Source organism: Streptomyces galbus (assembly GCF_005280195.1).
In the GTDB taxonomy this organism is placed as follows: domain Bacteria; phylum Actinomycetota; class Actinomycetes; order Streptomycetales; family Streptomycetaceae; genus Streptomyces; species Streptomyces galbus.
Map to the genome: position 1 here is coordinate 182,180 of NZ_SZPR01000025.1, position 43,443 is coordinate 225,622.

Consider the following 43,443-nt stretch of genomic DNA (forward strand, 5'->3'; position numbering starts at 1 on the left):
AGCCGGTCGCCGAACGGAACCCTGCGGATCGTCCGGTAGCCGACGTCCGGTTCGGGATCGCTGTGGAGCGCGACCGTGTACGAGTCCCGATCGACCAGGAGGTAGAACGGGATGCCCGCGGCACCGTAGGCGACCGGCTTCTCCTGCCGGTCGCGCCGGCCGGTGTCGGAGTCGTAGGACGTGACCTCGACGACGAGCAGGACCCCGCTCGGATCAGCCCACTCGCCATGCCCGGCGAAGTGCCCCTCGGGCACGAGGACGGCGTCGGGGCGGGCCCGCCCCTCGCGGTACCGCTCCACCTCGAGGCCCTGGTTCTGGTACAGGTCCAGGTCCGGCCTCGCCTGCATGCATCGCCGCGCCAGCCACATCACGATGGTGTTGTGGTCGCCGTCCGCCACTTTCCTGACCCCGATCCGTCCGTCGATGAACTCGAACCTGACGGCGTCGTCGGTCTCCTTCGCGGCGAATTCGGCGATCCGCTCGAAGTCCTCCACCGACATCTGGGACGTCTGCGACGTGCGCTCTGCCATGACCGCCATGGTGCCCCCCTTCGCAGGCGGCCACCAGCCTGGCAAAGCGCCGCGGAGACGGGAGCCGCACCGGTCGCCGATCAGCCGAACGAGTGATCAGCGGACCTCCACGGGCAGGCCCTCCAGGCCGCGGATCACGAAGTTCGGCTTGCGGGACGGGTCGCCGGCGAGGGTGAGCGTCGGGGTCCTCGTGAGCAGGGCCGTCATGGAGGCGGCCAGTTCGATGCGGGCCAGCGGGGCGCCGATGCAGTAGTGGATGCCGGCGCTGAAGGAGATGTGCGGGTTCTCCGCGCGGGTCAGGTCCAGGCGCTCCGGGTCGGCGAAGACGGCCGGGTCGTGGTTGGCGGACCCGAACAGCAGGGCCACCTCCGCGCCCTTCGGGACGGTCGTGCCGTCGATCTCGATGTCCTCCAGCACCCAGCGCTCGAAGAGCTGCAACGGGGTGTCGTACCGCATCAGCTCCTCGACCGCCGACGGCACCAGCGAGTGGTCGGCGCGCAGCGCGGCGAGCTGGTCAGGGTGGCGGAACAGCGCGTACCAGCCGTTGACCGTGGCGTTGACGGTCGCCTCGTGACCGGCGTTGAGCAGCAGCACGGCCGTGGAGATCATCTCCTGCTCGGTGAGCCGGTCGTCCTCGTCGTGCGCGGCGATGAGCCCGGAGATCAGGTCCTCCCCCGGCTCCCTCCGCCGCTCGGCGATCAGCCCGCGCAGGTAGTCCGAGAACTCCACCGACGCCCGTACGGCCCGCTCCGCAGTCTCCTCCGACGGGTTCAGCTCGTACATCCCGCAGATCGCCGCCGACCACGGCCGCAGCAGGTGCCGGTCCCCCTCCGGCACGCCCAGCATCTCCGCGATCACGGCGACGGGCAGCGGCTCGGCGACCTCGGTGAGCAGGTCGCCGCCGCCCCGCGCGCGCAGCCCCTCCACCAGCTCCCCGGCCAGCCGCTCGACGTAGGGCCGCAGCCGCTCCACCGTGCGCGGGGTGAACGCCTTCGACACCAGCCGCCTGATCCGGGTGTGGTCCGGGGGCTCCAGGTCCAGCATCCCGTGGTCGTTGAGCGTGTGGAACGGCTCGTGCTCCGGCGGCGGCGCCGTCCGCCCGAACTCCTCGTGCGCGTACCGGTGCAGGTACGTCCGCCCCAGCCGCCGGTCCCGCAGCAGCGCCGACACGTCCGCGTGGTGCGGCACGAGCCACTGGTCGGTGGCCTCGAAGTACCGCACCCTCCCCTGGGCGCGCAGCTCGGCATAGGCGGGGTAGGGGTCGGCCACGAACGCCGGGTCCCACGGATCGAAGGCAACCATGCGGGGACGCTACCCGCCCGGCCCCCCACTGACCAGGGGGTTCCCGCACCCCGGCAGGCGCTGCCCCGCCCGGCTACCCCGGCGTCACCAGCCGCGCCTCGTACGCGAACACCGCCGCCTGCGTGCGGTCCCGCAGGCCCAGCTTCACCAGGATCCGGCTGACGTGGGTCTTGACCGTCGACTCGGCGACCACCAGCCGCTCGGCCATCTCGGCGTTGGACAGGCCCTGCGCGATGAGGACCAGCACCTCCGTCTCCCGCTCGGTGAGGTCGCCGTAGGCGGCCTGGGCGGCCGGGGGCAGGCGCGGGGCGTCCCCGAGCTTGGAGAACTCCGTGATCAGCCGCTTGGTGACCGACGGCGCCAGCAGGGCCTCGCCCGCCGCCACCACCCGCACCCCGTCGGCGAGCTGCCGCGCCGAGGCGTCCTTCAGCAGGAACCCCGAGGCCCCGGCGCGCAGCGCCTGGTAGACGTACTCGTCCAGGTCGAACGTGGTCAGCACCAGCACCTTCGCCGTGGTGTCCGAGGCCACGATCTCCCGGGTCGCCTCGATGCCGTTCAGCTCGGGCATGCGGATGTCCATCAGCACCACGTCGGGGGCCAGCTCACGGACCTGCCGCACCGCCTCCCGGCCGTTCACCGCCTCGCCGACCACCTCGATGTCCGGCATGGCGTTGAGCAGGACCGAGAAGCCCTCGCGGACCATCATCTGGTCGTCCGCGACCAGCACCCGGATCGTCACGCCTCCTCCTCGCCCGTGGAGCGCGCCGGCAGGAACACCGTCACCTCGTAGCCCCCGGCCTGCGTCGGGCCGGCCGTCATCTCGCCGTCCAGCATCGACACCCGCTCCCGCATCCCCGTGATCCCGTGGCCGGCGCCCGGCGAGGGCCGCACCTGGCCGGGCTCCGGGGGCGCGGAGTTGACGACGCGCAGGCCCAGTCCGCCGAGGACGTAGGCGACCTCCACCCGGGCACCCGCGCCCGGCGCGTGCCGCAGGGCGTTGCTCAGCGCCTCCTGCACGATCCGGTACGCCGACAGCTCCACCCCCTGCGGCAGCTCCCGCACCGCCCCGGTCACCGTCTTGCTCACCTCCAGGCCCGCATCGCGCACGTTGGCCAGCAGGGCGTCCAGGTCGGCGAGCGTGGGCTGCGGGGCGTCCGGGGCCTCGTAGTCCTCGGCGCGGACCACGCCCAGCACCCGACGCAGCTCGGTCAGGGCCGCCACCGCGTTCTCCCGGATGGTGGCGAACGCCTTCTCCAGCTCCTCCGGAGGGTTCTCCACCCGGTACGGCGCGGCCTCCGCCTGGATGGCGACCACCGACATGTGGTGGGCGACCACGTCGTGCAGTTCACGGGCGATCGTGGTGCGCTCCTCCAGCAGGGTCCGGCGGGAGCGCTCGTGCGCGGTGGCGGTGCGCTGGGCGGTCACCTCCTGCCGGGCGTCGCGCCGGATGTGCCAGACGGTGACCGCCAGCAGGGCGATCGCGGAGACGACCAGCATCGGCGCGGTGTTGGAGCCGTAGTCGTCGCCACCGCCGAACAGGAACTCCGCGACGAAGCCGTAGGCCCCCGTGACCACCCACATCCAGGCCGCCGTGCGCGGGCGGGTGCGTATCGCGACGATCGTCAGCACCGCCACGTGGGACACGCCCGAGCCCGGCAGCCACGGCCAGTCCAGCAGGGAGCCGCTGAGCACGGTCACGAACGTCGTCACCACGAAGGACAGCCAGAAGGCGCCGACCGGCCGGATCAGGGTGAGCAGCACCGGCACGGCGACCAGCACTCCGGCGAGCGTCGACCCCACGCCCCCGCCGGTCGAGGCCCACCCCACCAGCATGGCGAACACGGCCACGCCCGCCACCAGCCAGTGCGGCGTCCACAGGGCGCGCTGCCGCAGGCGGGGCGTGAGGCGGCCGGTGATCGGGCCGTCCACGCTCATCGCGGGCAGCGGGCGGTAGGCGAACGCGTCGTGGAACAGGTCCTGGCGCAGGCCCCGCAGGGCGCCCGCCGCGAGCCGGTACTCCGGGCTGCGCGGTCGGCCGCCCGCTGCGGACGGGGCCGTCTGGGTGTGGGTCGTCTCGGTCACGCTCCCAAAGTAGAGGCGGCGGGAGGTACCCGGCGTCACCAGTGAGAGGGGTCCTGCGGCATCCGTCTCAGGTACTACGGGTCCTGCCGCCGGCTCAGTAACCCGACGGGCGCACCAGTCCCGACTCGTACGCGAACACCGCCGCCTGGGTGCGGTCCCGCAGGCCCAGCTTGACCAGGATGCGGCCCACGTGGGTCTTCACGGTCTGCTCGGCCACGACCAGGTGCCGGGCGATCTCCGCGTTGGACAGGCCCTGCGCGATCAGCGTGAGGACCTCCGTCTCCCGCTCGGTGAGGTCGCCGACGCGCTCCTTCAGCGGCGGGCGGGGCGTGCCGTTCAGCCGGGAGAACTCGGTGATCAGCTTGCGGGTGATCCCCGGCGCGAGCAGCGCGTCCCCGGCCGCGATGACCCGGACCGCCTCGGCGAGCTGGTCGGCGGAGGCGTCCTTCAGCAGGAACCCGGACGCGCCGGCGCTCAGCGCGTCGTACACGTGCTCGTCCAGGTCGAACGTCGTCAGCACCAGCACCTTGATGTCCGGGGTGGCCGCCTTGATGCGCCGGGTCGCCTCGATGCCGCCCAGCTCGGGCATGCGGATGTCCATCAGCACGACGTCCGGGAGCAGGCGGTCGACCTGCTCCACCGCGTCCAGGCCGTGCACCGCCTGCCCGATCACGTCGATGTCGGGGTAGGCGTTGAGCAGCACGGTGAAGCCCTGCCGGACCATCTGCTGGTCGTCGGCGATCAGCACACGGATCGTCCCGGCGGCGGGGGCCTCGGCGGGAGCGCCGGTCGGGCCGCTCACGGGGTCGGTAGAAGCACTGGTCGGGGCACTTGTCGGAGCACCGGTCGAGCCACTGGTCGGGCCGCTCGTCATGGGGTCTTGTCTCCTGTCGGGGGCGGGTCCGGGAAGAACAGTTCCATGCCGTCCGCCGGTCCGGTGCCCCCGTCCGGTCCGGTGGACCGCGCGGTGCCGTCACGCGGCAGGAAGGCGAGCACGCAGAACCCGCCGTGCAGCGTGGGGTGCGCGGTGACCCGTCCGCCGAGCATCGCCGCCCGCTCGCGCATGCCGAGCAGGCCGTGCCCCATCCCGGGTCCCGCACCGGCGTCCGCACCGGCGGGCCGCGGGCCGGGCCGGCTCGGGCGGGAGTTCGTGATCTCCAGGCACAGACCGTCCGGCCGGTGCGTCAGCTCCACCCGCACCCGGGCGCCCGGCGCGTGCCGCATGGCGTTGCTCAGCGCCTCCTGCACGATCCGGTACGCCGAGAGCTGCACGCCCGGCGGGTACACCGGTGCCGGCCCCCTGACCTCGCTGACCACGTCGAGCCCGGCGGCCCGGGTGTTCTCGATCAGGGCGTCCAGGTGGTCGAGGGTGGGCTGCGGGGCGTCGGCCGCGGCACCGCCGGTGGCCCCGAGCCCGTAGGGGTCGTCGGGGTTCTCCGAGCGCAGCACGCCCAGCACCCGGCGCAGTTCGGCCAGGGCCTCCAGTGCGTTCTGCCGGATGCCGTCGAGGTTCTCCCTGAGCTCCCGCGACGGGTTCTCCACGAGGTGGGGGGCGACCTGCGCCTGGATGGAGATGACCGACATGTGGTGGGCGACCACGTCGTGCAGCTCGCGCGCGATGCGGTTGCGCTCCTCCAGCAGGGTGCGCCGGGCGCGCTCCTCGGCGGTGATCCCGGTCTGTTCGACGAGCTGGTGGCGAGCCTCTCGGCGGCCGCGCAGGGCGGTGCCGAGGACGGTGACGCCCGCGAAGAGCGCCACCCCGAGGACGCCGGTCGGCGCGTAGGAGTCGCCCCCTATCAGGCCCTCCAGCCCGTAGGTCAGCAGCGCGGTCGCCGCGAGGACCTCGGCGGACACCCGGGTGGGCAGCCGCAGCGCGAGCAGGAACAGCACCAGGCACTGCCCGACCAGGCTCGCCGGTCCCCACGGCCAGGGACGCTCGGCCCCGCTCCCGTCGAGCAGCATCGGACGGGCGCCCAGCGCCACCACCACGGTCACCCCGGTCGACAGCCACCAGGCCGGCACCGGGCGCCACAGGGCGAGGGCCACCGCCACGCCCTGCGCGGTCGCGCACAGCAGCCCGAACTGCGGGCCGAGGCCGTACCGCTGCACGAACTGGTCCGTGTTGGCGACCGCCACCGCGAACGCCACCAGGCAGACCAGGCCGTGCGGCAGCCACCGCAGCCACACCGACGGCGGCAACGGCGCCGCCCGGAGCGTCCACAAGTCCTCGCGCAGCACCCGCAGTCCACGGGTCAGCCGCTTCTCCACCCCGCCCACCCGCACCACCCTATGCACGCCGCACCGCCTCCCCGGCGGCGCTGTCCGACGCCCGCCCCACCCGCACCACGCGGCTGGGGCCCGCGGTCCGCGCCCGGCGGGCCCGTCGCTGCTCGAACCCGTGGAACGCCGCCCAGCACACGGCCAGCGCCAGCGCGAACACCGGCAGCCACAGCAGCCGGGCGGCCACCCAGGCCGTGCCGTCCGGCACGGTGTGCAGACCGGGCAGCCGGCCGGCCGCCAGAGCGGTGGCCGTGGTCGCCATCATGGCCGTCTGGTGCCACAGGAACAGCGTCATCGCCGACAGGTTCACCAGCGCGACCGCCGCCCACGGCACGGGCCGGCGCACCGCCCGGCGCAGCCGCTCCCGCAGCAGCAGCGCCAGCCCGCACTGGGCCAGGCCGAACGTCACCGCGGCCAGCGTCGGTGGGTTCAGGTTGGAGACCGCCGCGCCGGGCACGCCGACCATCGACGCCGGATAGCCCGCGCAGGCGACCAGCAGCGCCGTCGCCACCGCGCCGCCCGCCAGCAGCGCCCAGCCCGCGCGCGGGCGCTCCAGCTCGCCCCGCGTCCACGCCGCGCCCAGGGTGTACGGGACCAGCCAGCCTGCGGCCAGGTTGACCCAGCCGAGCCAGGCGGGGCCCCCGAGGCCGAAGCGCACCAGGTCGACGTGCAGGACGACCGCCAGCGGCCACAGCGGGTTCAGCCGGGTCAGCAGCGGGGTCGCCGCCGTCAGCGCCGCGAACACCAGCAGGAACCACAGGGGCGACAGCGCCAGCTTCACCACCGTGTGCACGGTGACGAAGGACGCGCCCGTCAGGAGCAGCCCCGCCGCCGCCACCGTCCACACCCCCAGCACGGCGGCGACCGGCCCGAACAGCCGCGCCAGCCGCGCCCGCAGCCACGCGCCGTACGACGTGCCCCGTGCGCGGGCCGAGGCGAGGCCCTTCGTCGCCACGTGGCCGCCCACCAGGAAGAACACCGCGAGTGTCTGGAACACCCAGGACACCGGGGCCAGCCACGGCATGTGCCCCAGCGGGCTGGCCGCGCGCAGGGCGGTGCCGTCGGCGACCAGGGCGGTCACCAGCCAGTGGCCGAGGACCACGCCGAGGATCGCGCAGGCGCGCAGGGCGTCCACCGCGCGGTCGCGGCCGGGCGGGGTGGCGGCGTCGATCCGGACGGCCGCCCGCCGTATCCGCGCGCGGAGCGCGGGGGCGGTCGTGCCGCGGGGGGTCCCGGGCCGTGTCCGCGCCCTAGGCACGGGTCACCTCCGCGGTCCGGCCGAGGACGATCCGGGCGACGTTGGCCAGGGAGGCGGAGCCCGCCGCGAAGTAGTCGCTGTGGCCGCCCGGTCCGGCGGCGAAGACGTCGGCGCCGAAGGACGGGGACACCGGGTCGGTGCCGAAGCCGACGGTCGTGCCGAACAGGTCCGCGCTGACGTGCGGGACGTGCGCCACCCAGTCGTCGGCGCCCCGGGCCGCCCACACCCGCGCCCGGGTGTCCAGGCCGGCGGCGGTGTCCGCGCCCGTGCCGGGGCTGCCGAGCAGGACCAGGTCGTCGACGTCCGCGCCGGCCGCCGTGCGGGCGCACACCACCGAGCCGTACGAGTGGCACACCAGCGTCAGCCGGGCGCCGGGTCCCGTGACGCCCCGCAGCTCGCGCAGGAAGTCCCGCAGGCGCGGGGCCGCTTCGTCGGCGCGGGCCGTCGTCGTCACCGCGGTGCTGACCGTGCCCGGTGTGCGGTAGCCGAGCCAGGCGACCACCGCCGTGCGGGTGCCGGGCGGGGCCGTCCGGGCGAGCCGGTGGTGCAGGGACACGGCGGCCGTGCGCAGGCGGGCGTAGGTGTCCAGCGAGGTGTCGGAGCCCGGGACCAGCACCGCGATCCGGTCGGCGCGGGCCAGGTCGCCGAAGACCTCGGTGACCAGGCCCGGCCCGCGCCCGTCGAAGGCCAGCAGGGCGCCGGCCGGGGCGGCCAACGCCCGCTCCGCCGCCGCGCGGTGGCCGTCGCCGTGGGCCGCGGCCATCCGGGAGGCGAGCGCCGCGTTCGCCCGGTTGGCGGCGTACGCCTGCGTCAGCGTCGCGGCGGTGACCGGGGCGAGGGCGGCCGGAGGCGGGGCTGGGATGCCGGGGCGGGCCGCGCCGGACAGCGGGACGACCAGGGCGGCGACCACCAGAGCGGCGAGCAGCGCCCGCAGGGGCCGCAAGGGCCGCAGGAGCCGCAGGAGCCGCAAGGGCCGCAGGAGCCGTAGGCGGGGACGGTCCCGCGCCGCGTCCCCGCGCACCTCCCCGTCCCGGCCCGCGCCACCGGCCGCACCCGCACCCGCCCCCCGGCCGACGCCACCGGCCGCACCCGCACCCGTCCCCCGGCCCGCTTCACGGGCCGCACCCGCACCCGCCTCCGCCCCGGTCACCGCACCCGCACCCGCACCCGTCACCGCGCCCATGCCCGTCGTCCTCCCCGCCCGCCCGGTCCGCCCGTCGGACCGCTCTGGCTGGGAAGTTACGGATCAGCGCACGTGGTTCGCGTCCCGCCGCAGAGCTCTTTCGCGCTGTAGCTCTCAGGTATTACGGGTACGACAGGGGGCGGCTACCGGGGCGACCACAGGGGACGCGCCCCCGGGACCGGCGACCCGGTCGCGCGTCACCACGCCAGTTGCGCGATCTCCTCCGCCACCACCGCGCACGCGTCCGCCACCGGGTCGATCAGCGGGAAGTGGCCGACGTCCTCCAGCAGCGTCAGTCCCACGACCTCGCCCGCCTTGGCCGCGGCGTCCGCGTACGCCTCGGCGACCGCCTGCGGGACCACGCGGTCGGCGCGCCCCTGGACGAGCGTCGTCGCGATGCCGGTCGGCAGCAGCAGGGCCGGGTCGGCGTACGGCCGACGCTGCTCGAACAGGTCGTCGGCGCCCAGCAGTTGGCGTGCGGCGCCTCCGCACACGTCCAGCTTGTCGGCGACCGCGAGGTCGGCGATCGGGGCCAGCGCGACCACGCCCCGCAGCGGCGCCGGGCGGTCCGTGCGCCAGGGGGCGTCGGCGGGCAGGAGGTGCCGGGCGGCCGCCCACAGGGCCAGGTGGCCGCCGGCCGAGTGCCCGACGAGGACCGTGCGGCGCGCGTCGCCCTGCGGCAGCACCTCGCGCACGAGCGCGGGCAGGGCGTCGAGGGCGGCGGCGACGTCGTCGAAGGTGTCGGGCCAGCGGCCCGCGGCCGGGGCCGTGCCCGCCGCGCCCACCGCGCCCACCGCGCCCGCCGTGCCTTCGGGGGTGTCTGGGGTGTCTGGGGTGTCGGGGGTGTCGCCGCCCCGCCGGTACTCCACGCTGGCCACGGCGAAGCCCCGCCGGGCCAGGAAGTCGGCGAACGGGGTGACGTGGCGCCGGTCGTGCGCGGCACGCCAGGCTCCGCCGTGCAGGACGACCACCAGCGGCACGGGGCCGCCGGGGCCGACCTGCACGCGCGGGGCGTAGAGGTCGACGACCTGGTCGGGCAGATCGCCGTAGGAGGCGGTGGCGTCCGGATCGACGGGCGGGTGCGAGAAGGCCGACCGCTCCTCGGCGGCGGCCCGGGCTGCGGCGACGTCGTCCGGCATGCTCCAACCTCTCAGCGGTCACGTGGACTTGGCGGTCCAGGCGAGTACGGGCCGGCGGGGGACACGGCCGTTGGCCGGGACGGTACCAGGCCGGTGACGTGCGCGGACACGCGGATGTCACGCAGGGTGAGGCCAGGGCGGTGCCGTGACCGGGCGGCCGCACGGACGGTCACCGCACACGCGCGTGCCGCCACCGTCCGCGCGCGTGCCGCCGCTGCCCGTCCGCTACTCCGCCCGGCCCCCCGCCACCTCGTCCAGCACCTCGCCGAGCACCTCGCCCAGCACCCGCGCCGCGCGCTCCACGTCCGCGAACCCGACGTACAGCGGGGTGAAGCCGAAGCGCAGGACGTCCGGGTGGCGGAAGTCGCCGACCACCCCGCGGTCGATCAGCCGCTTCATGACGTCCCCGGCGTCCGCGCAGCGCAGCGCCACCTGGCTGCCGCGCTCCGCGTGGGCGAGCGGGGTCAGGCACTCCACCGCGCCCGGCGGGACGTATGCGGTCACGCACTCCAGGAAGAAGTCCGTCAGCGCCAGCGACTTGGCCCGCACCGCCTCGACCGGGACGCCCTCCCACACCTCCAGCGCCGCCTCCAGGGCGAGCAGGGAGAGGATGTCGGGCGTGCCCACGCGCCCGCGCAGCGCACCGGGCGCGGGCGTGTAGGCCGGGCTCATCCCGAACGGGTCCGCGTGGGAGTTCCAGCCGGGCAGCGGCGAGTCGAAACGGTCCTGCAGCTCGCGGCGCACGTACAGGTACGCCGGTGCGCCCGGGCCGCCGTTGAGGTACTTGTAGGTGCAGCCGACCGCCAGGTCGACCCCGTGCGCGTCGAGCCCGACCGGCAGCGCGCCCGCGCTGTGGCACAGGTCCCAGACGGCGAGCGCGCCCGCCGCGTGGACGGCGGCGGTCAGGGACGGCAGGTCGTGCAGCCGTCCCGTGCGGTAGTCGACGTGGTTGACCAGCACCGCGGCGGTGCGCGCGCCGAGCGCGCCCGGCAGCTCGGCGGGCCGGACGGGACGCAGCGCGCAGCCGGTCAGGCGGGCCGCCGACTCGGCGATGTAGCCGTCCGTGGGGAAGGTGGAGGCGTCGACGACGATCTCGTCCCGGCCGGGGCCCGCCATCCGTACGGCGGCCACGAGCGCCTTGAAGACGTTCACGCTGGTCGAGTCGCCCACCACGATCTGCCCGGGCGCGGCGCCGACCAGCGGGGCGATCCGGTCGCCGATCCGCTCGGGCGCGGTCCACCAGCCGCTCTCGTCCCAGGAGCGGATGCGCAGCCGGCCCCACTGCCGGCGGACGACGTCCTCGACGCGGCCGGGGACGGCGGCGGGCAGGGCGCCCAGCGAGTTGCCGTCCAGGTAGACCGTGTCGTCCAGCTCGAACTCACCGCGCTTGGCGGCGAGTTCGTCGGTCGCGTCGAGCTTCTCGGCGCGGCGGGCGAGGTCAGACATGGGACCTCGCCGTCCACAGCTCGGGGAAGACGCTCTTCTGCGCCCGCTTCTCCAGCCAGGCGACGCCGGCGGAGCCGCCGGTGCCCTGCTTGGCGCCCATCGCGCGGCGGGTGGCGACCAGGTGGTCGTTGCGCCAGCGCCACACCAGTTCGCCCACGTCGGTCAACGCCTCGCCCAGGCGCGCCAGTTCGCCGTTCTGGTCGCCCGCGTACACGGCCGCCCAGGCCGCCTCGACCGCGTCCGACGGCTCGTAGCGCCGGGAGACGTCGCGCAGCAGCACCTCGTCGGGGATGTCGTGGCCGCGCCGCGCCAGCAGCCGGACGACCTCGTCGTACAGGCTCGGCTCGTGCAGCGCCTTCTCGAGCTCGGCGTGGACGCGGGGCGCGCCGCGGTGCGGGACCAGCATCGACGCGGACTTGTCGCCGAGCAGGAACTCCATCCTGCGGTACATCGCCGACTGGAAGCCCGAGCCGTCGCCGAGCGCCGAGCGGTAGGAGTTGAACTGCGCCGGGGTGAGCTGCCCGAGCGGCTTCCAGGAGGCGTTCAGCGCCTCCAGCTCCCGCACGGACCGCTTCAGCGCGGCGATCGCGGTCGGGATGTCGTCCTCGCGCAGGGCGCGGGCCGCGGTCTCCCACTCGTGGACCACGACGGTGAACCACAGCTCCATCACCTGGGTGGTGACCAGGAAGACCATCTCGCCGGGGTCGTCGGAGAGGAGGTGCTGGAGGTGGGTGAGGACGTCCGCCTTGACGTAGTCCTCGTACGGCGTCGTGCCCTGGAAGTCGAGATGCGGAGTCGCGGGCTCTTCGGCCTCGTGAGCCTCGTGGGACATCGCTGTCTCCTGTGTTACTCCGGGTAGCGGTCCGCCCCTGCCGTTACCGACACGGGGGCCCCGGTCCCCGCCGGGAATCCTCTTCGATGGTCCGCCGAAAAGGCAAGGCCCGCCTGACGGCGCAGACGGGCCCGGGAGCAGCGACGACGGGTCTAGCCCAGGGTCTGGGCGGCGGTCGGCGAGGAGTCCTTGAGGAACTGGGTGCAGCGCTCGTACTCCTCCTGCTCGCCGATCGCCTGCGCGGCGCGGGCGAGGGCGTGCAGGGCGCGCAGGAAGCCGCGGTTCGGCTCGTGCTCCCAGGGGACCGGGCCGTGGCCCTTCCAGCCGCTGCGGCGCAGGGAGTCCAGGCCGCGGTGATAGCCCGTCCGGGCGTAGGCGTACGACTCGACGACGCTGCCCCGCTCGAACGCCTCGTCGGCGAGGCGCGCCCAGGCCAGGGACGACGTCGGGTACTTCGCGGCGACGTCGGCGGCCGGGGTGCCGTTCGCGAGCAGCTCGCGCGGCTCGGGGTCGTCGGGGAGGTGGGTCGGGGGCGGCCCCCCGAGGAGGTTCTCGTGAATCGTCATGCGTTCCAGTCTGTCACCGGCCGCACCCGACGGAGGAACCCGGCGGCACCCCCCAGGGGCGCGGGGAACTGCGCGACCAGCCCCCACGCATCCGCACCTGACAACGCATCTGACAGCGCACCTGACACTCCCCCGCACCGCCCGACGAACCACAGGAACCCCTATCCCCGCCGCTCCCCCTCCAGCGGCGGAGCCGTGACACTCGCGTGCCGCCGGCACTCCGGCTTCCGGCACCCCGGCGCCGGACGGCGCACCGTCGCCCACGCCAGCACCGCACCGACGACGAGGACCCCGGCGCACACCGCCATCGCCCGCTGGAAGGCGTGGTCGAAGGCCGGCGCCGACCGGTACGCCTCCGGCCCCATCCCCGTCACCAGCGGCAGCGCGGCCACCGCGACCAGGCCGGCCGCCCGGGCCGCCGCGTTGTTGACGCCGCTGGCCAGGCCCGCCCGGCTCACGTCGACCGAGGCCAGGACGGTCGCCGTCAGCGGCGCGACCAGGCTGACCATGCCGAGCCCGAGCACCAGGACGGCGGGCAGCACGTCGGTGAGGTAGCGGGCGTCCTGGCCGACGCGCAGCATCAGCAGCATCCCCGCCGCGCACAGCAGCGGGCCCACGGTGAGCGGCAGGCGCGGGCCGATGCGCTCGGCCAGCTCCCCGGACCGGGCGGACAGCAGCAGCATCAGCACCGTCGTCGGCAGCAGCGCGGTGCCCGCGCCGAGCGCCGAGTAGCCGGCCACCACCTGGAGCTGGACGGCCGCCAGGAAGAAGAAGCCGCCGAACGCCGCGTACACGCACAGCGTCACCAGGTTCACGGCGGTGAACTGCCGGGACGTGAAGATGTCCGGCGGCATCATCGGTTCGGGCCGGCGCCGCTCGACGACGACGAAGGCGACGCCCGCGGCCACCCCGGCGACCGCCGCGGGAACGACGTACGGCGAACCCCCGGGAGCCTCGATCAGGGCGTACGTCACCAGCGCGAGCGCGAGGGCGCCCAGCGCGGCACCGAGCACGTCGAAGTGACCGTGGGGCGGGCGCCCGGCCACCCCGGCGTCCCGCGCCCCGGAGCGCGCGTCCGACTCGGGTACGTGCCGTACGGCGATCGGGGCGCACAGCAGGGCCAGCGGCACGTTCAGCAGGAACACCCAGCGCCAGCCGGGCCCGTCCACCAGCCAGCCGCCGAGGAACGGCCCGACGGCCGCCCCGATGCCCCCGAAGCCCGACCACAGGCCGACGGCGCGGCCCCGGTCGTCCGGGTGGAAGGACGCCTGGATCAGGGCCAGCGAGCCCGGCGTCAGCAGCGCGCCGCCGGCCCCCTGGAGCGCGCGGGCGGCCACCAGCACCCCGGCGTCCGGCGCCAGCCCGCACAGCAGCGAGGCCGCGGCGAACCACACCACGCCGATGACGAACACCTTGCGCCGCCCGTACCGGTCGCCGAGCGAACCGCCGAGCAGGATCAGCCCGGCCAGGGTCACCATGTACGCGTTGACGGTCCACTGCAGGGCCGCGAGGTCGGCGTCGAGGTCGCGGCCGATGCGCGGCAGGGCGACGTTGACGACCGTGGAGTCCAGCAGGGCCATGCTGGAGCCGAGCACGGTGGTCAGCAGGACCCACCGGCCCTGCGGGGAAGCCAGCCGGACGTCGGACATGCCCCAGGTATACAGCGAGCCCGGCGCCGAAGCACCGGGCTCACCGCGACGGAGTGGACCGCCGGTCCTCTCCTACTTGATCTTCGTGCCCGCGGAGCGCAGGTGCTGCGTGGCCTCGACGACCCGGGCGGCCATCGACGCCTCGGCCAGCTTGCCCCAGGTGCGCGGGTCGTACGTCTTCTTGGAGCCGACCTCGCCGTCGACCTTGAGGACGCCGTCGTAGTTCTTGAGGATGTGGTCGGCGATCGGACGCGTGAAGGCGTACTGCGTGTCCGTGTCGATGTTCATCTTGACCACGCCGTTCTCCAGCGCGGTCGCGATCTCCTGCTCGGTGGAGCCGGAGCCGCCGTGGAAGACGAAGTCGAACGGGTTCTGCTTGCCGAACTTGGCGGCGACGCCCTCGGCGAGCTCCTTGAGCAGCTCGGGGCGGAGCACGACATTGCCCGGCTTGTACACGCCGTGGACGTTGCCGAAGGACGCGGCCAGCAGGTAGCGGCCCTTCTCGCCCAGGCCCAGGGCCTCGGCGGTGCGGATCGCGTCGTCGACCGTGGTGTACAGGGAGTCGTTGATCTCGTGGGAGACGCCGTCCTCCTCGCCGCCGGTCGGGGTGATCTCCACCTCGAGGACGATCTTCGCGGCGGCGGCGCGGGCCAGCAGCTCCTGGGCGATCGCCAGGTTGTCGGCGAGGGTCTCGGCGGAGCCGTCCCACATGTGCGACTGGAACAGCGGGTTGCGGCCGGCCTTGACGCGCTCCTCGGAGATCGCGAGCAGCGGGCGGACGTAGCCGTCGAGCTTGTCCTTCGGGCAGTGGTCGGTGTGCAGGGCCACGGTGACCGGGTACTTCTCGGCGACGATGTGCGCGAACTCGGCGAGGGCCACGGCGCCCGTCACCATGTCCTTGCTGTACTGGCCGCCGAGGAACTCCGCGCCACCCGTGGAGATCTGGATGATGCCGTCGCTCTCCGCCTCGGCGAAGCCGCGCAGAGCCGCGTGCAGGGTCTGGGTCGAGGTGACGTTGATGGCCGGGTAGGCGAACTTGCCTGCCTTCGCCCGGTCGAGCATCTCGTTGTAGACCTCGGGGGTTGCGATGGGCATTCGTCCGCTCCTTGAGTCTGCGGGTTGGCGTTCTACGTGCTACGGCCCTGACCTAGACCTTGCGCTTCGACGTCATCGTCGAGCCCATCTTTCCAGACCTGGAGCGATGGTCCACGCGCGCGACAAGTCCAGGTCAAAGCCGCCCGTCAGTCCAGACCCAGTTCATCCTTCGAGAAGGCGAAGAGGTACGGCACCCCGGCGCCCGCCCGGATCTTCTCGTCGGCGCCGGTCGCCCGGTCCACGATCGTGGCGACCGCGACGACCTCGGCGCCGGCCTCCCGGACGGCCTCCACGGCCGTCAGCGGCGAGCCGCCCGTGGTGGAGGTGTCCTCCACCACCAGCACCCGCCGGCCCCTGATGTCCGGGCCCTCGACGCGCCGCTGCAGCCCGTGCGCCTTGGCGGCCTTGCGCACGACGAAGGCGTCCAGCCGCTTCCCGCGCGCGGCGGCGGCGTGCAGCATGGCGGCGGCCACCGGGTCGGCGCCCATGGTCAGACCGCCGACGGCGTCGAACTCCAGCTCCGCCGTGAGGTCCAGCAGCACCTGCCCGACCAGCGGCGCGGCCTCGCCGTCGAGGGTGACGCGGCGCAGGTCGACGTAGTAGTCGGCCTCCAGACCCGAGGAGAGGGTCACCTTGCCGTGCACCACGGCCTTGTCCTTGATCTGCTGGAGCAGTGCGCCCCGCGGGTCCCGCGGCGTTGCTTCGTCGACGTCCGTCATGCCGACCAGCTTAGAGGCGCCGCCAGCGCCAGGTCGTGGCGGCCTCCAGCGGCTCCAGGGGCGTGACCAGGCGCGGGAGGGTGTTCAGCCCGTCGGGCGGCCCGGTCTGCGGCTCCACGCAGACGGCGGCCTCCTGCTCGTCGTAGACGACGACCCACTCCTCGCGGCTGGCGACGTTCAGCTCGAGCTGCCCGGGCCAGGTGAGGGTGACGTCGACGCCGCCGGGCATCCCGAAGCAGTCGTCCCAGGGGCCGGGCTCCGGCTCGACGCGGTTGCCGGTGGGCAGGTGGTCGGCGCCGCGCTCCTCCTGCCAGGCGGGGCTGAAGTCGAGCGTGACGCCCGCGCCGCCGAGGGTGCGGTTGAACCAGGGGTGCCAGCCGATCTGCGCCGGGAACGACGAGCCGTACGTCTCGACGGACATCGTCAGCGTCAGCGCGTCCCCGGTCAGGGCGACCACCTGGGTGACCCGGCCGGGGTAGGGCCAGGGGTCGACCAGGTCGTACGTGATCACCGCCTCGTCCTGCGCGCGGCGGGCCACGCGCCAGGCGCCGTCGCGGACGGTGCCGTGGATGGCGTGCGGCGGGGAGTTGAGCGGCATCTGGTGGACGGTGGCGCCGTCGCGGAAGCGGCCGTCGCGGATGCGGCCGCACCACGGGACCATCGGGAAGCAGCCGAAGCGGTCGCCCTGGCGGAGCAGTTCCGTGCCGGCCACGCGCAGGCTGCCGATGCGTCCGCCGTTGGCCGGCTGTACGACCGCTTCCGCGTCGCCCGCGGTCAGCGTGATGTCTTCGTCACTCACGGGACGACCCTACTGGGCTGATCGGTGGGGGGTGAGGGGGCATCGGGCCGTTGGGGTGGCTGGTGGGGGGTTGTCGGGTGCGGGTGCGTGGTGGTTTTTCGCGCAGTTCCCCGCGCCCCTGGTAGGTGGGGGGCTGGTGGGGCGTTGTCGGGTGCGGGGGCGTCGTGGTTTCTCGCGCAGTTCCCCGCGCCCCTGGTAGGTGGGGGGCTGGTGGGGCGTTGTCGGGTGCGGGGGCGTCGTGGTGTTTCGCGCGCGTTCCTCGCGTCCTGGGGGGATCAGCGGCGGCGGCGTAGGGCTCTTGTCACCACGATGGCCGAGGCGAGGACCAGGGCCGCCGCGGGGGCCGCCCAGCGGAGCGTTTCCGTGGGGACGACCGTCTGGGGCGCCGGGACCGGGGCGTAGCGGCCGCGCGGTGGGGCGTGGTCGACCTCCTCCGCGCTGCGGCCGATCATCGTGCGGCGGGCGTGCGCGGCCTCCGCGGGGGGCTCCGGGGAGTCGGTGAAGTCGTCGTCGGCCAGCGGGTCCAGCGCCGGCGGCGGGACCTCCGCCTCGAAGACCGACGCCCGCTTCTCCGGCCCGGGGCTCTCGGGCTCCTGGGACTCTTCCGGTTCTTCGGGGTGCTCGGGGTGCTCGGATGCCTGCGGCTCCTGTGGCTCCTGCGGCTGCGCGTCGGCCAGGTTCTCCGCGAAGCGGGTCAGCAGGCGGCGGGTCGCCGAGTCCACGGCGTCGGGCGGGAGTTCGCCGATGCGGCCGTCGGCCGTCGCCGTGCCGTCGACGTGCAGGGTGGAGCCGCCGTCGGCCTCCGTGACCCGGAGGGTCAGTGCGAGGGTGACCGTGCCCGTCCCGCGGGCCTCGGTCGCGTCGCCCTCGACGGTGAACGCGTCGTCCTCGCGCGCCGCGACGCGCAGCTCGCCCCGGTAGGTGATGGTGTGGCCGCCGACGCGGACCCTGAGCCGCCCGGCGACGGGCTCTTCGGCGCCCGCGTCCCGCTGGAGCCCGGGAACCGCACGGGCCACCTGCGCGGGGTCGGCGAGGGACGCCCTCAGCCGGTCGGGCGGGACCGGAACGAACACCTCATGCTCCATGTCGCTGGAGCCTACCCAGCGGGCGTGGAAAAGCACCCGTTGTGACCGAGGTTCAGTACCGGGGGTGCACCAGGGTGGACGCCCGCAGTCCGGCCATCCGGAGCCGCTCGGCGGCCCGTGCGGCGGCGGTCAACTCGGCCTGGGTGAGCGCGTGCGGGCGGGACCCTCCGGCGGGGAGCCGCAGGGCGGGCGCGCGCTCGGCGGAGGCCAGCACGAACCCCCGGTCGCGGGGCGCCCCGGACCCGCCGGCCGTACGGGGGCTGCCGACGACGTAGGGCGCGGTGTGCAGGCCGGCGGCGCGGACCGTCGCCTCCACGGTCCAGAAGGCGCGCGGCCGGCCGGCGACCGGGCCGGCGTGCACGACGAGCCGCCCGTGCGGGGCGAGCGCGCGGCGGACAAGGCCGTAGAACTCCTCGGAGTAGAGCTTGGTGCTCTCGGTGAGGCCGGGGTCGGGCAGGTCGGCGACGACGACGTCGTAGCGGCCGGGCGGGGTGGCGCGCAGCCGGTGGAAGGCGCCGTCGACGCTGACGTGGACGCGCGGGTCGTCGTACGCGTGCGCGTTGAGGCGGGTGAGGCCGGGGTCGGTGCGGGCCAGGTGGACCACCTCGGGGTCCGGCTCGACGAGGTCCACGCGGCGGACGCCGGGCTGGGCCAGCACCTCGCGGGCGGCCAGCCCGTCGCCGCCGCCGAGGACCAGCACGCGCGCGTGGGGGCCGGCGAGGGCGGGCCGGACCAGGGCCTGGTGGTAGCGGCGCTCGTCGGCGCCGACGCGGAGGCGGCCGTCGAGGTAGAGGTCGAGGGGCCGGCCGCGGGTGCCGCCGGTCAGGACGATCTCCTGGACGGGGCTGCGCACGGCCACGCGGACGTCCGCGCCGTAGACCGCTTGGCGCGCGGCCCGCTCGAAGTCGTCGACGAGGACGGCCGCGGCGGCCAGCAGCAGGAGCGTGCCGAGGGTGGCGGCGACCAGGACGCGGCGGGCCCGGCGGGTGAGGTCGCGGCGGAACAGGCCGAGGACCAGCGCGCCGCCCGCGACGACGTTGACCGCGCCGGTGAGCAGGGAGCTGGTGAGCTGGCCCAGGAGCGGCAGCAGCAGGAAGGGGAAGGCGAGGCCGCCGACCAGCGCGCCGACGTAGTCCGCGGCGAACAGGTCGGCCACCGCACCGCCCGCGTCCTGGCGGCGGATGCGCTGGATCAGCTCCATCAGCAGCGGCACCTCGGCGCCGATGAGCAGCCCGATGGCCAGGGAGAAGGCGACCAGCAGCAGCCGCGGCCCGTCGGCCCACATGCCGCCCCAGTCGCCCGTCCAGGCGAAGACCGCGTACAGCGCCATGGCACTGCACCCGCCGATCAGCGCCAGGGACGTCTCCAGGGCGGCGAACCCGGCCGCCGCGAACCGGCGCAGTCGCTTGGCGGCGAGCGAGCCGATGCCCATGGCGAACACCATGACCGACAGCACGACGGACGCCTGGGTGACCGAGTCGCCCATCAAGTAGGAGGCGAGGGCGACCAGTTCGAGCTCGTAGACCAGTCCGCAGGCCGCGCAGACGAACACGCAGGCGAGGACCAGGAACCGCCCCGTCGCCGGCCGGACGGGCAGCCGTGCGGGAGCACGCCAGGGCGGCGGGGCGCCGGGCGGTGCGGGGGCGTGCGGGTCGATCACGACAGCGACGTTACGTCACGGGCCGGGTACCGCCTGTCACCCACACGTGTGGAACCGGAGACGCATGGGGTGTTCGGGTTTATCCCGCGCCGCTCCGTGCGCCGTCAGTCCGCGTCACCGCACACACCCCTGCTCCGCGCCGTTGCGCGCGCCGTCAGTCACCGCCACCCCCACCGCCATCGCGCGCGCCGCGCGCCGCGCCGACCGCGACGCGCGTGCCGACCCGGGTCCGGGTCGCCACGAGCTGTCCGTCCTGCGGGTACGCGTGCCAGGTGCGCCAGTGCACGTGGGCGCCCTGACGGTGCGCCAGCAGCGCGGTGAAGGCGTGCGGGCTGCCGGGGAACACCCCGACGAGGCCGTGCGGGTGGTCGGAGACCAGGGCGAGGAGTTCCTGCGCGCGGCCCGCGAAGGAGTGCGGCGGGAGCGCCTCGACGCGCGCGGCGAACTCGTACTCCCAGCCGCCCACCCGCTTGGCGACGCCCAGCGGGAGGGGCGTGCTGCTGCCCGCGATGCACGCGACCGTCTCCGAACAGCGGCCCCGCTCCTCCTCGAGGAGCACCTGGTGCGAGGCGCCGAGGAGCCGCAACTGCAGTCGGGCGCCGGCCAGTTCGAGGTCGAGCGTGGCCAGCGCGGGGAGCGGCTCGCGCCCCAGGGCCCAGGCGAGGTCGGCCGCGCGCGTGTCGGTGTAGGAGGTGTTCAGGGTCGTGAGCATGGATCGGCTCCGCTAGCACGCAAGAGGGGTAAGTCCGGAGGGAATCATGAACGCCGGTGCGGCCACAGCGTTTTTACCCAACTTCGTGTGGTTTCCATCCCTCAGGGGGCTCCCCAGCTCACCTGTTCACCCACGGCGCGCGCCGCACGTCACCGGCGTACGCCCGGCCTGCGCCGGTGACGTGACGGCCCCGCCGCGCCGGGTCAGTTGCCCCCGCCGCACCCGCCGCCGCACGAGGACCCGCCGCCGCAGGAGTGGCCGCCCCCGCAGGAGTGCCCTCCCCCGTGGTGGCCGCCCGAGCCGCAGGACGACCCCCCGTCGCTGCCGCCGGCCCACCAGCTGTTGCTGCTCCCGCCGCTCCCCCGCCGGCCCGCCGGGCGCCGGGCCCCGGCCGACGGCCGCCGCGCCGCCGCCGTGAGGCCGATGACGAGCACCACCGCGACCACCACCAGGCTGATACCGAAGATCATGGCACCGCCCTCCTTCCGATCCCCCGAAGCGGCCCCCCGTGGGCGCCCCGTGCGGTCCCCGACCGCTTGCGTGCACGGGGGATGCCCGGCCGCCCGAACGGCCAAAGCACACTTGAGGAACTCCAGAGCTTCGGCGCAGGATGGCCGGCATGACCTCCAGCGCACGCCCCTTCCTCAACCGCCGGCTCGCCGAGTTCGGGACGACGATCTTCGCCGAGATGTCGGCGCTGGCCCTGCGGACGGGGTCGATCAACCTCGGGCAGGGCTTCCCCGACACGGAGGGCCCCGAGGAGATCCGCGAGGCGGCGGTGCGCGCCCTGCGCGACGGCCGCGGCAACCAGTACCCGCCGGGCCCCGGCGTGCCCGAGCTGCGCCGCGCCGTGGCCGACCACCAGCTCCGCCGCTACGGGCTGGCGTACGACCCCGACACCGAGGTGCTGGTCACCGCCGGCGCGACGGAGGCGATCGCGGCGTCACTGCTGGCGCTGCTGGAGCCGGGCGACGAGGTGGTGGCGCTGGAGCCGTACTACGACTCCTACGCCGCGTGCATCGCGATGGCCGGCGCGCGCCGGGTGCCGGTCACGTTGCGCCCCGACGCGGGCCGCTTCCGCCTGGACCTGGACGAGCTGCGCGACGCGGTCACCGACCGCACCCGGCTGCTGCTGATCAACACCCCCCACAACCCGACGGGCGCGGTCCTCACCCGCGCCGAGCTGGCCGTGATCGCCGAGCTGGCCGTGGAGCGGGACCTGCTGGTGGTGACGGACGAGGTGTACGAGCACCTGGTGTTCGACGACGCCGAGCACGTGCCGCTGGCCACGCTGCCGGGGATGCGCGAGCGGACGGTGACGCTGGGCAGCGCCGGCAAGAGCTTCTCGTTCACCGGCTGGAAGGTCGGCTGGGTGACGGCGCCGGCCTCGCTGGTCACGGCGGTGCGGTCGGCCAAGCAGTACCTGACGTACGTGGCGTCGGGCCCGTTCCAGTACGCGGTGGCCGAGGCCCTGGCGCTGCCTGAGTCGTACTTCGCCGACTTCCGCGCCGACCTGCAGGCCAAGCGCGACCTGCTGGCCGGGGGCCTGGCGGAGGCGGGCTTCGGGGTCTACGTCCCGTCCGGCACCTACTTCGTCACCGCCGACGTCCGCCCGCTCGGCGAGGCGGACGGCGTCGCCTTCTGCCGCGCGCTGCCGGAGCGCGCGGGCGTGGTGGCCATCCCGAACGCGGTGTTCTACGACCACCGGGAGGACGGCGCGCCGTTCGTCCGGTTCGCGTTCTGCAAGCGGACGGAGGTCCTGCAGGAGGCGGTGGCCCGGCTGAAGGCACTGGCCCACGGCTGAGCGCCCGCTCCTCGGCTCTCGGCGCTCACTCCTGGGCGAAGTCGAAGCTCCGCCACAGTCCGGTGGAGCGGACCACCTCGTCCGCGGACTGCTGCGAGAGGTAGGTGCTCTCCCCGCCCTTCGGCACGGTGCAGTCGGGCGTGGTGTACAGGACGATGTTGCTCAGCATGTGGTTCTCGACGTGGGTCACGCCCTCGGGGAACCGGTGGCACGTACCGGTCGGCGGGTTCGACAGGGTCTGGACGAGCCTGTCGCCGTTGCGGGCCATGAGCTGACCGGACCCGTTGTCGGCGCAGGCGGTGAGCACGGTGCCGAGCAGGGCGACACCGGCGAGCGCGGCCGACGACCGTGGAGCGCGCATCGGTCCTCCAGTAGGGGTTGGGGGGACGGCAGCGCCGTCGTGCTGCGCCGTCGGTTTCCCCCCACCACCCACTATCCGCCGCGGTCGGCGAACCCGCCCGCCGACCGTCAGCGGGCGGGCGTCAGCAGGACCAGGGTGTCCTGCGGGCCGGCGTGCGGCGGGCCGCCCCGCGTCACGGGCTCCAGCCGGTGACCGGGGCGGACGACGAACAGCAGGTCGCCGCCGCCCGCCACGGCCTCCCGGGCGGGCACGGCCACGATGCCGGCGCCGTCGCGGTGTCTGCGGGCCAGGGCGCGGCCCGTCAGGTGCGGCCCGAACAGGACCTCGCCGCCGGCGTCCGGGGCCGCCCACCCCTGGCTGCCGGCCGCCGGTCCGACGCGGTACACCGGTCCCTCGACGCCGCCGCGCAGGATCGAGGTCGCCAGCGTGTTGAAGTCGTCCTCCGCGGTGAGGAGGTACACGCCGGTCACGCCCTCCCATTCCGCGCCGGGGCCGGTCGCGCCGGCCAGCATCTCCCCCGGCGCCAGTTCGATCCCGGCCCGCTCGATGCGGTCGCGCTGCTCGGGCGCACCGGCCCACATCAGCACCTCCATGCCGGTGGCCCGCAGGGTCGTCGCGAGGTCGACGGCCCAGGGCTCCCCGCCGACCAGGAGGGGGCGCGAGCGGGACGGGCGCACCACGCGCAGCAGCCGGGCGACGGGGGCGGCCGTCAGGCCGTAGAGGGTGACGGTGGCGACGATGACGACGAAGGTAGCCGGGAGGATCCGGGCGGCGCCGCCGATGTGCCGGGCGACCAGGGCGGACGTGAACGTCGAGGCGGTGGCGGCCGCGACGATCCCGCGGGGCGCCATCCACCCGAGGAACGTCCGCTCGGCCCGCGACAGGTCGGTGCGGGCGGTGCACACCGCGACGACGAGGGGACGTACGACGACGACCAGGAAGGCCGCCAGTCCGAGCGCGGGCAGCCCCACGTGCCGCAGCGACGCGGGGCTGATCGTGGCCGAGATCGAGGTGAAGAGCAGCCCGATGACGAGGCTGACCAGGGTCTCGAAGAAGGTCCGGCGCACGGGCACGTCGATGCGGGCCAGGTTGGCCACCGACAGGCCCATCAGGACGGCGGCGATGAGCCCGGAGTCGTCCTGCAGGACGTCGCAGGCGGCCGCCACACCGATCACCGCGGCGAGCTGGGCCGTGGTGCCGAGCACTTCCCCGGGCCGCACCAGGCGGAACAGGGCCCACAGCACGGCCGCCCCGACCACGCCCCCCGCCGCCCCCGTGCCCAGGCTGGCCAGGAAGTGCAGGACACCGCGGGCCGCCGAGGGCTGGGTGCCGGCGTCCACGGCACGGAAGACGATCGCGCCGAGGATGCCCCCGACGGGGTCGATGAGGGACCCCTCCCACACGAGGACGTGCCGCAGGCGGTCCTCGGGCCGCACGAGGGCGAGCAGCGGCCCGACGACGGTGGGCCCCGACACCACCAGCACGGCCCCCAGCGTGATGGCCGCCCCGCGGGACATGTCCAGCAGCGGGACGGCGAGGCCGGCGCCGAGGAGGCAGGTGACGGGGACGCCCAGCCAGATCAGCCGGGTGACGACCGTGCGGTTGTGGCCCTTCAGCCGGCCGAGGTCCAGGCCGAGTCCGGCGTCGTAGAGGATCACGGCGACACCGAGGGACACCAGCGGGGAGAACGCCGCGCCGAGCAGTCGCTGCGGGTCGACGACGTCGCTCAGGGCACCGGCCGCGAACCCGGCCGGCAGCAGCACGATGAGTGCGGGGATGCGCAGCACGCCGGCCAGGAGCTGCGAGCCGACGGCGAGGACCACCAGCAGGCCCACGCCGATGAACACGTCGTCCGTCGTCACGAACTGTCCCTTTCCGTGGTCCTCGGCCGGGCGCCCGCGCGGGAGGGGGAACGCGGTGGCCAGAACAGTGCATCGGCGCCGCGGACGCCGGTGCGACGCGCCCGGCCGGTCCCCTTCGGCCCCGGACGTCACCCCGGTGGCCCAGGGGCGGCACGGCCGGCGCGGGCCCGCCCGGGGGCACGGCCGCGGTCCGCCCGACGGGCCGTCAGAAGGGCCACCCGCCTGGACCAGACCCGCTCGCGCCCCCGGCAGGGGCACGGCATCGTGCGGGTGTGACCCATGCCAGCACGCTCGCCCCGTCCGCAGTCACACACCCGCACGCCGAGGCGGGCCGCCGGACCCGCCGTGTCCCGGGAGCGGCGGCCGCGCTCGCCCTGTTCACCGCGGCCCGGCTGACCGGCGTCGCGCTCCTCGCGCTCACGGCCGAGGCGACCGGGCAGCAGCCGCTCGCCCTCCTCGGCCGCTCCTGGGACTCGCTGTGGTACCTGGGCATCGCCGCGCACGGCTACGGCCGCACCCTGCGCTTCGCGCCCGACGTCGTCCACAGCGACCTGGCGTTCTTCCCGCTCTACCCGGCGCTGGTGCGCGCGGTGACCACGGTGACCCCGCTGAGCGGCGGCGCGGCCGGCCTGGTGGTGTCGTGGACCGCGGCCGCGGTGGCCGCCTGGGGCATCTACGCGGTGGGCCGGCTGCTGCACGGGCGGGCGGTGGCGACGGCGCTGGTCGTGCTGTGGGGGCTGCTGCCGCACTCGATCGTGCTGTCGATGGCGTACACCGAGCCGGTGCTGACCGCGTTCGCCGCGTGGGCGCTGTACGCGGTGCTGCGCGGCCACTGGCGGTGGGCGGGGGCGCTCGCCGCCCTCGCGGGGCTGTCGCGGCCCAACGGCTTCGCGGTGGCCGCCGCCGTCCTCGTCACCGCCGCGTGGACGGTGTGGCGGGCGCGCGGCCGGGTTTCCCACAGGCTGTGGACGGGCGCGGCGCTCGCCCCGCTGGGCTGGGTGTCGTACGTGCTGTGGGTCGGGGCGCGCACCGGTGACCCGCTGCGCGGCTACTTCGCGGTGCAGCGCCTGTGGGGCTCGCGCTTCGACTTCGGGCGGGGCTCGCTGCGGTTCGTGCACCACCTGCTGCTGCGCGGCGACCGGCTGGTCTTCCCGGTGACGATGGTGATCGTCGCGGCGGCGGTGGTGCTGTACGCGCTGCTGCTCGCCGACCGCGCCCCGCTGCCCCTGCTGGTCTACGGCGGGGTGCTGCTGCTGATCGCGCTGGGCGGCTCGGGGTTCTTCGAGTCCAAGCCGCGGTTCCTGCTGCCGGCGTTCCCGCTGCTGCTGCCGCTCGCTGCGGCGCTGGTGCGCACGGCGAGAGCCCGGCCCGTGCACGCGACCGTGGTGGTCGCGGCCCTGGCCGGGCTCTCCTACGCGTACGGCGCGTACCTGGTCGTCCTCGCCCGCACACCGCTGTGAGTCCCGGTGGGTCCGGGGGCAGGCCCCGGTTACGCGTCGCCCTCCTCGGGCCCGTCGGCGTCGTTGACGTCCTGCTCCAGGCCGAGCTGCTCCACGAGCCACTTGTCGAACTCGATGGCCGCGCGGACCCAGCTCACCGTGGAGGAGACGAAGAACTCGATGTTCACCCCGGCGCCGATCAGCATCTGCGCCTCACCGATCAGACGGACGGTGCCGTCGTCGTGGGTGTGGGTGTAGACCTTGGGCCACAGGGTGCGGCGGTTCCAGTCGTCGATGGACTCCAGGAGCTGCGCCTTGTCCTCGATCGGGTGAGGCCGGTCGTAGAACGTCCGCACCGAGTAGACCATCTGTTCGGGCTGGTCGCCGCGGAACATGAAGTACGTGCGGAATTCCTCCCACGGCGCCGCGAGGTCACCCTCTTCGTCGACGACGTACTTCAGCTCCATCTGGTCGAGCAACTGCTTCACGAGATCCTGATCCGGGACGACGGGGCCCGCCGGTCCTTCAGGCTGCGGCTCGGGCTGGCCCCCGAAGTTCGGAATCGAGGACGGGTCGATGGTCACCGTGATTTTCCCTTCGTACGGATTCCGCCATCCTCCCCCATGCGGAGAGGGGGGTGGCAAGCCCCGCCTTCCATGGTTCACCTGCGCTTGGCGTAATTCAGCTCAGAGCGTTCGCAGGGCGGCCCGCAGCGCGCGACGGGCCCGCCACCCGGGGGGTGACGGGCCCGTGCGGCGCGGCTCGGGTCAGAGGGTCTTGCCGGTGGCCGGGCCCACGATCAGGCCGTCGCCGAAGGCGTCCACGCGGACCGTGTCGCCGTCCTTGACCTCGCCGGACAGGATCTCCTTGGCCAGCCGGTCGCCGATCGCGGACTGGACCAGACGGCGCAGCGGGCGCGCCCCGTACGCCGGGTCCATGCCCTCGGCGGCGAGCCAGGCCAGCGCGTCCGGCGTGACGTCCAGGGTGAGCCGACGCTCGGCGAGGCGCCGGGCGAGCCGGTCGATCTGGAGCCGGGCGATGCGGCTCAGCTCCTCCTTGGTGAGGGCCGAGAAGACCACCAGGTCGTCGAGCCGGTTGAGGAACTCGGGCTTGAAGGACGCCCGCACGACCTCCAGCACCTGCTCCTTCTTCTCCGCCTCGCTGGTCAGCGGGTCCATCAGGAACTGGCTGCCCAGGTTGGAGGTCAGCACCAGGATGGTGTTGCGGAAGTCGACCGTGCGGCCCTGACCGTCCGTCAGGCGCCCGTCGTCGAGCACCTGCAGCAGGACGTCGAAGACCTCGGGGTGCGCCTTCTCCACCTCGTCCAGCAGCACCACGGAGTACGGCCGCCTGCGCACCGCCTCGGTGAGCTGGCCGCCCTCCTCGTAGCCGACGTAGCCGGGCGGGGCGCCGACCAGCCGGGCCACGCTGTGCTTCTCGCCGTACTCCGACATGTCGATGCGGACCATGGCCCGCTCGTCGTCGAAGAGGAAGTCGGCCAGCGCCTTGGCCAGCTCGGTCTTGCCCACGCCCGTGGGGCCGAGGAAGAGGAACGAGCCGGTGGGCCGGTCGGGGTCGGAGATACCGGCCCGGGAGCGGCGCACCGCGTCCGACACCGCCCGCACGGCCTCGCCCTGGCCGATCAGGCGCCGGCCGATCTCCTCCTCCATGCGCAGCAGCTTCTGCGTCTCGCCCTCCATGAGGCGGCCGGCCGGGATGCCGGTCCAGGAGGCGACCACGTCGGCGATGTCGTCGGCGCCGACCTCCTCCTTGACCATGGTGTCCTTGGCGACCTCCTCCTCGGCGGCGGAGGCGGCCTCCAGGTCGCGCTCCAGGGTGGGGATCTCGCCGTACAGCAGCTTGGAGGCGGTGTCGAAGTCGCCGTCGCGCTGGGCGCGCTCGGCCTGGCCGCGCAGGTCGTCCAGCTTCTCCTTCAGCTCGCCGACCCGGTTGAGGGACTGCTTCTCCTTCTCCCAGCGGGCGGTCAGGCCGCGCAGCTCCTCCTCCTTGTCGGCGAGGTCGCGGCGCAGCTTCTCCAGGCGCTCGCGGGAGGCCGCGTCGGTCTCCTTGCCGATGGCCAGCTCCTCCATCTTCAGCCGGTCGACGGCGCGCTGGAGCTCGTCGATCTCGACGGGCGAGGAGTCGATCTCCATGCGCAGCCGGGAGGCCGCCTCGTCGACCAGGTCGATGGCCTTGTCGGGCAGGAAGCGGGAGGTGATGTAGCGGTCGGACAGGGTCGCGGCCGCGACCAGCGCGCTGTCGGCGATCTGGACCTTGTGGTGGGCCTCGTAGCGGCCCTTGAGCCCGCGCAGGATGGCGATGCTGTCCTCGACGCTCGGCTCGGCGACCAGCACCTGCTGGAAGCGCCGCTCCAGGGCGGGGTCCTTCTCGATCCGCTCGCGGTACTCGTCGAGGGTGGTGGCGCCCACCATGCGCAGCTCGCCGCGGGCCAGCATCGGCTTGAGCATGTTGCCGGCGTCCATCGCGGAGTCGCCGCCGGCGCCCGCGCCCACGACGGTGTGCAGCTCGTCGATGAAGGTGATGATCTGCCCGTCGGAGTCCTTGATCTCGGCCAGGACGGTCTTCAGCCGCTCCTCGAACTCGCCGCGGTACTTGGCCCCGGCGACCATCGCGCCCAGGTCGAGCGCCACCAGCCGCTTGTCCTTCAGCGACTCGGGCACGTCGCCCTTGACGATGCGCTGGGCGAGGCCCTCGACGACGGCGGTCTTGCCGACGCCGGGCTCGCCGATCAGCACCGGGTTGTTCTTGGTGCGCCGGGACAGCACCTGCACGACCCGCCGGATCTCGGTGTCCCGCCCGATGACGGGGTCGAGCTTGCCCTCGCGGGCGGCGGCGGTGAAGTCGGTGCCGAACTTCTCCAGCGCCTTGTACGAGCCCTCGGGGTCGGCGGTGGTGACGCGCCGGCCACCGCGGGCCTTGCGGAAGGCCTCCAGCAGCTTCTTGGCGCTCGCGCCCTGCTGGACGAGCACGTCGGCGGCGGCGCCGCCCTTGGCGGCCAGGCCGATGAGCAGGTGCTCGGTGGAGAGGTACTCGTCGCCGAGGTCACGGGCCCGGCTCTGGGCGTCGGCGACCACGGCCAGCAGCTCGCGGTTGGGCTGCGGCGGCGCGACGGTGGACCCGGCGACCCGGGGCAGCGTGTCGATCACCTTCTCGGCACCGGCGCGCACGGCGGCCTGGTCGGCCTCGACGGCCGCCAGCAGGTCCACGATGTTCTCGTTTGCTGCCTGGCGGCCTTGCCCCTGGAGCAGGGCCAGCAGCAGGTGGGCGGGGGTGAGGTCCGGGTTCCCCTCGGTCACGGCCCGGTTGCTGGCCGCGTTGATCGCGTCCCGGCTCCGGTTGGTCAGCTCGGCGTCCACGGTCTGCTTCTCCTCCTTGCGTCAGCGGTCGGTGCCACGTCGTCCGGCGTTCCCCGGTACTGACTCAGTCAACGTACACAAAGTTGAGTCTATTCCACTCAAGGCTCGATGCGGGAGGGCCGTGGCGGCTAAGTTCGACAGTCATGACGAACCACCGAGACCCGGGTGCGCCGGACGAGCCGTATCTCACCTTCTGGCGCGAGCGGCACCTGTGCACGCTGACGACCCCGCGCCCCGACGGCAGCCCGCACGTGGTGCCGGTGGGCGTGACCTACGACCCGGAGCGGCGGCTGGCCCGGGTGATCGCGGACCGGGCCAGCCGGAAGGTGCGCAACGTGGTGGCGGCCGGCCCGGACGGCGCACGGGTCGCGGTGTGCCAGGTCGAGGGGCGCCGCTGGGCGACGCTGGAGGGCCGCGCGACGGTCAGCGAGGACCCGGAGCGGGTGGCCGAGGCGGTCCGGCGCTACGCCGAGCGCTACGGGCGCACCCCGCGCCCCAACCCCACCCGGGCGGTGATCGAGATCGCCCTGACCCGGGCGATGGGGCAGGGCTGACCCGATACGGCCCGCCGGCTCATCGATTTCCGGCCACTGACGGGACGGCGGACAGCGGGACATTTCCCCGCACAACACAGCGGCGTCACCGTGTTCAGGTCACGGTGACGCCGCTGCGGGGGGAAGCACCTGAGGCGATCTGTTACGACGGGGGAATCGCGTCAGGCACTGCGGGGGGTGGCTGAGATGGTGCGCGGGGCGGTGGGGGCCGCCGGCTCGGCCAGCTCGTGGTCGCGCTGGTCGAGGTTGACGAAGATCATGCCGTACCGGATCGCGCACCGGACCGGCTGCGGCGCCCCCCGAGGCCGCCGCAGACACCGGTACGCCCGTACGTCGTCGTCCTCGTCCCGCGTGACGACGACCGGCTCACCGAACACGGTGACCATCAACGAGTCGCCGCTGTGGGGGATGGCGGTGACCAGGTCGATGAAGTGCCAGCCGGACCGGTAGGCGGTGGCCATCTCGCGGCGGAAGCTGCGGTCGTCGGGAGGTGTCGTCATGTCAGGACCAAATACTGTCGTCGGGGGTGGCCACAGCCCCGTCGGCTCCGTCGGCGGGCGCGGCGGACACGACCACCACAGACCACCGGCTGTCCGCTTGTGCGTCGCCCTTCGCAGTGGAGAGGCCATTCAGAGTCCCGAAGGCCACAACGGCGGAGAAGGCGGCGACAAGCACCGAGCGAAGCATTCTCTTACGCATAGTCGGCTTCGTCCTCACTTGAAGGTCCCCTCATTCCCCCGTCGGGTAAGACGATGGCTCATTCAGGCACGTCATGACCACACAATCGGTGCATCATGTTCCTGCATGTTCAGGACCCTGGGGGGTGGAGATTTGACAACAAATCCGGCTAAAGCGACACATCCCCACGCCATCACTGAACTGTGCGACGAGGGAGGGCGCCTGTACGCCCACGCGCTGCGCACCGGGCGAATCGCCCGCGCGGAGGTGGAGAGCGCCCCCTGCCTGATGGAGTTCGCCCTGCTCCACCCCGACCCGGACGACGCGGGCTGGCTGCGCCCGGTTCCGCCGACGGTGGCGCTGGCGCAACGGCTGAATCCGATCGAACGGGAGATCACCGAGCGCCGGCGCACCTCCATCGAGCTGGCCGGGGTCTTCGAGCCGTTCATGGCGCTCAGCGCCCAGGACACCGCCCCCACCCACGCCATCACCGTGCTGGAGGGGCTGGACCGCATCAACGCGGCCCTGGACCTGGCCGCCGACCAGTGCCGCAACGAGATGCTCACCGTGCAGCCCAGCGCCCGCCACCCCGAGCGCCGGGTCATCGAGGGCCTGGAGCGCGACCAGACCCTCATCGACCGCGGGGTGCGCATCCGCACCCTGTACCAGCACACCGCCCGCTACAGCCCCGAACGGCTGGCGTACGTCGACCGCTTCGCCAACGGCAAGGCGGAGTACCGCACCATCGACGAGCTGGTCGAGCGGCTGATCATCTGCGACGAGACGGTCGCCTTCATCCCCATACGCGACGACCGGCAGGTCGCCCTCGAACTGCGCCACCCCGGGCTGGTGCAGTACCTGGTCAAGGTCTTCGAGTTCATGTGGAGCCGCGCGGTCCCGCTGACCGCCGGCGCCCCCTACGAGACCGCCCCCGACGGCATCACGGAGATCCAGCACTCCATCGCCAAGCTCCTCGTCGAGGGCCACGTCGACGAGGCCATCGCCCGCCGCCTGGGGATGAACGTCCGCACCTGCCGGGCCCACATCGCCAAGCTCGCGACGGCCCTGGGCAGCGGCAGCCGGGCCCAACTGGGCTACCTGATAGCGCAGTCGGGCATCCTGGAGCAGGACACCTAGGCGCCACGGAGGTCACGGGGGCCGCGGGGGCCTCCCGGGGTGCCTAACGGCCCGTCCGGGAGCCCTGGCCCGGCACGGTGACCTGGGAGAGGTCCACGGGCTCCCGGGGGCCGTCCAGGCCCACCTGGGCGATGCGCACGCCGAGCTGGGTGCGGCTGGCCGCGCCGAGGGTCTCCGAGAGCCGGGCGATGTGGGCCCGGCAGGTGCGCACGCTGATGCCCAGCCGTTCCGCGATCACCGCGTCCTGGTGGCCCTCGGCCAGCAGCGCCGCGATGGACTGCTCGCGGTGGGAGATGCCCTCGATACGGGTGTCGGGCAGGGGGGCGGTCAGCGGGATCGCCAGCCGCCACAGCCGCTCGAACACCGTGACCAGGTAGCCGACCAGCGCCGGGTGGCGCAGCTCCAGCGCCATCGTGCGGTCGGTGTTGGCGGGGATGAAGGCGACCGTGCGGTCGAAGAGGATCAGCCGGTCGATCACCTCGTCCAGCGAGCGCGCCTCGACCGCCTCGCCCATCAGCTCCAGGTAGTTGAGCAGGCCCTGCCCGTGCCGGGCCACGTGGGTGTAGAGGTCGCGCATGCGCACGCCCCGGCCGCGCAGGGTGAGCGCCCGGTGCAGGCCCTCCGCCAGCTCGTCCTCGCGCCGGATGCCGCCGGGCTGGACGGTCAGCACCTCGTGGGTGCACGCCTCCGTCGCCTCGTCCATGGCCGCCTGGATCCGGGACAGCCCCTCCAGGACGCGGATCGCCGAGCCCTCGCCGGCCGCTGCCGCCGGCGCGGAACCGCCCAGGCCCGCGTACCACTCGTAGGCGGCCACCGCCGAGCCCACCCGGCGCTGGCTGGCCCTGACGTCCTCGTACAGCCCGCGCAGCAGCCGGGTCATGACCTCCTGCGGGGAGGTCGGAACCAGCCAGTCCATGTCGTCGGGGTCGGGGTGCAGCAGGGCCAGGTCCAGCAGGCAGGGCACCTGGTCGGCGTCACGGCGCGGCACCCGGCCGCGCCGTACGGCCCGGGAATACACGCGATCCCCGGCCTCGCACAGTCGGTCGGCACCGTGAGGATGCTCCTCCGTCCCGGTCCCGGCCATCGCCCATACCACCCCCGCTGCGCGCCTGTTCCGCGACGCAACTATGCGCGGCCCGGACCGGCTCCGCAACACGGCTGCCCCCGGCGGCCACTGGGGAAACCGCCGCTTTGACAGGTTTTCGCACCGCCTCGGACCGTCCTCCGCGCGCCGCCGTGCAACAAGCTGTCGTCCGGGCGCTCCAGGGGCGTCCACCCCTCCCCTTCCGCCCCGGTCCGGCGGACAATCGGCGCATGGCGACGAGGCCGGTGGTGGCGGGGATGACGTGCGCGGTCGTGCTGGGCGTACTGGCCGGCTGCGGCGGTGACGGCCGTGCGGGGACGGGGTCCGGGCAGGACGCGGGGCGGGCGTCGGCGCCGGCCCCGCAGCGGCCCTCCCGCCCCCACCGGGACGGGCACCTCACGTTCACCCTGCTCGCCCTGCGCTGCGGGCTGACCGCGGTGGCCGGGTCGCACAGCGAGGCCCAGCCGGACGGGCAGTTCTGCTCGGCGCGGCTGCGGGTCGACAACCAGGACCCGAACTTCCACACGTTCGTGGCGGCGCAGCAGCGCCTGGAGGGCGTGACCGGCCCCCGCGCCCGGCCCGACGCCTTCGCCATGGCCGTACGCCGCCAGCACGAGGAGGTCGAGATCGGCGGCCACGACCTCGTCGAGGTCGAGCTCTGGTACGACGTCCCGCGCGACGCCCGGGTCACGGGACTGCGCGTGACGGGCGACCGCGACCCCTCGGGCTACCTCAGCACCCGTCCCGCGGACCACGCGCCGGACGGCGTGCTGATCCGCGAGGAGCCGCGGACCGGCCCGTGAGGGGCCCGGGAGCGGCCCCCGACCGACGAGTTCCGGCCGAATAACGGAACATCGCATTCCGGCCATTCGGCGGCTGTCCGGATCCGGTCGGCCGGCGGCCGTCCGGACCCGGCCGTGCACCGGCCGCCGGACCGGCTACTTCAGGCCGATCGTCTGGCACGCCGCCTTGTACTTGCCGGTGCAGATCTCGGACACCTTGAAGATGCCGTCGGCGACCACGGTGTCCTTGATGTTGCTCTTGGTCAGCGCGACCACGGTCACGAGCTGCGCGGGGATGTTCTTGTCGGTCGGGCTGTCGACCTTGTCGCGGGTGAGCGCGTCGAACTGGATGTCACGTCCCTGCACCTTGGCGACGGCCATCTCGGCGGCGGCCTCCGCCTCCTGCGGGTAGGGCTTGTACACGCTCATGTACTGCTCGCCGGAGATGATCCGCTGCACGGCCTCCAGCTCGGCGTCCTGGCCGGTGACCGGGGGCAGTTGGCTGACGCCGGCCTCCTTCAGGGCCTCGATGGCCGCGCCCGCCATGGCGTCGTTGGCGGAGTAGACACCGGCGATGCTGCCCTTGCCGATCTTGGCTATCGCCTCGGCCATCTCCTTCTTCGCCAGCTCCGGCTTCCACTTGTCCGTGTCGTAGGTCGCGGCGATGTTCACCCGGCCGTTGAGCTCGGACAGCGCGCCCTGCTTGAACTGACCGGCGTTCGGGTCGGTGGGCGAACCGTTGATCATGACGATCTTGTCGGTGGCGTCGGGCGAGCCCATGCCCTCGACCAGGGTGCGCCCCTGCACCTCGCCGACGAGTTCGTTGTCGAAGGAGACGTAGGCGTCGATCGGCCCCTGCGCGAGACGGTCGTAGGCGATGACCGGGATGCCCGCGTCCTTGGCCTTCTTGACGGTGCCGGCGATCGCCTCGGCGTCGACCGCGTCCAGCAGGATGACGTCGACCTTGTCGTCGATCATCTTCTCCATCTGCTGGACCTGCTTGTCCGGGTCCGCCTCGCCGTTGGCGTACACGGTCTTGCCCTCGCCGCGCGTCAGCGACTTCACCTTGGCCTGGATGATGGGGTAGTCGAACCGCTCGTAGCGGGTGTTCGTCGTCTCCGGCATCAGCACGCCGACGGTGATGCCGTTGCCCTTGGTGGGACTTGCGTCGGCCCCGTCCTCCGTCGCGTTCAGCACGCCGCAGCCGGCGAGCGAGAGGGTCATCGTGGCGGCGACCACAGCGATGGCTATTCGACGCATTCAGGGGCTCACTTCAGGTGCGTTCGGGGCATGGGGCAAGTCGACCCAGGTGTCTGAAAAGACAACGCGGCCAGCCGTACCGGCGTCAAGCGGAACTACTTAACGAGATGACAACATCACGCTCCGCTCAGCAGGTGAAGACGCATGGAGACGAAGCGGAATCGCCTCCTGACGCCCTTTACGGGCCCTTCACCAACGAGACTTCACGACCCGGCAAAAATCCGTGCAACCAATTCCCTTCCCGGCACGTCATGATCACGGCGGTTCCCGCCGCCGACCGTCCGACAGGGGAACGAATGAAGCCAGTCAGCCTCGCGACGGCCGTGGTGCTCGCCACGGCCGGCGGCCTGCTCACCTCCGCGGCCGCGAGCCCGGCGTCCGCCGCCACCAACTGCACCTCACCGGTCTACAAGCGGCAGATCTACGCCAACACGAACTTCTCGGGCACCGCCAAGCAGACCGCCTGCGACGCCGCGATCAGCGAGAACTGGGGTACGGGCGCGCCCGCTTCGGGCGTGCCGAAGGACAACTTCTCCGTCCGCTGGTCCGTCACCCGCGACTTCGGCTCCGGCGGCCCCTTCACGCTGTCCGCGTCCGGCCTGGACGGCATCCGCGTCTACCTCGACGGCAGCCGGAAGATCAGTCTGTGGCGGAACACCTCCGCCACCGTCGCCAAGACCGTCAACGTCACGGTCCCGTCGGGCAAGCACACCCTGCGCGTCGACTACGTCCACTGGACCGGCTCGGCGAAGGTCGCCGTCACCTATACGCCCCGCACCACGGCCGCCGTCGACAAGGTACGTCCCCTCGCGCCGGCCGGCGCCGCCTGGAACTACCAGGTGGCGGACGGCCGGAGCACCGCGAAGCTGTCGTGGGCCGCCAACAAGGAGATGGACCTGGCCGGTTACCGGGTCTACCGCCAGGCGGCGGGCAGCACCGCCTGGGCCCGGATCGGCACGACCACCACCGCCCGGCGCACCTTCGACGACACCCCGCCGCACACCGGCCAGTCGTACCGCTACCAGGTCCGCGCCTACGACAAGGCCGGCAACGAGTCGGCCGGCACCGGCGCCCTCGGCCCGGTCCCCACGCGCGACTTCACCGCGCCCGCCGCTCCGGTGCTCACCGTCACCAGCTCCGTCGACACCAACGAGCTGTCCTGGACGGCCCCGTCGGACGCGGTCGCCTACTCGGTCTTCCGCAAGCAGCCCGGCGACACGGAGTGGAAGGAGTACACCCCCGAGACCACGACGACCACGTGGACGGACTCCTACCCCGCGTACGGGGAGGTGTACGAGTACAAGATCCGCGCCTACGACGCCGCCTGGAACCACGCCGACTCCGCCGTGGTGACCGGCCGCACCACCATCGCCGTGCCCCGGCACGTCACGGCCACCACCCCCGACCACGGCGCCGTCATCGGCTGGACCGACCCCGCGGGGAACGACACCGAGACCTACAGCGTCCTGCGCTCCCCCGCGACGAGCGCCGCCCGCACCTGGGCGCCCGTCACCTGCGGCAGCCGCAAGACCGCCACCGACGCGTCCGGCGCCACGGTGCGCACCTGCACCGACAGCAGCGGCCACCGCGGCACGCCGTACGCCTACGCCGTCATCCGCAAGGACACCTACGGCCGCTGGTCCTCCCCCTCGGCCGAGATCGTCGTCACCCGCCCCGGTGACGAGGTGGCCCCGCCGGCCGTCACGGGCCTGACCGCCAAGGCCCTGGAGTACGGCGTGCGCCTGCAGTGGCACGCGAGCCCGGCGGCGGACCTCGCCGAGTACCGCATCTACGAGCAGCCCGCCGACTTCGACACCCCGAGTTACGTCGGCACGGTGGACGCCACCCGCACGTACGCGATGCTGCGCATGACGGCGGACGGCGAACAGAAGCGGTACGTCGTCCTGGCCGTGGACCGCTGGGGCAACGTCGCCTCGTACGTCGGCGACCCCGAGGGCGACGGCACCTACTGGGACCAGCCCGTCGCCGCCGTCAAGGTCACCGAGCTGGACCTGCGCCCGACCGCCCCGGCCCCCGAGAACACGGCCTGCGACCTGGACGCCATCCCCCTGGCCTCGGGCGCCGTCCAGGTGGACCCGTACTGCTACGGCTCGCGCTTCAAGGAGGCGGACGGCTACCAGGTCTACCGCTGGGACCGGGTGAAGGCCACTTGGACGCGCCTCACCGACGCCCCGGTGACGGCCCCCTACTGGACCGACACCACCGCCCCCGCCGGCACCACGCTGTACTACCTGGTGTCCTTCACGAACGCGGACGGCACGGAGGCCTTCTCCAACGTCGACGACGCGGTCACCGGCCCGGCCACCTGATCCGCACGCGACGACGGCGAGGGGCCCGGGAGTTCGACTCCCGGGCCCCTCGCCGTGTGCGTGTGCCTGTGACCGCGCCCGGCCGCTGCTAGTCCTTGGCCTTCTTCGGCCGCCAGACCACCAGGGCGCTGGTCTGCTGGACCTCCTGGTACGGGACCAGGTCGCGGCGGTAGGACGCGTGGACCGCGGCCTCGCGCTGCTGGATGGCCGCCGCCGCGGCGTCCAGAGCCGCCTCCATCTCCGCGACGCGGGACTGGAGCGCGGCCACCTGGTTCTCCAGTTCGATGATCCGCTTGATGCCGGCCAGGTTGACGCCCTCGTCCTGCGACAACTGCTGCACCTGACGGAGCAGTTCGATGTCACGGGCCGAGTAGCGCCGGCCCCGGCCCGCCGTGCGGTCGGGGGAGACCAGGCCGAGGCGGTCGTACTGGCGCAGCGTCTGCGGGTGCAGTCCGGAGAGCTGGGCCGCCACCGAGATGACGTAGACCGGGGTCTCCTCGGTCAGTTCATACGGGTTCCGTCGACGGCCTTCCATCTGCCTCATGCTCCCTTCGCGGCCTCGAACAACTCCGCCCGCGGGTCCTCGCCCGCGGTCGCCTCGCGATACGCCTCGAGTGCGTCACGAGCCTTCCCCGACAGGTCCGTGGGCACGCTCACCTCGACGGTCACCAGCAGGTCGCCGCGGGTGCCGTCCTTGCGGACCGCCCCCTTGCCCCGGGCGCGCATCGTGCGGCCGTTGGGCGTGCCGGGCGGCAGCTTCAGCGTGACCGGCGGACCCCCCAGGGTGGGCACCCTGACCTCGCCGCCGAGCGCCGCCTCCGTGAACGTCACCGGCACGGTGACCGTGAGGTTGTCGCCCTTGCGCCCGAACACCGGGTGCTCGCCGACGTGCACGACGACGTACAGGTCGCCGGCCGGGCCGCCGCGCTCGCCCGGTGCGCCCTTGCCGCGCAGCCGGATCCGCTGGCCGTCGCTCACCCCCGCCGGGATGCGGACCTGCATGGTCCGGGACGACTTGGCGCGCCCGGAGCCGTGGCAGACCTCGCAGGGGTTCTCCGCGATCAGCCCGCGGCCCTTGCAGTCGGGGCAGGGGTCCGTCAGCGAGAAACCGCCGCCGGAGCCCCGCGCGACCTGCCCGGTGCCGACGCAGGTCGGGCACACGCGCGGTGTGCCGTTCTTGTCGCCGGTTCCGGAACAGGCCTTGCAGGCCGCCTGCGACGACATCCGCAGCGGGACCGTCGCCCCCTCGATGGCCTCGGTGAAACTCAGGGTGACCTCGGACTCGATGTCCTGGCCACGCCGGGGCTGGGTCCGGGTCCCCGCGGTGCCGCCGCGGTTGAACAGGCCCCCGAAGACGTCGCCGAGTCCGCCGCCGAAGCCGCCCCCGCCCCCGCCCTGGGCGGCGCCGCCTCCGAAGAGGTCGCCCAGGTCGAAGTTGAACGAGCCGCCCGCACCCGGGCCGGGCCGGAACCCTCCGTTGCCGAAGAGGGCGCGGGCGTCGTCGTACTCCTTGCGCTTCTTGGGGTCGCCGAGGACGTCGTTCGCCTCGGAGATCTCCTTGAAGCGCTCCTCGGCCTTGACGTTGCCCTTGTTGGCGTCCGGGTGGAACTCGCGCGCGAGCTTGCGGTACGCCTTCTTGATCTCGGCCTCGGTGGCGTCCTTCGGGACGCCGAGGACCTTGTAGTAGTCCTTCTCGATGAAGTCCTTGGTGCTCATCCCCGACGCCCCTCCTTCCCTACGTCAGTGCCTTCAGTGCGTCCGTCGGTGTCGACGTCAGCCCTCCTCCGGGCCACCGTTGTCCTTCGTCGCGGAGTCCTCCGCCGCGGCCTCGCCCTGCTGCTCCTCGGCCTTGACCGTCTGCGCGCCGGGCTGGGGCTCGGCGACCGCGACCCGCGCGGGGCGGATCGTGCGCTCGCCGATGCGATACCCCGGCTGCAGGATGGCCACGCACGTGGTCTCCGTGACGTCCGGCGCGTAGGAGTGCATCAGGGCCTCGTGGATCGTCGGGTCGAAGGGCTCGCCCTCCTTGCCGAACTGCTGCAGGCCCATCTTGGCCGCGACGGTCTCCAGCGACTCGGCGACGGACTTGAACCCGCCGACCAGCTCGCCGTGTTCGCGCGCGCGGCCGATGTCGTCGAGCACGGGCAGGAGTTCGGTCAGGAGGTTCGCGACGGCGATCTCCTTGACCGCGATCCGGTCCCGCTCGACCCGGCGGCGGTAGTTCTGGAACTCGGCCTGGAGCCGCTGGAGGTCCGCGGTGCGCTCGTCGAGCGCCTTGCGGGACTGGTCCAGCTGGGCCACCAGACCCGCTGTCTCGTTCGCGTCCCCGGCCGGGGCCGCCGTCTCCTCGGAGGAGGCGGCGGCCTTCGGCTCGGCGTCGTCAGGGGTGGCGCCGGAGGGGACGTCGGGCTTCTCCTCGAAGCCCGGGGTCTCCTCCGTCACGCGGCACCGTCCTTGCGCTCGTCGTCCACGATCTCGGCGTCCACGACGTCGTCGTCGGCCTTGGCCTGGCCGGCACCGGCGTCGCCGGCCTCACCGGCACCACCGGCGGCCTGGGCCGCCTGGGCGTCGGCGTACATGGCCTGGCCGAGCTTCTGCGAGACGGCCGCGACCTTCTCCGTGGCGGAGCGGATCTCGGCGGTGTCCTCGCCCTTGAGCTTCTCCTTCAGCTCGCCGACGGCTTCCTCGACCTCGGTCTTGATCTCGCCGGGGACCTTGTCCTCGTTGTCCTTGAGGAACTTCTCGGTCTGGTAGACGAGCTGCTCGCCCTGGTTGCGGGCCTCGGCGGCCTCGCGGCGGCGGTGGTCCTCCTCCGCGTACTGCTCGGCCTCCTGGCGCATGCGGTCGACCTCGTCCTTCGGCAGCGAGGAGCCGCCGGTGACGGTCATCTTCTGCTCCTTGCCCGTGCCCAGGTCCTTCGCGGTCACGTGCATGATGCCGTTGGCGTCGATGTCGAAGGAGACCTCGATCTGCGGGACGCCGCGGGGCGCCGGCGGCAGACCGGTCAGCTCGAACATCCCGAGCTTCTTGTTGTACGCCGCGATCTCGCGCTCGCCCTGGTAGACCTGGATCTGCACGGACGGCTGGTTGTCCTCGGCCGTGGTGAAGATCTCGGAGCGCTTCGTCGGGATCGTGGTGTTGCGCTCGATGAGCTTGGTCATGATGCCGCCCTTGGTCTCGATGCCGAGGGACAGCGGGGTGACGTCGAGCAGCAGGACGTCCTTGACCTCGCCCTTGAGGACACCGGCCTGGAGCGAGGCGCCGATGGCGACGACCTCGTCCGGGTTCACACCCTTGTTGGCCTCCTTGCCGCCGGTCAGCTCCTTGACGAGCTCGGCGACGGCGGGCATGCGGGTGGAGCCACCGACGAGGACGACGTGGTCGATCTCGTTGATGGAGATGCCGGCGTCCTTGATGACGTTGTGGAACGGCGTCTTGCAGCGCTCCAGCAGGTCGGCCGTGAGCTGCTGGAACTGGGCGCGGGTGAGCTTCTCGTCCAGGTGCAGCGGGCCCTCGGCGGACGCCGTGATGTAGGGCAGGTTGATCGAGGTCTCGGTGGACGAGGACAGCTCGATCTTGGCCTTCTCGGCGGCCTCGCGCAGACGCTGCAGGGCCATCTTGTCCTTGGCCAGGTCCACGCCGTGACCGGACTTGAACTGCTGGACCAGGTAGTCGACGACGCGCTGGTCCCAGTCGTCACCACCGAGGTGGTTGTCGCCGTTGGTCGCCTTCACCTCGACGACGCCGTCACCGATCTCCAGCAGCGAGACGTCGAAGGTGCCGCCACCGAGGTCGAAGACCAGGATGGTCTGGTCGTCCTTGTCGAGGCCGTAGGCCAGGGCGGCCGCGGTCGGCTCGTTGACGATGCGCAGGACGTTCAGGCCGGCGATCTCGCCGGCCTCCTTCGTCGCCTGGCGCTCGGAGTCGTTGAAGTACGCCGGGACGGTGATGACCGCGTCGGTCACCTTCTCGCCCAGGTAGGCCTCGGCGTCCCGCTTGAGCTTCTGCAGGATGAACGCGGAGATCTGCTGCGGGTTGAAGTCCTTGCCGTCGAGCTGGATCTTCCAGTCGGTGCCCATGTGGCGCTTCACCGAGCGGATGGTCCGGTCCACGTTCGTGACCGCCTGACGCTTGGCGACCTCGCCGACGAGCACCTCACCGTTCTTCGCGAAGGCGACGACGGACGGCGTGGTCCTGGCACCCTCGGCGTTGGTGATGACGGTGGGCTCGCCGCCCTCCAGAACGCTGACGACGGAGTTAGTCGTGCCCAGGTCGATGCCGACCGCACGTGCCATGGTTGATTCCTCCACTGACTTGAGTGCAACAGGCTCAAGTGTGCATGAGGTCGGCCGCTGGGTCAACAGACCTGAGCCAGCCAGGCTCAACTCTTATCCGTTCCTTACACGCAAGGGCGCTCCGACCTGCGTGGATGTCGGGCTCCCGGGCTGACGGACCACGGTGAGGGAGGGGCGCCGGGGGAAGTACACGGGCACCCGGAGCAGCCCCAGCACGATCACGACGACGACCCCCGCCCCCCACAGCGGCGCCTGCGCGCCGAGCCGGCCCATGTGCACCAGCACCCCCGCGAGTACCCCGCACGAGGCGAGCAGTCCCAGCAGGACGACCGCCCCCTGCGCGGTGATCCCGAGGCGCCGCAGCCGGTGCGCGAGGTGGTCCGGGCCGCCCCTCAGCAGCGGTCGCCCGGCGAGCCGCCGCGAGAGGACCACGAGCAGGGTGTCGGCGGCGGCCAGGGCGACGAGCGCGAACAGCACGCCCGCGCTCTCCAGCGGATCGTGCCCCACGCGCGCGTACACGCCGCCCGCGCCCAGCAGGAACCCGGCGAACAGCGACCCGCAGGCTCCGAGGGCGGCGCGGGCCGGCGGCCAGTTGTGCAGCAGGAACCCGGTCAGCGCGGCCGCCAGCACGCTCAGCAGCACCGCGAGCCCGTCCAGCAGCTCGGCCGCCACACAGGCGCCGACCCCGAACGCGGTGACCACCCCGACGGTCCCGGCCAGCCCGTCGGCATGGTCCAGCGACCGCAGGGCCAGCGCGACGAACGTCACCCATCCGGCCCCGAGCAGGCCACCGGGCACGCCGAGGTCGCCGTACGGCATGACGCAGGCGGCCGCCACGGCCGTACCGATCACGAGGATGCCGGTCTTCAGGCGCGAGACGTCGGCGACCAGGCCGAGCCCCGCGACGGACGCGGCCGCCACCAGCAGGCGTCCCACGCCGTCGCCCAGCGGGGCCCAGCCGGTGCGGTCGCCGGCGACGGCGACCAGACTGGTGACGAGCACGACGGCGAGGCCGCCGGACACCGGTACCCGCCGCTGCCGCTGCCGGCGCTCGACCAGCCCGAGGCGGCGGGCGGGCACCCGCAGCAGGGCGGCCAGCACGGCCGTGAGGAGCAGGGCGGTGGTGGCGGCGGCGATTCCGTAGAGCACAGGCTTAAGTTAGTACCGTATGTACCAATTTGGTACGAATAACACGATCGGATTGCCCCCCGCATCTGAGGGGACCCTCAGCGACGCAGATCACCGCACTCCCGGCTACAGTGCGGCTCGGGTTTGGGGGTAGTCTCAGACGGACTGCATAAGTTACCGCTTAGTAATGACGAGGCCGCCCTCCAGGAGCCCCCCATGCAACTCGCCGCGATCATCGTGTCGCTGGTGCTCGCCGTGGTCGGCGTGGCGCTGTTCGGCCGCGCCATCGCCCAGATCTATCGGTTCGTCCGGCTCGGCCAGGACGTGCCCGCGGGCACCCGGACCAACGACTGGACCGCCCGTACCGCCACGGTGATCAGGGAGTTCCTCGGTCACACCCGGATGAACCGGTGGGGCGTGGTCGGCTTCGCGCACTGGTTCGTCGCGATCGGCTTCTTCTCCCTGGTGCTGACCCTGGTGAACGCCTTCGGCCAGCTCTTCCAGGCCGACTGGACGCTGCCGGTCATCGGGCACTGGCTGCCCTACGAGCTCTTCGTCGAGTTCATCGGCACCATGACGTCGCTGGGCATCCTGACCCTCATCGTCATCCGCCAGCTCAGCCACCCGCGCCAGCCCGGGCGCAAGTCCCGCTTCGCCGGCTCCAACTTCGGCCAGGCGTACTTCGTCGAGTCCGTGATCCTGATCATCGGCCTGGCGATCATGACCCTGCGGGGCCTGGAGGGCGCGCTCGCCGGCGTGCACCACTACGAGGCCGCCTACTTCGCGTCGTACCCGCTGGTCCTCGCCTTCAAGGGCCTGACCACCGGCACGCTGCAGAACCTCGTCTACCTCACCGCGATGATCAAGATCGCGACGTCCTTCATCTGGATGATCGTCGTCTCGCTCCGGACGGACATGGGCATCGCCTGGCACCGGTTCCTGGCGTTCCCGAACATCTGGTTCAAGCGCAACGCGAACGGCTCCACCTCTCTCGGCGCGCTGCTGCCGATGACGT

General features: G+C 73.3%; 38 protein-coding genes and 1 pseudogene (1 of these 39 running past the window's edge). 7 read left to right on the plus strand and 32 right to left on the minus strand.

Features of this window, described 5'->3' with window-relative positions; all coding sequences use genetic code 11:
- The 20 genes from E4U92_RS28850 to E4U92_RS28945 all read right to left on the minus strand — a co-directional run.
- Positions 1 to 539 carry the 5' portion of a Uma2 family endonuclease gene (locus tag E4U92_RS28850; protein ID WP_137303354.1) on the minus strand. The gene continues 64 nt to the left of window position 1, outside the view, so 539 of the gene's 603 nt are visible here — the first part of the coding sequence; its start codon is at positions 537 to 539; its stop codon lies off the left edge, out of view.
- Positions 540 to 626: 87 nt separating this feature from the next.
- Entirely contained in the window at positions 627 to 1,832 is a 1,206-nt protein-coding gene (locus E4U92_RS28855) for a cytochrome P450 (RefSeq protein WP_137303355.1), read from the minus strand.
- A 73-nt stretch (positions 1,833 to 1,905) separates the two neighbouring features.
- Positions 1,906 to 2,571 (minus strand): response regulator, encoded by a 666-nt coding sequence (locus E4U92_RS28860; protein ID WP_137303356.1) that lies wholly within the window; start codon positions 2,569 to 2,571, stop codon positions 1,906 to 1,908.
- The gene (locus tag E4U92_RS28865) at positions 2,568 to 3,914 is read right to left on the minus strand and encodes a sensor histidine kinase (RefSeq protein WP_137303357.1); all 1,347 of its coding nucleotides are present in this window, start codon (positions 3,912 to 3,914) and stop codon (positions 2,568 to 2,570) included. Before E4U92_RS28865 ends, E4U92_RS28860 begins: the two co-directional genes overlap by 4 nt.
- 94 nt (positions 3,915 to 4,008) lie before the next feature.
- The gene (locus E4U92_RS28870; RefSeq protein WP_268253542.1) at positions 4,009 to 4,716 is read right to left on the minus strand and encodes a response regulator; all 708 of its coding nucleotides are present in this window, start codon (positions 4,714 to 4,716) and stop codon (positions 4,009 to 4,011) included.
- Positions 4,717 to 4,784: 68 nt separating this feature from the next.
- The gene (locus E4U92_RS28875) at positions 4,785 to 6,200 is read right to left on the minus strand and encodes a sensor histidine kinase (RefSeq protein ID WP_373311675.1); all 1,416 of its coding nucleotides are present in this window, start codon (positions 6,198 to 6,200) and stop codon (positions 4,785 to 4,787) included.
- Between the two features lies 1 nt (position 6,201).
- Positions 6,202 to 7,452, minus strand: coding sequence for an acyltransferase family protein (locus tag E4U92_RS28880; protein ID WP_137303359.1), 1,251 nt, complete (start codon positions 7,450 to 7,452; stop codon positions 6,202 to 6,204).
- Positions 7,445 to 8,422, minus strand: coding sequence for an alpha/beta hydrolase (locus tag E4U92_RS28885; protein WP_241681785.1), 978 nt, complete (start codon positions 8,420 to 8,422; stop codon positions 7,445 to 7,447). Before E4U92_RS28885 ends, E4U92_RS28880 begins: the two co-directional genes overlap by 8 nt.
- Before the next feature lie 410 nt (positions 8,423 to 8,832).
- Complete coding sequence (locus tag E4U92_RS28890; protein WP_137303360.1) at positions 8,833 to 9,774, minus strand: alpha/beta hydrolase; 942 nt, start codon at positions 9,772 to 9,774, stop codon at positions 8,833 to 8,835.
- A gap of 225 nt (positions 9,775 to 9,999) precedes the next feature.
- The gene (kynU, locus tag E4U92_RS28895; RefSeq protein WP_137303361.1) at positions 10,000 to 11,220 is read right to left on the minus strand and encodes a kynureninase; all 1,221 of its coding nucleotides are present in this window, start codon (positions 11,218 to 11,220) and stop codon (positions 10,000 to 10,002) included.
- Positions 11,213 to 12,052 carry a tryptophan 2,3-dioxygenase family protein gene (locus E4U92_RS28900; RefSeq protein ID WP_137303362.1) on the minus strand — a complete coding sequence of 280 codons (840 nt, stop codon included), beginning with the start codon at positions 12,050 to 12,052 and terminating at the stop codon, positions 11,213 to 11,215. Before E4U92_RS28900 ends, kynU begins: the two co-directional genes overlap by 8 nt.
- A 152-nt stretch (positions 12,053 to 12,204) precedes the next feature.
- Positions 12,205 to 12,618, minus strand: a complete 414-nt coding sequence (locus tag E4U92_RS28905; RefSeq protein ID WP_137303363.1) for a DUF3151 domain-containing protein — start codon at positions 12,616 to 12,618, stop codon at positions 12,205 to 12,207.
- 161 nt (positions 12,619 to 12,779) lie between these two features.
- Positions 12,780 to 14,267: an MFS transporter gene (locus tag E4U92_RS28910; RefSeq protein WP_137303364.1), complete on the minus strand. Its 1,488-nt coding sequence runs from the start codon at positions 14,265 to 14,267 to the stop codon at positions 12,780 to 12,782.
- 72 nt (positions 14,268 to 14,339) lie between these two features.
- Positions 14,340 to 15,362: a class II fructose-bisphosphate aldolase gene (fbaA, locus tag E4U92_RS28915; protein WP_137303365.1), complete on the minus strand. Its 1,023-nt coding sequence runs from the start codon at positions 15,360 to 15,362 to the stop codon at positions 14,340 to 14,342.
- 146 nt (positions 15,363 to 15,508) lie between these two features.
- Positions 15,509 to 16,081, minus strand: a complete 573-nt coding sequence (gene pyrE / locus E4U92_RS28920) for an orotate phosphoribosyltransferase (RefSeq protein ID WP_137303366.1) — start codon at positions 16,079 to 16,081, stop codon at positions 15,509 to 15,511.
- Between the two features lie 10 nt (positions 16,082 to 16,091).
- Entirely contained in the window at positions 16,092 to 16,880 is a 789-nt protein-coding gene (locus E4U92_RS28925) for an aldose epimerase family protein (RefSeq protein ID WP_137303367.1), read from the minus strand.
- Between the two features lie 275 nt (positions 16,881 to 17,155).
- Entirely contained in the window at positions 17,156 to 17,965 is an 810-nt protein-coding gene (locus E4U92_RS28930) for an SRPBCC family protein (protein ID WP_137303368.1), read from the minus strand.
- A gap of 52 nt (positions 17,966 to 18,017) precedes the next feature.
- Positions 18,018 to 19,625, minus strand: coding sequence for a polyamine aminopropyltransferase (locus E4U92_RS28935; RefSeq protein WP_137303369.1), 1,608 nt, complete (start codon positions 19,623 to 19,625; stop codon positions 18,018 to 18,020).
- Between the two features lie 154 nt (positions 19,626 to 19,779).
- Positions 19,780 to 20,337, minus strand: coding sequence for a DUF2617 family protein (locus E4U92_RS28940; protein ID WP_137303370.1), 558 nt, complete (start codon positions 20,335 to 20,337; stop codon positions 19,780 to 19,782).
- 203 nt (positions 20,338 to 20,540) lie between these two features.
- Positions 20,541 to 20,807, minus strand: coding sequence for a hypothetical protein (locus tag E4U92_RS28945; RefSeq protein WP_137303371.1), 267 nt, complete (start codon positions 20,805 to 20,807; stop codon positions 20,541 to 20,543).
- Between the two features lie 140 nt (positions 20,808 to 20,947).
- Here E4U92_RS28945 and E4U92_RS28950 point away from each other — a divergent pair, with 140 nt between their 5' ends.
- On the plus strand, positions 20,948 to 22,141 hold the full coding sequence (locus tag E4U92_RS28950; protein WP_137303372.1) for a pyridoxal phosphate-dependent aminotransferase: 1,194 nt from the start codon (positions 20,948 to 20,950) through the stop codon (positions 22,139 to 22,141).
- 25 nt (positions 22,142 to 22,166) lie between these two features.
- Here the strand turns inward: E4U92_RS28950 and E4U92_RS28955 are convergent, their stop codons facing one another.
- Both E4U92_RS28955 and E4U92_RS28960 read right to left on the minus strand, forming a co-directional pair.
- The gene (locus E4U92_RS28955) at positions 22,167 to 22,502 is read right to left on the minus strand and encodes a hypothetical protein (protein ID WP_137303373.1); all 336 of its coding nucleotides are present in this window, start codon (positions 22,500 to 22,502) and stop codon (positions 22,167 to 22,169) included.
- Between the two features lie 107 nt (positions 22,503 to 22,609).
- Complete coding sequence (locus E4U92_RS28960; protein ID WP_137303374.1) at positions 22,610 to 24,364, minus strand: cation:proton antiporter; 1,755 nt, start codon at positions 24,362 to 24,364, stop codon at positions 22,610 to 22,612.
- Positions 24,365 to 24,636: 272 nt separating this feature from the next.
- Between E4U92_RS28960 and E4U92_RS28965 the strand changes: the two genes are divergently transcribed.
- On the plus strand, positions 24,637 to 25,824 hold the full coding sequence (locus tag E4U92_RS28965; RefSeq protein WP_174864048.1) for a hypothetical protein: 1,188 nt from the start codon (positions 24,637 to 24,639) through the stop codon (positions 25,822 to 25,824).
- 29 nt (positions 25,825 to 25,853) lie between these two features.
- Here E4U92_RS28965 and E4U92_RS28970 read toward each other — a convergent pair whose 3' ends face one another.
- Positions 25,854 to 26,387: a type III secretion system chaperone family protein gene (locus E4U92_RS28970; RefSeq protein ID WP_137303375.1), complete on the minus strand. Its 534-nt coding sequence runs from the start codon at positions 26,385 to 26,387 to the stop codon at positions 25,854 to 25,856.
- A gap of 183 nt (positions 26,388 to 26,570) precedes the next feature.
- On the minus strand, positions 26,571 to 29,180 hold the full coding sequence (gene clpB, locus E4U92_RS28975) for an ATP-dependent chaperone ClpB (protein ID WP_137303376.1): 2,610 nt from the start codon (positions 29,178 to 29,180) through the stop codon (positions 26,571 to 26,573).
- A 143-nt stretch (positions 29,181 to 29,323) separates the two neighbouring features.
- On the opposite strand from clpB, the gene E4U92_RS28980 reads away from it, so the two are divergent.
- Positions 29,324 to 29,734 (plus strand): pyridoxamine 5'-phosphate oxidase family protein, encoded by a 411-nt coding sequence (locus E4U92_RS28980; RefSeq protein ID WP_137303377.1) that lies wholly within the window; start codon positions 29,324 to 29,326, stop codon positions 29,732 to 29,734.
- A 161-nt stretch (positions 29,735 to 29,895) separates the two neighbouring features.
- Here E4U92_RS28980 and E4U92_RS28985 read toward each other — a convergent pair whose 3' ends face one another.
- Complete coding sequence (locus E4U92_RS28985; protein WP_137303378.1) at positions 29,896 to 30,234, minus strand: Rieske (2Fe-2S) protein; 339 nt, start codon at positions 30,232 to 30,234, stop codon at positions 29,896 to 29,898.
- 304 nt (positions 30,235 to 30,538) lie between these two features.
- Between E4U92_RS28985 and E4U92_RS28995 the strand changes: the two genes are divergently transcribed.
- Positions 30,539 to 31,549: a helix-turn-helix transcriptional regulator gene (locus tag E4U92_RS28995; protein WP_373311672.1), complete on the plus strand. Its 1,011-nt coding sequence runs from the start codon at positions 30,539 to 30,541 to the stop codon at positions 31,547 to 31,549.
- A 43-nt stretch (positions 31,550 to 31,592) separates the two neighbouring features.
- On the opposite strand, the gene E4U92_RS29000 is transcribed toward E4U92_RS28995, so the two are convergent.
- Positions 31,593 to 32,633: a helix-turn-helix transcriptional regulator gene (locus E4U92_RS29000; RefSeq protein WP_137303380.1), complete on the minus strand. Its 1,041-nt coding sequence runs from the start codon at positions 32,631 to 32,633 to the stop codon at positions 31,593 to 31,595.
- Positions 32,634 to 32,863: 230 nt separating this feature from the next.
- Between E4U92_RS29000 and E4U92_RS29005 the strand changes: the two genes are divergently transcribed.
- Complete coding sequence (locus E4U92_RS29005; protein ID WP_137303381.1) at positions 32,864 to 33,436, plus strand: DUF4352 domain-containing protein; 573 nt, start codon at positions 32,864 to 32,866, stop codon at positions 33,434 to 33,436.
- A gap of 135 nt (positions 33,437 to 33,571) precedes the next feature.
- On the opposite strand, the gene E4U92_RS29010 is transcribed toward E4U92_RS29005, so the two are convergent.
- Positions 33,572 to 34,675 carry a sugar ABC transporter substrate-binding protein gene (locus tag E4U92_RS29010; protein WP_137303382.1) on the minus strand — a complete coding sequence of 368 codons (1,104 nt, stop codon included), beginning with the start codon at positions 34,673 to 34,675 and terminating at the stop codon, positions 33,572 to 33,574.
- Between the two features lie 296 nt (positions 34,676 to 34,971).
- On the opposite strand from E4U92_RS29010, the gene E4U92_RS29015 reads away from it, so the two are divergent.
- Positions 34,972 to 37,005, plus strand: a complete 2,034-nt coding sequence (locus E4U92_RS29015) for a fibronectin type III domain-containing protein (RefSeq protein ID WP_137303383.1) — start codon at positions 34,972 to 34,974, stop codon at positions 37,003 to 37,005.
- 88 nt (positions 37,006 to 37,093) lie between these two features.
- Here the strand turns inward: E4U92_RS29015 and E4U92_RS29020 are convergent, their stop codons facing one another.
- The 5 genes from E4U92_RS29020 to E4U92_RS29040 all read right to left on the minus strand — a co-directional run bounded on the left by E4U92_RS29020 (position 37,094) and on the right by E4U92_RS29040 (position 42,449).
- Positions 37,094 to 37,540, minus strand: a complete 447-nt coding sequence (locus E4U92_RS29020) for a heat shock protein transcriptional repressor HspR (RefSeq protein ID WP_137303384.1) — start codon at positions 37,538 to 37,540, stop codon at positions 37,094 to 37,096.
- A 5-nt stretch (positions 37,541 to 37,545) separates the two neighbouring features.
- On the minus strand, positions 37,546 to 38,721 hold the full coding sequence (gene dnaJ / locus E4U92_RS29025) for a molecular chaperone DnaJ (RefSeq protein ID WP_137303385.1): 1,176 nt from the start codon (positions 38,719 to 38,721) through the stop codon (positions 37,546 to 37,548).
- Positions 38,722 to 38,778: 57 nt separating this feature from the next.
- Positions 38,779 to 39,447, minus strand: a complete 669-nt coding sequence (gene grpE / locus E4U92_RS29030) for a nucleotide exchange factor GrpE (RefSeq protein ID WP_137303386.1) — start codon at positions 39,445 to 39,447, stop codon at positions 38,779 to 38,781.
- Complete coding sequence (dnaK, locus tag E4U92_RS29035) at positions 39,444 to 41,300, minus strand: molecular chaperone DnaK (protein WP_137303387.1); 1,857 nt, start codon at positions 41,298 to 41,300, stop codon at positions 39,444 to 39,446. The genes grpE and dnaK overlap by 4 nt, the downstream gene beginning before the upstream one ends.
- 93 nt (positions 41,301 to 41,393) lie before the next feature.
- The gene (locus E4U92_RS29040) at positions 41,394 to 42,449 is read right to left on the minus strand and encodes an MraY family glycosyltransferase (RefSeq protein WP_137303388.1); all 1,056 of its coding nucleotides are present in this window, start codon (positions 42,447 to 42,449) and stop codon (positions 41,394 to 41,396) included.
- Between the two features lie 195 nt (positions 42,450 to 42,644).
- On the opposite strand from E4U92_RS29040, the pseudogene E4U92_RS29045 reads away from it, so the two are divergent.
- Positions 42,645 to 43,443, plus strand: a pseudogene (locus E4U92_RS29045) (Fe-S oxidoreductase); the annotation flags it as partial.

What these genes read in the sequence shown, in the direction of transcription:
- kynU (WP_137303361.1), bottom strand. Translation starts at nt 11,220, where the DNA reads ATGTCTGACCTCGCCCGCCGCGCCGAGAAGCTCGACGCGACCGACGAA.
- E4U92_RS28910 (WP_137303364.1), bottom strand. Translation starts at nt 14,267, where the DNA reads ATGTCCGACGTCCGGCTGGCTTCCCCGCAGGGCCGGTGGGTCCTGCTG.
- E4U92_RS28985 (WP_137303378.1), bottom strand. Translation starts at nt 30,234, where the DNA reads ATGACGACACCTCCCGACGACCGCAGCTTCCGCCGCGAGATGGCCACC.
- E4U92_RS28890 (WP_137303360.1), bottom strand. Translation starts at nt 9,774, where the DNA reads ATGCCGGACGACGTCGCCGCAGCCCGGGCCGCCGCCGAGGAGCGGTCG.
- pyrE (WP_137303366.1), bottom strand. Translation starts at nt 16,081, where the DNA reads ATGACGGACGTCGACGAAGCAACGCCGCGGGACCCGCGGGGCGCACTG.
- dnaJ (WP_137303385.1), bottom strand. Translation starts at nt 38,721, where the DNA reads ATGAGCACCAAGGACTTCATCGAGAAGGACTACTACAAGGTCCTCGGC.
- E4U92_RS29005 (WP_137303381.1), top strand. Translation starts at nt 32,864, where the DNA reads ATGGCGACGAGGCCGGTGGTGGCGGGGATGACGTGCGCGGTCGTGCTG.
- E4U92_RS28905 (WP_137303363.1), bottom strand. Translation starts at nt 12,618, where the DNA reads ATGACGATTCACGAGAACCTCCTCGGGGGGCCGCCCCCGACCCACCTC.
- E4U92_RS29000 (WP_137303380.1), bottom strand. Translation starts at nt 32,633, where the DNA reads ATGGCCGGGACCGGGACGGAGGAGCATCCTCACGGTGCCGACCGACTG.
- E4U92_RS29010 (WP_137303382.1), bottom strand. Translation starts at nt 34,675, where the DNA reads ATGCGTCGAATAGCCATCGCTGTGGTCGCCGCCACGATGACCCTCTCG.
- E4U92_RS28945 (WP_137303371.1), bottom strand. Translation starts at nt 20,807, where the DNA reads ATGATCTTCGGTATCAGCCTGGTGGTGGTCGCGGTGGTGCTCGTCATC.
- E4U92_RS29020 (WP_137303384.1), bottom strand. Translation starts at nt 37,540, where the DNA reads ATGGAAGGCCGTCGACGGAACCCGTATGAACTGACCGAGGAGACCCCG.
- E4U92_RS28900 (WP_137303362.1), bottom strand. Translation starts at nt 12,052, where the DNA reads ATGTCCCACGAGGCTCACGAGGCCGAAGAGCCCGCGACTCCGCATCTC.
- E4U92_RS28980 (WP_137303377.1), top strand. Translation starts at nt 29,324, where the DNA reads ATGACGAACCACCGAGACCCGGGTGCGCCGGACGAGCCGTATCTCACC.
- E4U92_RS28995 (WP_373311672.1), top strand. Translation starts at nt 30,539, where the DNA reads ATGTTCAGGACCCTGGGGGGTGGAGATTTGACAACAAATCCGGCTAAA.
- E4U92_RS28855 (WP_137303355.1), bottom strand. Translation starts at nt 1,832, where the DNA reads ATGGTTGCCTTCGATCCGTGGGACCCGGCGTTCGTGGCCGACCCCTAC.
- E4U92_RS29015 (WP_137303383.1), top strand. Translation starts at nt 34,972, where the DNA reads ATGAAGCCAGTCAGCCTCGCGACGGCCGTGGTGCTCGCCACGGCCGGC.
- E4U92_RS28940 (WP_137303370.1), bottom strand. Translation starts at nt 20,337, where the DNA reads ATGCTCACGACCCTGAACACCTCCTACACCGACACGCGCGCGGCCGAC.
- E4U92_RS28950 (WP_137303372.1), top strand. Translation starts at nt 20,948, where the DNA reads ATGGCCGGCATGACCTCCAGCGCACGCCCCTTCCTCAACCGCCGGCTC.
- E4U92_RS28930 (WP_137303368.1), bottom strand. Translation starts at nt 17,965, where the DNA reads ATGGAGCATGAGGTGTTCGTTCCGGTCCCGCCCGACCGGCTGAGGGCG.
- E4U92_RS28955 (WP_137303373.1), bottom strand. Translation starts at nt 22,502, where the DNA reads ATGCGCGCTCCACGGTCGTCGGCCGCGCTCGCCGGTGTCGCCCTGCTC.
- dnaK (WP_137303387.1), bottom strand. Translation starts at nt 41,300, where the DNA reads ATGGCACGTGCGGTCGGCATCGACCTGGGCACGACTAACTCCGTCGTC.
- fbaA (WP_137303365.1), bottom strand. Translation starts at nt 15,362, where the DNA reads ATGCCCATCGCAACCCCCGAGGTCTACAACGAGATGCTCGACCGGGCG.